Here is a 55,527-nt window from a genome sequence, read left to right as displayed (position 1 = left end):
GGCCGGGCTGGCGGTGCGGCTGCTGACAGACCGGGCTCGCCCGGCGTGATGCCGAGCGCGGCTTGCAGCCCGTCGGCGCCGTGCGCGGTGAGTTTCAGCGCCCGCTGCTGAGGTTTGCGGGCCAGCCAGCCTGAATGGAGCAACCCGGTCAGCAGTGCCGCGCCGAGCCGGCCGGCGAGGTGGTGCCGCTGTTCGCTCCAGTCCACGCAGAACCGCAGCAGCGGCCGTCGCGACGGCCCGGCCTGCGCGGCGCGCAGGTCCACGCCCAGGGCGGCGAAGACCTCTTCGGCGTGCGGACCGAGCCGGTAGGGATGGTCGCTGAGCTGCACGGACAGGCCCTCGTGCGGGCGGCGGCGGGTGTCGGGGATGCCGTCGTCGGCGGCGAGCGCGCCACGGTCCAGCAGTGCCGCGGTGACCGCGACGCCGAGCCTCCCAGCGAGGTGGTCGTAGCAGCTGCGGGCTTCGCGCACCGCGGCGGCACGGGAGCCCTGGCGCAGCGAGCGCACCGGTTCGGCCGGTGCGATGGCGGCGAGGGCTTCCAGCACGGCGGCGACCCGGTCGTCGACGAGCCGGAAGTAGCGGTGCCGCCCGGAGCGTTCGGCCTCGATCAGGCCGCCCGCGCAGAGCTTGGCGAGGTGCGCGCTGGCGGCGCTGGCCGACAGCCCGGCCTCCGCGGCCAGCACCGAGGCGGGTAGCGATCGCCCGTCGGCCAGCGCCTGCAGCACCTTGGCGCGGCCGGGTGATGTCGCTGTCTCCCTGGACTGCCATGTGCCCATTCTGCGCCCGCGACGTTTCAGGCCGGCGTGAAGTGTTGCGGGTGCAGCCTCGGTGCGTGTTGAAGAGACGAGGTTCTCCTGTGCTGGTGCTCGCGGTGATGTGCGCGGGCATGTTCTTGGTGCTGCTGGACGTCACGGTGGTCAACGTGGCCCTGCCCGCCATCCGCGGTGCGCTGGGCGCGGGGATGGCGGGGACGCAGTGGGTGGTCGACGGGTATGCGCTGGCCATCGCCGGGATGTTGCTGGTCGGCGGCGCGCTGGGCGACCGCTTCGGGCACCGCCGGGTGGTGCTCGCCGGGCTGGCGGTCTTCGGCGCGGCGTCGCTGGGGTGCGCGCTGGCTCCGGGGCTCGGGGCGCTGGTCGCCTCCCGCGCGGTGCAGGGCGTGGGGGCGGCGTTGCTGCTGCCGGGCAGCCTGGCGGTGATCGCCGGGGTGTATCCGGATGCGGCGGCGCGGGCGCGGGCGTTGGGGGTGTGGGCGGCGGTGTCGTCGCTGGCGTTGCCGGCCGGTCCGCTGGTGGGCGGCCTCCTCGTCGAGTGGGGCGGCTGGCAGTCGGTGTTCGCGCTGAACGTGCCGGTGGTGATCGCCGCGGTCGTGGGGGTTCGCGCGCTGGTGCCGGATGTGCCCGGCGATCGCGGGCAGCGGGTGCGCGTCGGGGTGCTGGCGGGCGCGGTCGCGGGGTTGACGGCACTGGTGTTCGCGGTGATCGAGGCCGGCCAGGCGGGGCTGGACGCATCGGTGGTGGCAGCGCTGGTGCTGGCGGTGATCGCGCTGGGGGCGGCCGGGCGGCGGATGCCGCGTTCGTGGCTGGGCAACCGGCCGTTCCTGACGGCGAACTCGGTGGCGCTGCTGATGAATCTCGGCATGAACGGCACGCTGTTCGTGCTGTCGCTGTACCTGCAGACCCTCGGCGGGAACTCGCCGGCGCGCACCGGTGCGCTGCTGTTGCCGATGTCGATTCCGCTGGTGCTGCTGGCGCCGGTGGCCGGGCGGCTGGTGGCGCGCTTCGGACCCCGGGTGCCGATGGTGTGCGGCGCGGTGATCGCCGCGGCGGGATCGGGTTGCTGGGCCCTGGCGTCTCCGGGCGGTGGTTATGCGGAGGTGGTTCCGGTGCTGGTGGCGTGCGGGATCGGTGCCGGGTTGCTGACCACGCCTGTGGTGGCGGCCGCGGTCGGTGCGCTCGGTCCGCGGCGTTCGGGGCTGGCCAGCGGGGTGAACAACACCATGCGTCAGACCGGGACCGCGCTGGGTGTCGCGGTGTTCGGCGCGGTCGCGGGCTCGCCGGAAGCACCTGCTGATTTCGTCGCGGGGCTGCACCGCCTGGCCGTGGTCGGCGTGCTGCTGTGGCTGGTGGCGATCACCGTCAGCCTCGCCGCAGGCGCAAGTCGGCACGTGGGTGACCGCGTTTCCGCAGTGCGGTGAGATGCGCCGAGCCGTGAGCGTTTTGGGGCGCCACAACACCCCAAAACGCTCACGGGGGTCAGGCTGTGCCGACGACCGGCTCCGAGTGGCCGGCGTGGCGGAACGGTGAGGCGGCCAGCGCCGTGGCCGATACGGCGAGCCCGGCGATGCCGACCCACAGCGCCGTGCGGTAGCGGCGTCGGCGCTGGCCGCCCAGCGGGGCGCCGAGGACGATCGCGCCGCGGTTGACCGACCGGATGGTGGTGTTCATCCGGCCCTTCAACCGATGTGGCGTGACGGACTGGCGATAGGCCAGTTCATTGGGGGTCGACGACGACACCGGCGAGCAGCCCGGACAGCAGGTAGGGCACCCAGCGCGCGGCGTTGACCAGGCCGAGTTCGATCGCGGTGGCGTGCAGGGTGGCCGGGGCGAGGATCTGCCCGGCGAGGCCGGTGATGTGGGTGCCGAAGATCGAGGTGGTCGACGCCGCCCAGAACCGGCGGTACCCGGCGAGATCGACGACGCGTGGCATGCCGGGACCGTAACAACGATTTCGCTCCGGCATTCCGGTGTTTCGTTCCCGGTTTCCCCGCCGCGCCGATCCGCCGGACACAGTGGACGGCGCTAGATCATGCGTTTGCCCCCTCCGGCGTAGATGGTCTGGCCGGTCACCCAGCGGGCTTGGTGGGAGGCGAGGAAGACCGCGAGGTCGGCGATGTCGTCGGGGCGGCCGACGCGGCCCAGCGGGCTGAACTCGGCGAAGCGGGTGTTCATGTCGTCGCTGATCCAGCCGGTCTGCACCGGGCCCGGCGAGATGATGTTGACGGTGATGCCGGCGGCGCCGAGTTCGATGGCCGCGGAGCGGCTCAGCGATTCCAGCGCGTTCTTGGTCGCCCAGTAGGAGATCTGGTCGGCCGCGCCGGGCGCGGCGTCGGTGGAGATGTTGATGATGCGGCCCCAGCCGGCCTTGCGGCGCCGGTGGCGGCGGTGGAATTCGGCCATCAGCAGCGCGGGGGCGCGGGTGTTGACGGCGTGGTGGGCGTCCAGGCTCGCCGCGGCGACGGTGGTGGCGCCGCGCGCGGGCTCGGTCCCGAAGGTGTCGGGCACGCAGTGGGCGGCGTTGTTGATGAGGATCTCCACCGGCCCGAAGTGGGTTTCGGCGTGGTCGAAGATCGCCGGGACGACGGCGGGGTCGGCGAGGTCGGCGGCCAGCGATTCGGCGTCGGCGCCGTCGGCGCGCAGGGCGTCGCGCACGTGGTCGGTGTCGGTTGCCTTCGCCGTGCTGTAGGTGCGGTCGGCGCCGGTGGCGTCGCGGGTCGGGGGTGTTTCGGGCAGGGATGCGAGCACGACTTTGACGCCTTGGCGGGCCAGGGCTCGGGCGATGCCGGCGCCGATGCCCAGCGGGCTGTTGGCGCCGGTGATCACGGCAACGCGGTCGCGCAGGCGGGGGTCGATCACGCGGTGGTCCTCTCGAAGTGTCCGATGTGGTCGGTGATGGTGGTGGTGATCTGGCGGTGCAGCGCGCCGGGCAGGGCGTGGCCGAGCCCGGGGATGGTCGCGCAGCGGGCGCCGGGGATGAGGTCGGCGAGGTGCCGGCCGTGCGGGGGCGGGTTGATGGGGTCCTGCGGGCCCTGGATGACCAGGGTCGGCGTGGCGACGTGGCGCAGTTCGGCGCCGCGTTCGGTGGGGCACCGGGGTGGCGAAGGCGTGCGCGGACGGCTGCCGGTAACTGCCGGCGTGGTCGATCGCGGCGTTCTCCCAGCGGCGGAACTCCGCGGCGTCGAAGGGGATTTCGTCGCCTGCGAGCAGTCGCCACTCGTCGATCCGGCGTTGCAGCGCGGTGGCGCGGTCGGGTGCGCGGTCGGCGCGGTGGGCCATCGCGGTGACCACCCGCGGGGTGGGTGGGGGCAGGTCGGTGGGTTCGCCCTCGACGGCGCGGCGCATCGAGTCGGCGAAGTCGACGTCGAGGGCGGCGGTCAGCATCAGGGTGAGGGTGCGCAGCCGGTCGCGGTGGTCCAGGGCGAGCAGCTGGCCGAGGGTACCGCCCATGGACAGGCCGACGACGTGGGCGGTGGCGATGTCGTGGCCGTCGAGGACCGCCACGGCATCGCGGGCGAGGTCGGTCAGGGCGTAGTCGGTGATGTCCAGGTGCGTGGAGCGGCCGGTGTCGCGGTGGTCGTAGCGCACGACGTGCAGGTGGTGCGCGACGAGGGCGTCGACGAACTCGTCGGGCCAGCCCAGCGCGTTGGTGTTGGCGCCCATGATCAGCAGCACCGGCGGGTCCGCCGGGTCGCCGCGGGATTCGCTCCACAGCAGCAGGCCGTCGGGGGTGGTGATGTGGCGTTCAGTCATCGAGCAGCCCTTTCCGGCGGGCCAGGGCCGCGAGCTCTTTGGGGTCGCCGCCCATGATGGTCCGCACGTGGGTGGTGATGGTCTGGACGGGCCAGTTCCACCAGGCGATGCGCTGCAGCAGCTCGACGTCGTCGTCGTAGAAGCGGCGGCGGATCACCTGAGCCGGGTTGCCGCCGGCGATGCCGTAGGCGGGGATGTCGCCGGTGACCACCGCGCCGGTAGCGATGATCGCGCCGTCGCCGATGCGCACGCCGGGCATGATGGTGGCGTCGCGGCCGATCCAGACGTCGTTGCCGACGACGGTGTCGCCCTTGGCGGGCAGGCTGGTGGCGAGGTCGAGGGTGGCCTGGGCCCAGTCACCGCCGAACATGGTGAACGGGTAGGTGGAGCAGCCGATCATGGGGTGGTTGGCGGCGGGCATGATGAACCGCGCTCCGGTGGCCAGCGCGCAGAACCGGCCGATGCGCAGCCGCGCGGGCCCGTAGTTGTAGAGCACGTTGCGGGTTTCGAATTCGGCCGCGCCCGCAGGGTCGTCGTAGTAGGTGTACTCGCCGACCTCGATCAGCGGGGAGCTGACCACTGTGGACAGGAAGGCCACGTTGGTCAGCTCGGGCCGGGTGCTGGGATGCACCCGGGTGGGGTCGGGCGTGTTGGGCATGGTGGCGGCTCCCCTCAGGCGCTTCGGCCGTCGTGCAGGTTCAGGGTGGGCCCGTTCCAGCGTCGCCGCAGCCATCGGTCGTGGCTGGCGACGACGATGGCACCGGGCGCGGTGTGCAGGGCGTCTTCGAGTTCGCCGACGAGGGTCAGCGACAGGTGGTTGGTGGGTTCGTCCAGCAACAACACCTGTGGTGGATCGGCGAGCAGCAGGGCCAGGGCCAGGCGGCGGCGCTGGCCGACCGAGAGGACGCCGACGGGGCGGTCGAGGTCGGCCGGGGCGAGCAGGCCCAGGTCGCGCAGGTCGGGCCGGTCCTCCCGGTGGGGCGTGGCGTAGATCTGCCGGGGGCTCTTGCGGGGTTCGGTGAAAGTGACGTCCTGTTCGAGCAGGCCGACGCTGACGTCGTGGCGGCGCTGCACGCTGCCGGTGTCGGGTGCCAGCCGGCCGGCGGCCAGGTGCAGCAGGGTGGACTTGCCCGCGCCGTTGCCGCCGGTGATCAGCAGCCGGTCGGTGCCGGTGACGTCGAGTTCGTCGATCCACACCCGCCCGCGCACGCCCGCTTCCCGGATCTGCAGCACCACATCGGTGGTGGTTTCGCGGCCGGTGAGGGGTGCGGCGAAGCGCAGCGGGCTCGGCGGTTCGCGGACTTGGGCGGCGGTGAGGTCGTCGAGGCGCTGCTGGGCATTGCGCACCCGGCGGGAGATCTGCTTCTGGACCCGGCCGCCGGAGTAGTCGTAGGCCATCTTGGCGTTGTCGCGCCGCATGCCGTGGTGGCTGACCTGGCGGGCGGTGACGTCCACGGCGTGGCGCAGGGCGGCGAGTTCGTTCTGCTCGGCGGTGTAGCGCTGTTCCCAGCGGGCGCGTTCGGCGCGTTTGGCGGCGAGGTAGTCGGTGAAGGTGCCGCCGTAGCGGGTGGGGCCGTCCACGGCGGGATCGAGGTCGAGGATGTCGGTGCAGACCGCGTCGAGGAACACGCGGTCGTGGCTGGCCAGCACGACGGCGCCGGGCAGCGCGGCGAGGTGCTGCTGCAGGAACGTCAGGGCGGATTCGTCGAGGTGGTTGGTGGGTTCGTCCAGCAGCAGCGCGCGCGGCCTGCGCAGCAGCAGGACGGCCAGGCCCAGCCTGCTGCGCTGGCCGCCGGAGAGCGTGCCGATGCGCCGGTCGCCGGTGATGCCGCCCAGGCCGAGCCCGTCGAGGACGACTTCGGCGCGGTGGTCGGCGTTCCAGGTGTCGTGCTGCTGGGCCCAGTCGAGGACTTCGCCGTAGGCGGCGAGGATCCCGGGGTCCTCGGGTGCCTCGCCGAGGGCGTCGGCGAGTTCGGCCAGGCGGGCTTGCGCGGCGCGGTGGTCGGCCAGCGCCTCGTCGAGCGCGGCCGCCAGCGTCGTGCCGGGGGTGAAAGGTGGTTCCTGGTGCAGGAATCCGAGGTCGTCGGGGCGGGCGAGCTCGCCGCTGTCGGGATCTTCCGCACCGGCGAGGATGCGCAGCAGGGTGGACTTGCCGGCGCCGTTCTCGCCGACCAGGCCGATGCGCTGGCCGGGCGAGACGGTCAGCGACACCCCGGCGAGGACGGTTCGGTCCGCATAGGACTTGACGAGATCACGCGCGCGCAGGACGAAGGACGAAGCAGCAGAAGCATGGGACACGGGGCGTCACACCGGAGGACTCGATGGCAGTCGCCCGCCGGGCATGATTCGACGCGAACCGGTGAAAGCGGTCGCGGAAGCCTCGGACGCGGGCCTGGCTCGAAGTCAGTTCTTCATAGTGGTGTTGATCTTAGCGGCCGGCCCGCCGCGGATGTCAAGGGAATTTCCGCGCCGCCGTCCGCCGGACGGGGTAGATCCGCTCGCCTGTCGTGGTGATCCAGTCGGCGCGCGGCGCCGGTCGGTGTTGACCTGGGGCCACCGGCCCCCGCACGGGGGGCCCGAGCATTCCAGGAGATACGTGATCATGCGCCGAATCCTCAGCGTCGCCGTCCTCGCCGCCGCCTTCGCCGGCACCACCGCGGGCCTGGCACAGGCCCAGGACCAGCCGTGGAACGTCACGACGCTGCCCGCCCCGGCATGCGAGAGCGGCAGCTGCACCGGCTCCAACGGGCAGGACGGGTACGGGCAGGACGGCGTGGCGCACGCCGTGGCGACCGACGAAGGCCAGGACCAGTGACACCGGTCCGCGGATAGTCACCGGTGTTGGGGGGTCTGCTCCAAGCGGAACAGGCCCCCCGACGCGTCGGCGCCGGCGCTAATTCAGTTGCCCCAGCACGAGATTCGGGTGTAGTGCTTGTCGAATGCTGCAGGAGAACCACACCGGTGAGGCCGCGGTGCTGTCGGACGGGACCACGACGGTGTCCTACGCCCCGGCCGGGATGCCGCGCGTCGCGCGGGTGCTGGCCATCGAAGGGCCCGATGCGCTGGCGCTGTTCCGCGCGAAGTTGCCGGGGTGGAAGCTGTCGGTCACTCCCGAGCAGGGCGAGGCGCTGCTGCGGGCGGGGGCGCGGCTGAAGCGGCATGCGCATGCGATGCGCCGCGATCTGCGAGGCGACCCGCCGCCGCCCGAGTGGACGGAGCTGGTGCCGGGGGCGCCGCTGCGGGTGGTGGCCTGCGATCGCCCGGCGTCGGAGTTGCTGCCGGCGTGGCTGGAGGCGTTCCCGCCGGAACATCCCGACCGCGTGTCCGGCAACGCTCAGCAGGTGCTGGCGGAGCTGCTGCAGCCACTGCTGAGCGGCCGGGTACTGGGGCCGGTGCTGGGATGCAGCGCGCTGGTGGTCGACGCCGAGGACCGGGTCGCGGCGGGCCTGGTGATCAACGATCACGACGGCGTTCCGTGGGTGGGCGATGTGTTCCGCCGCCCGGTAGCGGAATTCGCCGGACTGGGCGGCCTGCTGCTGCGGCGGGCCATGGCGTGGTTGAACGCGCAGGGCTGGCACGAGGTGGGGCTGGCCGTCACGGTCGGCAATCCGGCGCAGCGAGTGTACGAGCGACTCGGGTTCTCCGTCACCAACACGAAAATGACCCTGGAGGTCCCCTGACCGCCTCCCCGGGCCGGCCGGCGCCGCGAGATGGCGTCGGTTACAGCGCGGGCAGCGCGCCGCAGGGACGGGTTAAGATGCTGGTGTGATTCGCAGTTCGTGCCTCTCGTGGTGGCGCTCCGGTTAGGAGCGGCCACCTCAAGCACGCACATCTCGGGCCGTTCGGATGGACGGCCCTTCTTCGTGTTCTCCGCACGTCCAGGGCGTCGACCGGGCCCCACCAGACCGAGGAGAACACCATGACCACCGTGATCGAGACCTCCACCGCCGTGCGCCGCAGTGCCGAGCTGGAGGAACAGATCGCCTTGCGCCCCAACGACTTCCGGGTGCTCACCGGCGACCGCCCGACCGGGCTGCTGCACCTGGGCCACTACTTCGGCACCCTGCACAACCGCGTCCGGTTGCAGCGCCAGGGCGTGGAGATGATGGTGATCATCGCCGACTACCAGGTGCTCACCGACCGCGACCTCACCGAACACCTCGGCGAGCACGTCGACGACCTGGTGCTGGACTACCTGGCCGCCGGGATCGACCCGCGGACCGCCACGATCTTCACCCACAGCGCGGTCGCGGCGCTCAACCAGCTGCTCCTGCCGTTCCTGAGCCTGGTGTCGGTCTCGGAGCTCAGCCGCAACCCCACGGTCAAGGACGAGATCAACCACTCGCGGCAGGCGACCGTCAGCGGCCTGATGTTCACCTACCCCGCGCACCAGGCCGCCGACATCCTGTTCTGCAAGGCCAATCTGGTACCGGTGGGCCAGGACCAGCTGCCGCACCTGGAGCTGACCCGCACGATCGCGCGCCGCTTCAACGACCGCTACGGGCGGCTGCTGCCCGAACCCGACGCACTGCTGTCGCCGGCGCCGCTGCTGCTGGGCACCGACGGCACCAAGATGAGCAAGAGCCGCGGCAACGCGATCACGCTGTCGGCCACCGCCGATGAGACCGCGCGGCTGATCCGCGGCGCGAAGACCGACGCGCAACGCCACATCACCTACGACCCGCAGTCGCGCCCGGAGGTCTCCAGCCTGGTGCTGCTCGCGGCCCTGTGCCTGGGGCGCGATCCGCACGACGTCGCCGCGGACATCGGTCCGGGTGGCGCGGCGGCGCTGAAGCGCACTGTCACCGAGGCCGTCAACGAGCACCTGGCACCGATGCGGGAACGCCGCGCCGCCTTCGCGCAGGACCGCGGCTATCTCCGCCGGATCCTGCACGAAGGCAACGAGCGCGCCAACACCATCGCCGAGGCGACCCTCACCGAGGTGCGCTCAGCGATGGGCACCCGCTACTGAACGGGCCAGCTCCCCGTCACGCATCACGGCCACCTCGTCAACCTGGTCGAGGTACTCGGTGTCGTGGGTGACCATGACGGTCGCGACCTGGTGCTGGCGGGTGACCTCGGCGAGCAGCTCGACGATCTGGCCGCCGCGCTCCTGGTCGAGCGCGGCGGTCGGCTCGTCCACCAGCAGCACCGCCGGCCTGCCGGTGAGGGCGCGGGCGATGTTGACCCGCTGGCGCTCACCACCGGAGAGCTGGTGCGGACGCCGGTGCTGCTTGCCATCCAGCCCGACCGCGGCCAGCGCTTCGGCGGCCGCACGGCGCTGCCGCCGCACCGAACCGCCGCGCATGTGCTGGACGGCGAGCAGCTGTTCGGCGGCGGTCAGCGAACCGAGCAGGTTGGGCTGCTGGAAGACGATGCCGATCTTCTCCAGCCGCAGCCGGGCCCGCTGGGCGGCGGAAAGACCACCGGCGTCGACGCCGTCGACGACCACGCGGCCGGAATCGGGACGCAGCAGGGTCGCGGCCACGGCCAGCAGGCTCGACTTGCCGGACCCCGAGGGGCCGACGACGGCCAGCATCCGGCCGGGCTCGACCTGCAGCGACACCTCGTCGAGGGCGGTGAGAACGCGGTCGCCGTCGGGGTAGGTCAGGCGGACATCGGTCAGGTTGAGGCTCATCGGGCTGCTCCCAAAGCGGTCAACGGGTCGACGGAGGTGATGCGCCGGACGGCCAGGACGGCACCGACCATGCCCAGGACGATCATGGCGGCGATGGGCAGCACCGTCGTGGCAGCGGTGAGCTGGAACGGCACGACCTGCACCGCCAGCGCCCCCAGGCCGACCCCGACCGCGCCGCCGACACCGGCGCCGAGCACCAGCACGATCGCCGACTGCGCCAGCGCATCCCGAAGCAGATACCCGGTGGCGCCGCCCAGGGCCTTGAGGATCGCGATGTCGCCACTGCGCTGGATGGTCCACACGGTCATGAACGCACCGATCACCAGCGCGGAGATCGCGTACAGGAAGCCCTGCATCATCAGCAGCGACCCGTTCTCCGAGGAGAAGGACCCGATGGCCGACAGGCTGGCTCCGGTGGTGGCCGTGGTGGTGCCCGCCGCGGCGTCGGCCTGCGCCGGATCGGTGGTCACCTCGGCAGCGATCACGGTGGCCAGCGGCGCGTCGACGCGCGGGGGCCGCAGCGTCGACCAGGTCTCCAGCGCCGTCCACGCCACCGGCGTGTGGCTGTAGTAGGCGTTGTCGACGATGCCGCTGATGGTCAGCCGCTGCGTGCCCGCCAGCACGGTCTGCCCGACGGCCAGGTCGTTGTCCTCGGCGAGCTCGCGGCTGATCACCAGCGTGCCGGGCGTGACCGCCTCGGGCGCGAGTCCGTCGGCGGAGCGCACGCCGAATATGGTGGCCGCCGCGCCGCCGGTGGCGGTTTCCAGTCGGGTCTGGGTGATGCCCAGCGGCGCGGCGCGCTGCACGCCGGGTGCGGCGCGGTAGGCGTCGAGCTGGGCCTGGGTGACCGAGGAGTCGGCGAAGGACTGCTCGGGGGCTTCGGCGCTGGTCGTGCCGAAGGCGATGTGGGTGGCGGGCAGCTGTGAGATGGCCGAGGTGGACTGGTGGGCCAGTCCCGCGGTCAGTCCCGACAGCAGCACGATCAACAGTGTGATCAGCCCGACCACCGAGCCCATGAGCGCGAACCGCCCCTTGGCGAAGCGGATGTCGCGGATGGCGAGGAACACGGTGCTCTGCTTTCCGGTCGTGGTCGATTCCGGCATCCAGCCTCGCCGCGATCGGCCCCGCTGCCATCGCCGCACGGATTGATTCCGCGCCTGCCGCGCGGTGCACCCCGATCTCAACCGAACGATCGATGCCGCGCCCCGGCCGCGATGTCTAGAAAGGACCCTGGCGAGCACCGTCCGCCCCGTCCACCCGCAGGCCTTAAGGTGTCCACAGTGTCCGAAACGTCGTTGCCCGCCGGTCCCGGCCCGGTGGCGATCCTGCGGTTGATGCGGCTGGTGTTCCACGCGGGATTCCTGCTGCTGCTGGGCATCGCCACGGCGCGGGTGTTCCTCACCCACCCCGCCGGCCCGACCGGCTGGCTGGCGGTGGCCGGCGCGGTGCTGCTCACCGCCGTGTACGCCGCAGGCGCGGCCGTGCGCCACGCCCTGCACCGGCGGTGGCTGGCGATGACGTGGCTGGCGGCGGTCACCGCGGTGTGGGCGGGCCTGCTGGTGATCAGCCCGGACTTCTCGTGGCTGGCGTTCCCGCTGTTCTTCCTGCACCTGCACCTGCTGCGCGGGCGGCACGCGCTGGTCGCGGTCGTGGTGGTCACCGCCCTGGTCGTCTCGGCCCAGGGCTGGCACGCCGGGACCTGGAGCGTGGGCATGGTGCTGGGCCCGGTCGTCGGGGCGGGGGTGGCCGTGGTGATCACCTGGGGCTACTCGGCGATCTACGCCGAGAGCCAGCGCAGGCAAGCCCTCATCGACGACCTGACCCGCACCCGCGCGGAGCTGGCGTCGTCGCAGCACCAGGCCGGGGTGGCCGCCGAGCGCGAACGGCTGGCCAGGGAAATCCACGACACCCTCGCCCAGGGCCTGTCGAGCATCGTGCTGCTGCTGCGCGCGGCGGACTCGGCGCTGCCGCCGCAGGCGGACAAAGCCCGCGCCCGCATCGTCGAGGCGCAGCGCACGGCGGCGGACAACCTCGACGAGGCCCGCCGCTTCGTGCGGGACCTGCGACCACCGTCGCTGACCGGTGCGGGACTGCCGCAGGCACTGCAGCGGCTGTGCGAGGACACCGCGAGGGAATCGGGCATCCACTGCCGTTTCCAGACCGATGGCGTGCCCGTGCAGCTGCCGTCCGGCTACGAGGTGGCGCTGCTGCGCGCGGCGCAGGCCAGCCTCGGCAACGTCGTCCGCCACGCCCGCGCCCGCACCGCGGTGGTCACGCTCGGTTTCCTCGACACGGAGGTCACCCTCGACATCTACGACGACGGCGCCGGCTTCGACCCGGCCGCGGTCCGGCCCGCACCGGATGGCAGCGGATACGGGCTGATCGCGCTGCGGGAACGCATCGGCGCGCTGGGCGGGCGGCTCGCGGTGGAGTCCGCGCCCGGTGACGGCACCGCGGTGGCCATCCGGCTGCCCCTGACCGACGAGGAGATCCGGTGATGGCCGAATCGTTGCGCATCCTGCTCGTCGACGATCATCCGGTGGTCCGGCGCGGGCTGCGGGCGATGTTCGACGACCGGCCGGACATGACGGTGGTGGCCGAGGCCGCCGACGGGCAGGCCGCGCTGGACGTGCTGGCCGGCACCGAGGTGGACATCGTGCTGATGGACCTGCAGATGCCCACCGGCATGGACGGCGTCACGGCCACCCGCCGCATCACCGCCGAGGGTGGCCCGCCCGTGCTGGTGCTGACCACCTACGACTCCGACGCCGACATCCTCACCGCCGTGGAAGCCGGCGCCACCGGCTACATGCTCAAGGACGCCCCGCCGGAGGAGCTGTGCCAGGCGGTGTGGCTGGCGGCGTCAGGTCAGACGGCGCTGGCACCCGGCGTGGCGGCACGACTGCTCGGTCACCTGCGCCGCCCGCAGCCCGCGCTGAGCCCGCGCGAGGTGGAGATCCTGCAGCTGCTGGCCCAGGGCCGGTCCAACCGGGCGCTGTCGAAGGCGCTGTTCATCAGCGAGGCGACCGTGAAGACGCACCTGGTGCACATCTACGACAAGCTCGGCGTGGACAACCGCACCGCGGCGATCACCACGGCCTTGCAGCGCGGCATCATCCGGCCCCGGTGACCGCCTCGACCAGGAACGCCGGCCGCCACCAGTAGTCGGCCAGCCGCCGGGTGGTGATCCCGGCGAACCCAGCCTCGCGCAGCAGCGCTTCCCAAGCCTCGACGGCCAGCTCGTAGTTGGCGGGCGCGGCGGTGCCGAACTTGCCGAGGATCACCGGCAGGATGAACCCGGCGCCGACGAGATCGCGGTCGTCGTCGTACTCGCGCAGGCCGCGCTCCAGCCGGGCCAGGCAGTCGCGGAACCACGCGGGTTCCCACACCGAGGCGACCTCCGGGACGTCGAACTCCACCAGCACGAACCGGTCGGTGTGCGCGGCGATCCAGCGCAGCACCCGGGCCTTGTCGGCCTCGGGCAGGGATTGCAGCGCGAAGGTGGACTGCACCAGGTCCCAGCGCCGGGTGTGGGTGGCGGTGAAGTCCTGGGCGGTGCACGGCCACGCGAGGTGCGGGATACCGCGTCGGGTCAGCTCGGCGGTGGTCTCGGCCAGCAGCGCGGCACTGGGCTCGACGACCCCGACGGCGGGGCTGTGCTCGGTGAGCGCGGGCAGCAGCGCCATCCCGTCGCCGGTACCGATGTCGAGCAGCCGCTGAGGCCGGTGCCGCTGATAGAGCTCGCGCAGCGCGCCGGAGGTGGCCTCGTAGAGGCCAATGTTGCCGCCGCCGCGGATGAACGCCCGGAATGCCGCGGGGGAGTCGTAGACGCCCGCGGCATCGCCGCCCGCGGTGATCACGGCCAGCAGCCGCGCCAGTTCGCTGTCCGGGTCCAGGGCACGGGCCTGTTCGGCCGCGCTGTGCGCGGTGGTGGCATCACCGCTGCTGTAGGCCCGGATCGCCGCGCACAGCGCGGTTCCGGCATCGGCGAAGATGTCGGCGGGGCGGGTCTGATGGATCAGGACGTGCTCCTCGTTCAGGTGGGACCGTCTAGGTAGGACTGCCCGCGTGAGGACAGCCGGAAGCCCGACTCCTGGGGCTCGACGAGGCCGAGCTCGCGCAACTGCCACACATCGGATTTGCAGCGGGACACCGGCCGCCCCTGGTCGGCGGCGAGTTCGGCGGCCCGAAGCCCGGGCCGCCGCCGCAGCACCTCCAGGACGGCCTTGGTCCACGGCCCGCGCGGGGAGGCGACATCCAGCCGCGCCAATCGCCGGTCGATCTCGGCGCGCTCGCGGGGACGCAGCTCCACCGGTTCCGGCGGCAGCTGGGGCGCGGAGCCCGCGTAGCTGAGGGCGAGGCGGTAGACCGCGCCGCGGCCGTGCTTGTCCAAAGAGGACCGGAGACCGGCGGCGGAGGCGAAGCCGGCGCGGTGGGCGTCGGCATCGGTGATCTGGGCCGGATCGACCTCGGCGACCTCGTCGACACCGATCACCCCGACCGCGGTGTGCAACCGCGAGCCGGCCCGCGCCAGCGGGCTGGGCCAGCGCTGGAACGCCAGGGTGATCTCGCCGGCGGCCACGCCCCGCAGGATCCGGTTGCTCAACACCACGGCCACCACGCTAGTACAGGCGCCGCAATCACCGATCCGGGCGGATTGTCGCGCTCACGATGATCACGAAACGGGGTCGTCAGCTTCCGCACCCCTGCCGGCGCAGGGGAGAATCAGCGCATGTTGCAGGTCTGCCTCAACGGCGCCCGCTCGCCGCGCGAGCACTTCCACCTGCCCGTGCGGCCCGAGGAACTGGCCAAGGCCGCCGCGGACAGCATCACCGCCGGCGCCACCGACATCCACCTGCACCCCAAGGCGCCCGACGGGACCGACAGCCTCGACCCGCACGCGGTCGCCGCCGCGTTGCGCGCGGTGCGGGCCGCGGCACCCGGCATCGCGGTCGGCGTCACCACCGGCGCCTGGACCGCGCCCGACCCGGCCGACCGGATCCGGGCCATCCGGGCGTGGACGGTGCTGCCCGATCACGCCTCGGTGAACTGGCACGAGCCCGGCGCGGACGACGTCGCGGCCGTGCTGCTGGAGCGCGGTATCGGCGTCGAGGCGGGCATCTACTCCGGCACCGACGGCGACCACCAGTTCCTGCGTTCCCCGCACCGCGGCCGGGTCCTGCGGGTGTTGGCCGAGATCACCGACCTGACCGCGCGCGGCGCCCCGGCGACCGCCGAAGCCCTGCTGGAGCGGTTGCGGCCGGCGGCGACACCGATCCTGCTGCACGGCGAGGCAGCGGGTGCGTGGCCGGTGCTGACCGTCGCCGCCCGCCGTGGGCTCGCGACCCGCATCGGCCTGGAAGACACCCTGCTGCTGCCCGACGGGCAGGTCGCCGCCGACAACGCCGAACTGGTCGCCGCCGCGACCCGGATCCTCGCGGAGGAGAGCTCATGACCGCCATCGACCACCAGCAGCTCGTCGCGCTCATGCCGTTCGCGGTGTCGCTGGGTGTGCAGATCGACTCCGCGAGCGCCGAGGAGGTCCGCGGGCACCTGGACTGGGCACCGCAGCGCTGCACGGCGGGGGGAGTGCTGCACGGGGGAGCGGTCATGGCGCTGGCCGATTCGATCGGCGCGATCTGCGCGTTCCTCAACCTCCCCGAGGGCGCGCACACCGCCACGATCGAATCGAAGACGAACTTCTTCCGCGCGCTGCGCGAGGGTGCTCTGCACGCGGTCAGCCGCCCGCTGCACGTGGGCCGCACGAACATCGCGGTGCAGACGGAGCTGCTGGACGTCGACGGGCGCCGCATCGGGCACACCACCCAGACCCAGGCCGTGCTCACGGCCTGATCGGCCGGATTCGCGGGCATATTTCCACTCGGCTATATTGACGGGGTGGCAAGTACCTTCGAAGTCCTGGCCGAACCGCACCGCCGGGACATCCTCGACCTGCTGCGCACCGGCGAACGAGCCGTCGGCGACCTCGTCGACCACCTCCCGCTGAGCCAGCCCACGGTGTCCAAGCACCTCAAGGTGCTGCGCGAAGCAGGCCTGGTCGAAGTCCGCCAGGACGCCCAACGCCGCTGGTACCGGCTGCGTCCCGAGCCACTGGCCGAGATCGACGCCTGGCTGGCGCCCTACCGGCAGATGTGGCACGAACGCCTCGACGCCCTGCAACGCCACCTCGACGCCATGCCCGACCCGGAGGATACCCAGCCATGAACACCGACACGTCCGTCACGATGATCGGCGACCGCCCCGTCCTGCGCCTGCAACGCCTGCTGCACCACCCGCCGGAGAAGGTGTGGCGCGCCATCGCCGACCCCGCCGAGCTGACCCACTGGTTCCCGGCCCGCATCGACTTCGACCATCCCGTCCCGGGCGCCAAGATGCGCTTCACCTTCGAAGGCTCCGACACCGCCGACGAGGGGGAGATCCTCGAAGCCGACCCGCCGAAGGTCTTCGCCTTCCGCTGGGACACCGACGTCATCCGCTGCGAACTGCTCCCGCGCCCCGAAGGCTGCCTGCTGGTGTTCAGCCACGCGCTGCACGGCCCCGACAGCGACCGCCCGTCGACCGCCCGCCACGCCGCCGGCTGGGACGCCTGCCTCGACGGCCTCGCCGCCCGGCTCACCGGCACGACCGCCGAGTTCTCCATGCAGACCTGGTTCGAACGCGCCGAGGCCTACATCGAGCAGTTCGGCCTCGGCGAAGGCGAACTGCACGAGACCGACAACGGCCACGAGATCCGCTTCGAACGCGACTTCGTCCAACCACCCCACGCGGTCTGGGCGCTCATCACCGGCGACAGCAACCCCACCGCAGGCACCCGGCCTCCGCTGGAAAGCACCCACGGCTACGGCGAGGCCGGCGCACTCACCAGCGTCGAAGCCCCGAACGCCCTGGAATACGCCTGGCAACCAGGCGGCACCGTCCGGTTCCAGCTCCGCGACCAGCACCCGATCGGCACCCGCCTCACGTTCACCCACACCGTGCCCGCCGCACAGGCCGCCGAACAGGCCACCCTCCTGGCGGCATGGCAGGTCTACTTCGAGATCGTGTTCGCGGCCCTGCACGGCGACATCCGCTGCCCCTGGCCCGCCGACCGCACCGAGCAGCTGCGCGAGCACTACGCGCAACGCCTCGGCCTGGGCTGAATCGAAGCCGACCAGCCCGAATCGCCCCGCGTGCGGTTCCTTAGGATCATCGAGCCCGGTGGAAGCCGAGCACCACGACGCCCGAAGGAGTACCCGCGATGATCTTCATCACCGCCAAGTTCCGCATCCGGCCCGAACACGCCGACCGGTGGCCGGAGATCGCAGCCGAATTCACCCGGGCGACCCGCGCCGAACCCGGCTGCCTGTGGTTCGGCTGGTCCCGCAGCCTCGACGACCCGAACGAGTACGTCCTGGTCGAAGCCTTCCGCGACGACCAGGCCGGCGCCGCGCACGTCCAGTCCGAACACTTCGAGAAGGCCCGGCAAACCCTGCCGCCGCACCTCGCCGAGACCCCGCGGATCGTCAACGCGACCGTGGACCAGCAGGACTGGTCGCTGCTCGGCGAGATGGCCGTGCAGGACTGACCCGCTGTGGTGTCGTGCGTCCGAGCACGCACGACACCACAGCCGTCGTCACAGCGACCCCGCCAGATCGGCCAGCAGGGCGGCGACCAGATCCGGCCGGGACCAGTTGGGGCAGTGCCCGGTCGGCAACTCCACGACCTCGACCGCGTCCCACTCGACCGAACCCGACACCAGCTCCGGCATCCGGTCGGCCGCGCCCCGCACGAAGGTCACCGACACCTCCCGCCACGCCGCCGCCCGCACACCCTGCGCACCGATCACCGGGTTACTGGGTCGCAGCAACGAAATCGCCTCCTCGGCCCGCGCTGCGGAGCAGTCGTGGAACAACGCCTCCCGCGCGGAATCCGCGGTCAGCTCCAGCAAGCCGTCCACACGCCACCGCACCGCCTCCCGCGCCCCGGGCCCAACAACAGGCGGGGGAGCGAGATCGGTCAGGCTCTGCCCGGCATCGGGCATCGCGCCGGCGAGGTACACCAACCGCCGCACTGCCGGATGCCCGGCCGCCGCCTCCGTGATCACCGCACCGCCGTAGGAATGCCCGCACAGCACCACCTGCTCGGTCACCGCGTCCAGGAGCTCCCGCACCTGGGCGGCGTCGTCGTGCAGATCGCCGGCCGCATCGCGGACGCCGCCGAACCCGCTGGGCAGATCCGCGACCGAGCACCCGATCCCCACGCCCTCCAGGTCTGCGACGACATCGCGCCACGACCAGGGCCCCAGGAAACTGCCGTGCACCAGCACCACAGCCATACCGGGAGCCTAACTGGCCACCCTTTGACATGCAGCCGGTTGGCTGCCTATATTCACGCAGCCAACCGACTGCGCTTTGGTAGGTGAAATGGACGACGTGTTCAAAGCACTGGCCGACCCCAACCGTCGCCAACTGCTCGACAACCTGAACGCCCACAACGGCCAAACCCTGCGCGAACTGTGCAGCGGCCTCGACATGGCCCGGCAATCCGTGAGCAAGCACCTCGCAGTGCTCGAAGCCGCCAACCTCGTCACCACCGTCCGACGCGGCCGCGAAAAACTCCACTACCTCAACGCCGAACCCATCAACGCCCTCACCGAACGCTGGATCGACCAGTACGACCGACAACGCATCCGCGCACTCGCAGACCTCAAAACCGCACTGGAGCAACCCGTGAACAACCCAGAATTCGTCTACACGACCTACATCAACACCACGCCGCAACGGCTCTGGCAAGCCCTCACCGACCCCGCCTTCACCCGCCGCTACTGGGGCCTGACCATCGACACCGACTGGCAACCCGGCTCCACCATGACCTGGCACGTACCCGGCACCACGATCACCGACCCCGCCCAGGTCGTCCTCGAAGCCGAACCCCACCGCAAGCTCGCCTACACCTGGCACACCTTCACCCCGCAATGGGCCGAAGGCAGCGGCATCGACCACGACACGCTCACCACGATCGCCGCCGAACCCCGATCGAAGGTCACCTTCGAGATCGAACCCCTCGGCGACATCGTCAAACTCACCGTGATCCACGACGGCTTCGAACCGGACAGCACCGTGCTCACCATGATCACCCAAGGCTGGCCCGCCCTGCTCTCCAGCCTCAAAACCCTGCTGGAAACCGGCGAAGCACTACCCGACGCCTAACAACACCTCACGCATCGAACCGCAACGGCGTCAACTGCTCGATGTCATGCCGCCGCCGCAACTCCGCCACCGCCACATCATCCACGCCACCCGGAGCCTCCAGGATCTCCAACAACTCCTCGAAGTACCGCTCGTGATGCGACGGCGGCGACGACTGGAAGAACATCCGCGCCGCAACCTCACCACGATTGGCGAACGCATGCGGACACCCCGGCGGCACGAACATGACACTGCCCGGACCAGCACGACAAACCCGCTGCCCCGACTCGCCCTCCCACTCGGACCAGTCGCCCCCACCACGCACGACCGGCTCGAACGCCAACAGCTCCAGCTCACCCTCCAGCACGTAGAACAACTCCTCGCTGCGGGCGTGCACATGCGCACCGACGTCGAAACCCGGCGGCACCACGACCTCGAAACTCGACGCCGCCGACGAATGCGCCCCCGTGACCTTGAACGTCACGTCCTGCGCACCCGTCACGATCCGCTTCCCACCACCAGGCGGAACGACCAAACCCTGCATCAGCGCTGAACCTTCCCCGAATCACCAGGTCACCGGCAGACCGACCGGACCGCGGATCATCACGTCCTGCCGCCACCGGACCTCCTCCGGCGGCACCGCCAACCGAAGCCGGGGGAGACGCTCCACCAAACCACCCAGCAGCACCTGCGACTCCATCCGCGCCAACAACGGCCCCACGCAGTAATGCGGGCCATGCCCGAACGCCACGTGCGGAATCTCCGCACGCCCCAGATCGAACCGCTCCGGCTCCGGGAAGACCTCCGGATCCCAGTTCGCCGTCACGTACGAGACGTGCACGACGTCCCCGGCCCGAATCCGAACACCCCGGATCACCACGTCCTCGGTGGCCACCCGCGGCTGCCCGACACCGCGCTTGTGCGGGATGAAACGCAGCAGCTCCTCCACCGCATGCGGAACCAGCCCCGGCTCGGCCACCAACCGATCCCGCAAACCCGGCTCCGTCAACAGCACGTACACCATGTTCGAACTGTTGTGGCGAACCGCGTGCCACCCGTTCAGCGACACCAGCACCACCAGCGCGCCCAGCTCCTCGTCATCGATCTCGCCACGATCACGCGCATCACCCAGCACCGTCAGCAGATCATCACCCGACTCCCGACGGCGCCGCGCCACCAACTTGTGGAAGTACGCGTACAACTCGTCCTTGATCCGACCGTTGCGAGCCACCTCCGACTCGTCGCGCGCCATGCTGAACAACGTCTCCGCGCACCACATCAACCACGGCCGATCGTCCTCCGGAACACCCACGACCTCACCGATCATCGCCATCGGAAAGGGCGCCACCACGTGCTCCACCAGATCGGCCGGCGGCCCCGCGCTGACCAACGCCGCAATCCGCTCGGCCACCACCTGCTCGGCACGTGCCCGCAACCGCTCGACGTTGCGCTGCGCGAAGACCTTCGCCGCCACCCGCCGGATCCGCGCATGCCCCGGCGGATCCGCATAGCTCACCGCCCGGTCCAACGGGATGATGTGCTTCGTCATCCGCGGGAACGGCCGGCCCGCGATCGCCGCCCGGCTGAACCTCGGATCCGAGGTCACGAACTTGACGTCCTCGTACCGCGTCACCAGCCACGCCTCACCCCACCCGAACTGCATCCGGATCCGCGCCACCGGCTCGTCCCGCAAGAACGCGGCCAGATCCGGATCGAACCCCACCCCGGCGATGTTCGGCGGCACGTAGCCCCGCACCGGACACCGATCCGACATCAGCGACCTCCCAACGGACGCGCAACCTCCACCTGCTCACCCCGGGGACGCACGATCGTCGGCTCCGGCCCCGAAACCCAACTGCCGACGGCCATCTCCGCACTGATGCCCGGGCCGAAACCAGCGATCACCCCACGCGCCCGATCGGGCACCGAACCCTCGTCGAACATCCGCAACAACGCATCGAGCACGACGCCGCTGGCGATGTTCCCGTACTCGGTGAGCGTCGCCCGGCTGTACCGGAACGCCACCGGCGGCACCCCCAAGAACTTCGTCAGATCGTCGAGGATCCGCGGCCCACCGGCATGGATGATGTAGAAGTCCAGCCCCGAGACATCCCACCGATGCCGATCCGCCAACGCACGCAACGCCGGTGCCAGCGGCTCCATCGTCGTCGGCACCCGCTTGTCCAACCGGAAGTGGAAGCCGGTGGCCTTCACCTGGTAGGAAATCCAGTCCTCGGTGTCCGGGATCATCGCCGCGGCATTGCGCTCCAGCAGAACCCCGCTACCACCGGAACCCCGCACCACGGCGGCCGCGACGGCATCGCCGAACAACCCGTTCGACAGCAACGAACCGATGTCGTGGTCGTCGGGCTGGTAGCACAGCGAGCAGAACTCGCAGGCCACGATCAACGCGTTCAAGTCGGGATAGGCGGTGCAGAAGTCGTGCGCGCGGTTGATCGCCGCACCACCCGCAGCGCACCCGAGCTGCGCGATCGGCAGCTGCCGCGTGTCGTGGCGGAACCCCATCGAGTTGATCAGCCACGACGTCATCGACGGCATCATGAACCCGGTGCACGACACGTACACCAGCAGGTCGATGTCCTCGGCGCGCAACCCGGAATTGGCCAGCGCCCGGGACACGACGGCCGGCACGCGCAGCTTGGCCTGCTCCTCGTAGATCCTGTTGCGCACCTCGAACCCCGGATGCTGCAACGTCTCGGAGATCGGCCGGATGAGGTGGCGCTTGCGGACCCCGGTGTTGCTGATCAACCGCAGGGCGAGGGGGAGTTGCGGGTGATCGCCGTGGACTCGACGGGCGTGCTCAAGAGTTTCCTCCACGGTGATGACGTGCTCGGGAACCGCAACCGCCGGTCTGCACAGAACTGCCACCGATGCCTCCAGACGTACGAGCAGACCTGCTGCGAAGCGAATTGGTTCGGCACTCATCATCCGGTGCGGCGGGAGGAATGGTCGTCCGTGCAAGGCCGTTTCCCTCGGCATAGCCACTGATGGGAGGACACAGCGGTGTTGAGTGACCAACTCACGTGAAAGTTGTTCGCGCCCAACGGATTTCCGGATCCGGCGGCACGATTCGACTTCGGAGACAAGGGGAGTGGGGCGACTCCGTCGCACAAGCCATCAACCCATTGCGATGCGTCTATCTCTGCGATGTTGATCTAGGACAGGACGCCGAGGGGAGAGGCGGCCGGCGGTCCGGCGCAGATTTCTCGCTGGCGCACAACTGGCGAGTCAGACTCGCGGGTGCGCGACCACAGCGTGCATTCCGAGCCAGGAGCCGCCTTCCCGTCGCTCGGGATGCCGGAGCGTCGATGAGCATGGGCGGACTCGGTGTGCAGTCAGGTCGGGCGATAGCGCGACCGGGACGTGGCCGGAGGCCGGGGTGGTGGTCGGAGCGCCTCGCGAATGCATTACTTAACATAATGTACATTATCGGCGTTTGATCGACCTGCGGAGATGGCGACCAGAAGGGCCTGTTTGTCGGGTTTTCGCGCCATGTTGCATCTGACTTCGACGTCAGTGCCGACGAGCCGGATGGCGTGATTGGCAACCGGCGCCTGACGGCCGGCTGGCTCGTCGGCGCCGGCCGGCGGTGTGTCAGGCGCAGTGCGATGTCGACCATGGGATTGCGTCGTGAGCCGAGGTGGCGTGCCGAGCTTGGCCGGCTCATGGTGTCGGATGCAGACGAAGGCCCTCCGGTCGCCCATCCGGCTTGATCTACCGGGCCTCCGTTCCTCTACCTATTAACGTCACAGTGACAAAACCAGGTAGGCGGAACGGGACGTCCATCTGCGCAGCATCATCGAAGCAATCCGCCGGATCATGATCCACATGATTCGCGGCGGGCCGAGCCGGGCGCGCCATGTGGAACGATCTGGCCTGATGATTCGGCCGGACGGCAAGACGTGTGGCGTGCCGATGCGGAGCCGTTGAACGTGCGGACCACGAGAGAGCCGATCGGCCTGGGCGAGCGACCAGCTATCCCCCGGGAAGGGCTCCGGCTCTCTCCTCTCGCCACGTCTCCATTTGATGGATAACGTTCATTATCCATCAAATGGAGAAAGAGAAGGCATGTCGAAGGTCCTTGCTCGCGCCGCCCGGGACTTGTTGCTACTCCACGCACATTCGCTCCTGGATGCCGCTGCCCTCGGTCACTTCTGGCAGCTCGCTTCCCCTTCGTCTGCTGGAAAGACTTATCCCCTGCCCCTACGAGGTCGGCCCCAGTCCCCTCCCCGTGCACTCAGAGCGCGGTCGGTGCGTAGGCTGCCCTTCCCCGCCGCATCGCCCCTCTATCGTCCGCAGAGGTCACGCCGCGGAGCGGGCGATCAGGACCGGGCACGGGGCCATGTGCAGTAGGGCGCGGCTGGTCGAGCCCAGCAGCATGCCGGTCATGCCGCCTCTCCCCCTGCTGCCCACGACGATCAGCTGGGCCTCCCTGCCGTGTCCGACCAGGTATCGGACCGGACGGTCCCGTTCCACCACGCGATGCACCTCGACGTCCGGGTACTTCTCCCGCCACCCGGCGAGGCGCTCGGCGAGCACCGCTCGCTCGGCCTCGTTGATCGCCTCCCATTCCTGGTCGTCGTCGCGGGCGAGCCAGGGCTCGACTTCGACGTCCATCCAGACGTGCACGGCCACCAGCGGCGCGTGGCGCACCGATGCCTCCTCGAAGGCCGCGGCAACGGCGGCCTCGCCGACGCGGGACCCGTCGACGCCGACGAGAATCGGCCCCGGATCTGCCGGTTCGACGTCGCGAGCACGCACTACGACCACCGGGCACTCGGCGTGCATGGCGACCGTCTCGGCCGTGGAGCCGACCATCATGCCCCCGCCTTCACCGAGGCCCCGGATCCCCACGATCACCCGGCGGGCCTGTGCGGATTCCTCGACGAGAACGGCGTGCGGGGCGCCTCGGCGCAGTTCCGACGTCGTCTCGACGCCTGGCGCGACCTCGTCGACCTGCTGAGCGGCCACGGCCAGCCAACGGCGCCGTGCGGATTCCTCGGCCACACGCGCCTTGTCCGGCAGTGACTCCGCTCCGACCGAGATCAACCGCAATGGCACGCGGTGCAACGCGGCGTCGGCCGCAGCCCACCGCACGGCGTTCAGCGCCGCCTCGGACCCGTCGACGCCCACGATGTTGGCCTTGCGCATGCTCGTCTCCTTCCCCCTGACCGACCGTAAGGCCCTTCCAGAACCGCACAAGTCGGGCGTTCCTGGAGGACTTCGTGCCCAGTCGGTGCAGGTCGGATGCGCCGGATGCCACGGGCGACGGGGATCAAGGGCACTTCGTCACTCGTGGCTCCGGTGCTGTTCGAAGGCACTTGGACCCTCGCTCGGCGGACTCCGAGCGGTCACAGTGACAGCATCGAGGGTGAGGAGTCGTGCATGCGAACGTTCCCCGCTGCCTTCGGGCTGACATCCAGCCAGACGGAGCAGGTCGTCCGGCTGGCCGGGATGGCTCCGTCGCTGCACAACAGCCAGCCGTGGCGCTTCCGGGTCCTGCCCCACCTGATCGAACTGCACGCGGATCCGAAGCGGCACCTGCCGGTCGCCGATCCGGAGGACCGGGAATTGCGGCTGGCGTGCGGGGCGGCGCTGTTCAACCTGCGACTCGCTCTGGAACAGGCGGGCATCCGGCCGGTGGTGACCCTGCTTCCGCGCTTGGCGGCCGCCACCACGTTGGCCGAGGTGCGCAGCGGTGGCCAAGCGGATCAGCGCCCGGCCAACCTGCGGTGCTACGAGGCGATCACAGAGCGGCACAGCCATCGGCAGCCGTTCCGGAACATCCCGGTGTCCACAGCGGACCGGCACTTGCTGATGCGTGCTGCCCATGAGGAGCAAGCGTGGCTGCATATCGTCCAGCCAGGCGAGCACGGCGCGCTTGAGGGTCTGGTGCACCGCGCGCATCGAGCGCAGATGGCCGATGCGCGTTTCCGGACCGAGATGGCGGCTTGGACGGGGCGCACCGATGACACCACCGAGGGCGTGCCGGTGTCGGCTGCGGGGCCCAAACCGGAGCCGAAGGACCAGTGGGTGCACCGCGATTTCACCGCGGGGCGCACCGAGCGGTCGCCGGGAACGGAGTTCGAGTCTCATCCGCTGCTGGTCGTGTTGTGCACCCGGCACAGCGGCCGGGAGGCGGACCTGCAGGCTGGGCAGGCTTTGCAACGGTTGTGGCTGACCACGACCGCGCAGGGCCTGGTCGCCTCGATGATCTCCGAGGTCGTCGAGGTGCCGGAGACGCGTGAAGAGCTCCAGCGGATGCTCGGTGGGAACGTGGTCCCGCGTGCGCTGCTGCGGATCGGGCACGGTGCACCGTCGGTGCCCTCTCCTCGTCGCAACGTGGGTGACATGCTCGTCGACGACGTCTCCGAAGCGTTCGAAAGCTGAGCGCTCCTCGTCCGGGCGAGGCGTCCATTTGAGACGTTCCTGGACATCCCGAGCAGTCGCAGCGGCTTGCATCCGTTGCGACCACCACGATCGCGATGTGGTTGTGCGGTGGTCAGGTTCTGGTTGAAGAACTGGGTCAGCTCGGCCACGGCCGGGGTGACGTACTCATCGACGTCGTAGAGGTCGACGAGGGTGGCGCCTTCTATTGGTGAGGAGTTCGGCGTTGTCCCCCGCCGGCGGGTTCGGTGCCGTGGGCCCGCAGGCCGTCGAGGACGCCCTCGACGGCGTCGTCGCCCCAGGCGGAGCCGATCAGCGCGGCGTCGTCGACCGAGAGCTCCCGGGGCGGGCCCGATCCGGTCTCGCAGGTGCGGATAACGACGTCCGGGATGGAGTGGAGCGGAGTTCCTCAACGTGGGCGCGGACGCGGTCCTGGTAGTTCATGCCTGTAGATCCTTGCCCAGGCCACCGACTGTCACCGCACCGCCCGGCGCGGCGCGCGGTCGTCTGCCGCGCGTAACCCTCGCTAGCCGACGGACACCTGATCTCCGGCACCGCATCCCCAGTGGCCTGATCGCCCTCGGCTCCGCTCCGATACCACGACGAACGTCCACTTTGGAAGGATTTCGATCTCCTGGTGCTGGTCGAAGGCGAGCCGGGCGCGTTTCGGGTCGGTAACCACCTCGTCGCCCCATTGCATCGGCAACTACGCACGGGCTAGTTTGTACGCGATGCGGTCGAATGTACGTAGAGCGTACACTCGGAGCCTTCGCGAAAGGAGCCCAGGTGGCCGGTAGCGGAGCGAGATCGAGGCCGCGGCGCCTCGCCGCGGTGGTGGTGACCCTCGCGTTGGCCGCCACCACGGCCGGGGCGTGCACGGCCGGGGGCCGGGCGGGCGCCACGGCGGGAAACGGGCGGAACATCGTCGTCGCCTACAACAACAAGATCAATTCGCTGGATCCGATCAACGTCGAGTACCAGCAGGCCAACGTGGTGCTGCAGGGCCTCTACGACACGGTGGTCACCTACGACGCCGACCAGCGCCTGGTGGGCCGGCTCGCGTCGGGCTTCGCGCTGTCCCCCGACGCCACCGCCGTCGACATCACGCTGCGCGAGGGCGTCACGTTCCACGACGGGACCCCGCTGACCGCGGCCGACGTCGCGTACACATTGGACCGGACGGCGCGGCTGGCCCGGGGCGCGGCGACCTACCTGACCGGGTACGCGGGCACCGAGGTCCGCGACGCCGGGCACCTGACGATCCGGCTGACCAAGCCGAATTCGCTGATCCTCGGCGGGCTCAGCAAGATCTACATCCTCAACTCCGCCCTGGTGCGGCGCAACGAGGGAACCGACGACGCGCAGAGCTGGCTGTCCGCCAACGACGCGGGCAGCGGCCCGTTCCGGCTCACCGAGGCGCGGCAGGGCGACACCTTCGGCATCCACCGCCACCCCGGCTACTGGGAGTTCGACCCGGCCCGGCCCGACGAGCTCTCGTTCCGGCTGATCACCGAGAGCGCCACGCAACGCGACGAACTGCGCGCGGGCAACCTCGACGTGGCCACCACCCTGACCGCGACCGACGCGGCCACCCTGGACGGCATCGACGGGGTCACCGTCCGCACCTCCCCGACCAATCTGGAATCGGTGGTGGTGTTCAACATGGTCGACGGGCCGACCACGAATCCCGCGGTGCGCAAGGCGATTCAGCTGGCCTACGACTACCAGGGCGCGCTGCGGGCCTTCCGCGGCGGCGCGGGATCCGTCGCCGCGGGGCCGCTGCCCAACACGATGTCGTGCCGCCCGGGCCTGCCGCCGGCGCATCGCGACCTCGCGGAGGCGCGGCGGGTCCTGGACCGGGCGGGCATCGGCAAGCTGACGCTGACCATGAGCTTCCAGCCGTCGTCGACGGTGTGGAAGCAGGAGGCGACGCTGCTGCAGTCGAACCTGGCCGAGATCGGGGTGACGCTCAACCTCGAACCGATCGCCTTCGCCGACTACCTGAGCCGGCTGTCGGACCGGTCGAAGATCCCGCAGATGATGTTGCTGGAGGAGTTCGCCCAGTTCCCCGATCCGGGCGCGCTGCTGGTGCGGGGCTACCACTCCGAGTCGGTGGGCACCAACCGCTCCGGCTACGCCGATCCCGAGCTGGACGCGTTGCTGCAGCAGGCCCTGGCCAGTCCCACCGCCGAGCAGGCATGCCCGAGCTACCTGCGGGCGCAGGAGCTGATCGACCGCCAGGCGATCACCCTGCCCATGTACACACTGGAGAAGTCGATCGGCTTCGCGAACCGGGTGTCCGGGGTGCGCCCGGCGACGGTCGGGTCCGGGGTGTCGGTGCCGGACCTGCGGCTGTCGGCGGGAGGCGCCCGATGAGCGGATCACGACAGGCGATCTGGTTGCTGGCGCGCCGGCTGGGCACCGCGCTGCTGACGGTGCTCGGGCTGGTCACGCTGGTGTTCGCGATGATCAAGCTGATCCCGGGCGACGAGGCGCAGGTAGCGGCCGGTGACGGCGCCACCCCGGCGCAGGTCGAGCGGACCCGCGCGCAGCTCGGTCTCGACGCCCCGGCGATCGTGCAGTACTTCCGCTACCTGGGCCGGCTCGTGCACGGCGATCTCGGCACTTCCACGGCGACCCGGCACCCGGTGCTCAGCGATGTGCTCGCGGTGCTGCCCGCGACGGCCGAGTTGGTGGTGCTCGCGCTGCTGCTGGCGCTGTTGGTGGCGTTGCCTGCCGCGACGTTCGCGGCGCTGCGGCACGGGGCGGCCACCGACGCGGTCAGCCGGATCCTGGTCGTCATCACCGCTGGGCTGCCGACCTTCTGGCTGGGGTTGCTGCTGCAGTGGCTGCTCGGCACCAAGCTGGAGATGCTGCCGATCTCCGGCCGGTTCTCCGCGGGCGTCGAGGTTCCGACGCGCACGGGCATGGCGATGCTCGACGCGTTGCTGGCCGGTGACCTCTACGCGTTCTACGACGCGCTCCAGCACTTCGTGCTGCCCGCCTCGGTGCTGGCCGTCCCGGTCGCTGCGCAGCTGTTCCGGTTGTTGCGCGCGGAATTGCTGACCGTGCTCGCCCGCGAGCACATCACCGTCGCCAGGGCCAAAGGGGTGCCGATGCGGCGGTTGGTGCGCGGGCACGCGGTGCCGAATGCGATGGGTCCGGTGCTGACGCTCACCGGCATCGAGGTCGGCATCCTGGTCGGCTCCGCGGTGCTGGTCGAGTCGATCTTCGGGCTGTCCGGTGTCGGCGCCTACCTGCAGAACGCGGTGGAGCAGCGGGACATCTTCGCGGTGCTGGGCACGGTGACGGCGATCGGTGTGCTCGTCGTGCTCGCTAACCTTGTGACCGATGTGGTGCAGCTCGTGCGGGATCCGCGGCTGCGCTCGACCCGGATGGGCGGGTGAGTACCGTGCCGCAACTCATCAGGTCGACGCGGTCGACCAGGTGGAGCACGCTCGACGCGATCGTGATCGCGTTGGTGTGCCTGGTCGTGGCCACCGCGCTGCTGGGGCCGCTGCTGGCGCCCGAGTCGGCGTTCCGCTCCAACGTGCTGGAAGCCCTGCAACCGCCCAGCGCGGCGCACTGGTTCGGCACCGACGACCAGGGCCGGGACGTGCTCTGGCGGCTGGTGGCCGGGGCTCGCGAAACGCTGCTGGCCGCGATGCTCGTGGTGGTCAGCTATTCGGCCATCGGTTGCCTGGTCGCGGTGCTGGCCACCGTGGGCGGCCGGTGGCTGGACGAGGTGCTGATGCGGGTCACCGACATCGCGTTGGCGCTGCCCGGGATGGTCGTGGCCCTCGGCTTCGCCGCCGCGATGGGGCCGAGCCTCAAGAGCGCGATCATCGCGATGGTCCTGGCCGGCTGGCCGATGACCGCGCGGCTGTTGCGCGGGGTGATGCACGAGACCATGGCGATGCCGTTCGTCGCCGGGGCTCGCGTGCTCGGGGTGTCCCGGACCCGGCTGATGCTGCGCCACGTCCTGCCGAACTCGCTGGACGCGCTGCTGGTCAAGTGGGCGGGCGACATCGGGTTCACGGTGCTGCTGCTGGCGGGGCTGTCGTTCATCGGCGTCGGCGCCCAACCGCCCAGCGCCGAGTGGGGTGCCATGATCTCGGGCGCGAAGGGCTACATCGCCACCGCCTGGTGGGTGGCCCTGGCTCCGGGCCTGGCTATCGCCGTCACCGCCGCGTCCTTCGGGCTGCTCGGCGATCTGCTGCAAGTCCGCCGCAATCCCGCGTTGAGGAAGAAATGAGGTCCGCGATGGTCGCGACCCCGCTGCTGGACATCCGCGGGCTGACGGTCCAGGTCGACGGGCCCGCGGGGCCGGTGACGCTGGTGGATTCCTTCGATCTCGCCCTTGCCGCCGGTGACCGGGTCGCGCTGGTCGGCGAGTCCGGTTCCGGCAAGTCCGTGATGGCCCGGTCGGTGCTCCAGCTGGATCCCGACGTCGCGTTGTCCGGGTCGATCCGCCTGGGTGGCAGCGAACTGCTGTCCAGCGGCGAGGCCGAGCTGACCCGGGTGCGGGGCGGCCGGGTCGGCATGGTGTTCCAGGATCCGATGGGCGCGCTGAACCCGCTGCAGACGATCGGTAGGCAGATCGCCGAACCGCTGCTGTTGAAGGGAGTTCCGCGGCGGACCGCGCTGAACCGGGCGCGGGACCTGCTGGACGAGCTCGGCGTCGACCGGGCCGCGCAGCGGCTGCGGGCCTACCCGCACGAGTTCTCCGGTGGGATGCGCCAGCGCGTGGTGCTCGCGATGGCCTTGATCGGCGAGCCCGAGCTGCTGATCGCCGACGAGCCGACTACGGCGTTGGACGTGCGGGTGCAGCAGCAGGTGCTGGCGCTGCTGGACGACGTGTGCCGCCGCCGCGGGCTGGCGGTCCTGCTCATCACCCACGACCTGGGGCTGGTCGCGGGTTTCGCCGAGCGGGTCGTCGTGATGTACGCGGGCCGCAAGGCCGAGGAACGGCCGGTGCGCCCGCTCTACGCGCAGCCCGCCCACCCCTACACCTCGGGTCTGCTGCGCGCGGTGCCGCGGATCGATCGGGAGACGCAGCGGTTGGCGTCGATCCCGGGTGTTCCGCCGACGCCGTCCGCCCGCCCCGCCGGCTGCGCGTTCCACCCCCGGTGCGAGGTGCGCGTGGACCGGTGCAGCACCGAGATCCCGCGGCCGCGTGCGCTGGAGCACGGCGTCGCCGCCTGCCACCTGCTCGGCGATGATGCGGAGGCCCGCCCATGACCTTGCTCGACGTACGCGCGGTGACCAAGGAATTCCGCGGCACGCGCGCCCTGCACGCCGTCGACCTCGCCGTGGGCGGGGGCGAAACCGTCGGCCTGGTCGGCGAATCCGGGTCCGGGAAGTCGACGCTGCTGAAGTGCGCGCTGCGGCTGGAACGTCCGGACAGCGGCGAGATCCGCTACGACGGCATCGACGTGATCCGCGCGGACCGGGCGCAGCGCAAGCGGTTCCGGCGGGAAGTGCAGATGGTGTTCCAGGATCCGCACGCCAGCCTCAATCCGCGGATGACGGTCGAGCAGCTGGTCTCCGAGGGCATGCTCGTGCACGGGCTGGAGCGGTCCCGGGCGGGCCGGCGGGACCGCGTGGCCGAGTTGCTGTCGATGGTCGGGCTGGACCCCTTGGACATGGGCCGTCGCCCCGGCTCGTTCTCGGGCGGGCAGCGGCAGCGCATCGCCATCGCGCGGGCGCTGGCGGTGCGACCGCGCCTGCTGGTCTGCGACGAACCGGTGTCCGCGCTGGACGTTTCGGTGCAGGCGCAGGTGATCAACCTGCTGGCGGACATGCAGGCGGAGCTGGGGCTGGCGGTGCTGTTCATCGCGCACGACCTCGCCGTGGTCGGCCACCTCTGCACCCGGATCGCGGTCATCTCGCGCGGCGAGATCGTCGAGTCCGGTCCGCGCGAGCAGGTTTTCGGCGCGCCGCGCCACGAGTACACCCGCGCGCTGCTGGACGCGGTGCCCATTCCCGATCCCACGATCGCACGATGAGAGGACGCCGGATGCGAATCGGAGTAGACGGCCGGAAGATCCCCGAGAGCGCCAAGCGCGGGCCGGTCGCCAGCCTCGACCACGGCCACGAGCTCGGCATGGCGGGGCTGTTCTTCCGGACGGTGCTGGACATGAGCCCGACCCTCGACCCCGGCGAGCTCGGGGCGATCCGGCAGCGCGCCGACGAGCTCGGCATGTACCTGGAGACCGGGCTCGGCAAGGTCAACCCCTACGCGCTCGCCGAAGCCCCGGAGCTGCGTGCGGTCGGCGACGGTGACGTGCTGCTGGGGTTCCGGCGCATGATGGAGGCCTGTGCGGCGATCGACTGCCGGGAGCTGTGGGTGGCGACGGCCAACTACAAGCCCGCGTTCCGCGGCCGGTGGGCCTACGACCGCTTCCGCACGGACGTGACCTGGGACGAGCAGCTCGCCGCCACCGACCGGCTCCTGCACCGGCTCGCGCCGATCGCGCGGGATCTCGGCATCCACCTGAACCTGGAGACGCACGAGGAGATCACCACGTTCGAGCTGGTGCGCCTGGTGGAATCGGTCGGCGCCGACGTCGCGGGAATCGTGTTCGACACGGCGAACGTCCTGCAACGCGTGGAACATCCGGTGTGGGCGGCGCGGCGGGTCGCGCCGTACGTCCGCCAGACGCACATCAAGGACGCCCTGATCGCGCACGAGTCCGGTGACCTCGCGTACCAGATGCGCCCGTGCGGCTCCGGCGTGGTGGACTTCGCTGCGTTGCTGCCGATCCTCGCGGCGGCCAACCCGGCCCTGCACCTGACGATCGAGAACGACGAGTCGCTGGACGACCGGCCGCGGCCGCGCAAGCCCATCCTCATCGAGATCTACTCCCCGGAGTTCCTAGCCGGGCACCCGGACCTGACGGTCGAGGAGATGGCCGCGTACCTGGAGATGGTGCACGGCTACGAGCAGCGGATCCGCAGCGGCGAGCTGCCCACCAGGCAGGACTACGCCGAACAGCCCTACGGCTACACCGAAACCGTGGCCTACATCCGGCGCAGCGCCGAGCACCTGCGGTCGGTGTGCGCGGCCGCGGACCTGCCGGTGACGGCGTGGTGATCGCCGCGCGGCGGCACGTGGAGATCTGCGCGCGCGATCTCCCGGGCGCCCCGGCCGATCCGGCCGAGGCGGTCGGGAAGGCCGGCGAACTGGGTTTCGGCGGTGTCCACTTCCCTTCGGTGACGGCCATTTCCGCGCGCTACGAGACGCGGGAGCTGGCGGAGTTCGCCGCGTTCGCCGCCGATCGGCGGGTCTCCGTGTCGCTCGGGGTGGGCATGATCAACGCCTACCGCCTGGGCCGGGCCGCCGAGCTGCTGGCGGCGGGGTCGGGTGATCTGCTGCGCGGCTTCGGCCGGACGGTGGCGTCGGCCGCCGCGCTCGGCGTGCACGAGCTGACCGCGGTCGTGGGCATGGAGGCGGATCGCTTCGACCCCGCGATCCCGTGGCCGGAGCAGTTGCGCGCCACCGGTGATCTGCTGGCGCGGCTGGCGCCCGCGTTGCGCGACGCGGGCAGCAGGCTGCTGATCAAGACGCACGAGGAGATCACCACCTTCGAGATCGTCGGGCTCGTGGAGTCCGTCGGCCCGGACGTGCTGGGCGTCGCCTTCGACCCGTTGAACGTGGTGGTCCGGCTGGAAGATCCGGTGGCCGCCGCTGGCCGTGTCGCGCCGCACGTCCGCGCGATCCACCTCGACGACGCCTGGCTGTGCCGAACCTCGCGCGGCCTGGCGCGCCGGATGTGCCCGCTGGGGCGGGGAATCCTCGACTGGCCGCGCCTGCTGACGGAGGACGCCCGGCTGGTCCTGGACTTCCACCGCGCCGAGCTGGAGCTGCCGTACTTCGACCAGGTCTGGCTCGCCGCGCAGCCCGACGCGACCTGCGTCGAGCTGGCGGCGCTGGCGGCCGCTGCCGCGGCGGACCGCGCGCCGGTCTCCGACCTCGGCGTTCGCCTCACGGCGGCGCTCGACGCGCTGCCCCGATGACAGGCCCCGAGGAGGATCGCATGCCCAATCCCGACAAGACGCACCGCCGCGAGGGCAGCCACTGGGTCAGCCCGGTGAACTTCGACCCCGAGGTGCAGGGCGGTTTCCGCTGGCCCGATCCGTTCGAGCTGATCGACAGCACGTTGCGCAAGACGTTGTTCACCGCCGGGGCGACCACCACGATCGACGGTTTCCTGCGCATCGCCGAAGCGCTCGCCGACGCCGGCGTCAGGGAGGAGAGCCTCAACATCAACTGGGGCGGCGGCAGCGCCCCGATCCCCCGCGAACTCGAACTCTGCCGGGCCATCGCGGGCCGCGACTTCGGGTTCCGGCTCAACGTCTACGCGGACACGCTGCTGTCGGACGGGGTGAACCGGCAGCCGGTGACGGCCCGCGAGACGGCCCGGCTGCTGGCCGATCTCGGCGTTCGCGTGCTGGCGCCGGGCATCGTGCAGGCGCCGTCGAAGGAGGCGCAGAAGCACCAGTTGGAGGAGCTCGCCGACTTCTTCGAGCTGGCCCGCGAGCTGGGGATGGACGTGACGGTCACGCTCGCGCACGTGGGCAGGCGCGACTGGGACAGCCTCGTCGAGGTGTCCAACGTCGCGATCGCGCTCGGCGCGCGGCGGATCGACCTGATGGACTCCACCAGCAGTCTCGCGCCGGAGGCCATGAAGGTGTTCATCGCCCGCTACCGCGCTGCCCTGGTGCGCGACGTCCCCGTGACGATGCACGTGCACGACGACTTCGGGCTGGCCACGGCCGGGGCGATCGCCGCCGCCACCGCCGGGGTGTCCCCGGACGTCTCGGTCGCCGGGGTCTCCTACCGCGCGGGGTTCGCGCCGTTGGAGGAGGTGGTCACCAGCCTTGAGTTCCTCTACGGCGTGGACACCGGTATCCGGCTGGACCGGCTCAAGCCGCTGGCCGACCTCGTGGCCGCCGAGATGGGGCTGCCGATCCCGCCGCTGAAGCCGCTGGTCGGCGAGTACGCGTTCCTCCGGCACATGCCTGGTGACGTGTTGTCCTGCCTGCGCCAGGGAACCGATGCGTTCCCGCCGGTCTCCGCTTGCGTCGACCCGTCGGTCATCGGTTCCCGGATGCGCTGGGTCTGGGACAGCCTGAGCAACGACGCGATGGCTCGTGAACTGGGCAGGTCGCTGGGCGAGGAGCTCAGCGGCGAGGAAGTCCGGGCGGTGCGTGCCGCGTTGGACTCGGCGGTGGAGCGGATCACCAGCTACCCGCGCTGGCTCACCTCGGACGAGGCCACGCGGCTGTGCCGGGAGACGCTCTCCGGTGTGCGATCGGCGACCGAGCGGTGAGTGGCATCGCGATCCTCAACGCGTTGCCCGCCGATGCGGCCCGTGATGCGTTGCGCGCGTGCTGCCCGTCGGCGCGCTGGTCGCGGGAATTGGCCGCCCGGCGCCCTTTTCCGTCCGCATCGGCGCTGATCGCGGCGGGCATGGGCCTGCTCGACGGCATGGCCGATGCCGAGCTGGTGGAGGTGATCTCCGGGCACGATCCGATCGGGGTCGACCCCGGCGAGGACGGGGTGACCGGCCGCTGGTCGCGACGGGAGCAGTCGGGGGTGCTCGGTGGGGACGTCGCGGTCCGCGCGGAGTTCGCCGGGCTGAACCGGCGGTACCGGGAGCGGTTCGGCTATGTCTACCTGGTCTGCGCGACCGGGCTGTCCGCCGCCGGGATCCGGGACGACCTCGTCCGCCGGCTGAGTCAGGACGAGGCGGCCGAGCTGCGGACGGCGCGCGCGGAGCTGCGCGGGATCGTTGAGCTGCGGCTCGGCCGAATCCTCGAAGCGGTACGCTGAGCGTGCATATTGCACACGATGCGCCCGCGCCGGAGGTTGTGGTGGACGAGCAGGACCAGGCGGCACCGTACTTCGTCACCGCCGTGGAACGGGGAATGGCCGTCCTGCAGGCCTTCACCGCCGCTCGTCCCGAGCTGAACTTCACCGAGGCCGGCGAGCTGACGGGGCTGAGCCGCGCCACGACCCGGCGGCTGATGCTGACCCTGCGCGACCTCGGCTTCCTCACCTCCGAGGATGCCCGCACGTTCCGGCTGGCCCCCAAGGTGCTGCAACTCGGCTACAGCTATCTCTCCAGCATGCCGCTGCGCGACATCGCCCGGCCGCACCTGGAAACGCTGTCCGGCCGGCTCGGCGAGACCGCCGGGCTCGCGGTGCTCGACGGCGCGGAGATCCTCTACGTCGCGATAGCGATGTGCCCGCGGCTGACCGCGGTCCGCATCAACCTCGGCACCCGCTTCCCCGCGCCCGCGACCGCCGCCGGCCGGGTCCTGCTCGCCAACCTGCCGCCGGCCGCGCTGGACAAGGCCCTCGCCGAGACGGCGCTGGACCGGGCCGCGGGCACGACGTCCGAGCGGGTGTTCCGCGATCGCCTGGCCGAGATCCGCGGCCAGGGCTGGGCGCTGGCCGACAGCGAGCTCGACGACGAACTCCGCGGCGCGGCGGCCCCGGTCGCCGATCAGGATGGCCGTGTCACGGCGGCGGTGAGCGTCTCGCTGCACAGCGGCCGCCAGACCGCGGAGGCCATGCAGCGCGACGTGATCCCGCAGGTGACGAACACGGCGGGCCTGATCCACGCCGACCTGACCGGAACCCCTCGAACCAGGCCCTGAGCCGCGCGGCCGGGCCGCGTTACTGCGGGTCCAGCTCGGCGATGGTGCGGTCGAGCCAGTCGCGGTCCGCCCGGCTGGTCGCGCCGGCGAGGGTGAGCATTCCCCGGCGGAAGCGGTCGGGCATGTCGGCGGCGCGCAGCGGCCGGCCCTGGTCGTAGAAGTAGCTGGCGGGCTGGTCCATGAAGGCCAGCCGGCGGCGCAGCACTTGGGCCTGGTCGGCCGGGTCCGGCAGGAAGCGCAGGAACGCCAGCAGGATCAGGAACGAGTTGCGGTCGGTGATCTCGACCTCGGCCGGTTCGCGCAGCCGGCGCAGCAGTTCCGCGCGGCCGCTGTCGGTGAGGGTGAGGACGTTGCGCGGGGTGGCGCCGGTGCCGCGCTCGGCGTGCTTGGTGAGGTGCCCGGCGGCCTGCAGGCGGTTCAGCGCCGGGTACAGCGCGCCGTCGCTGAGCGGCCGGATGTGCCCGCTGAGCCCGGAGATCCGCTGTCTCAGGTCGTAGGCGTGCAGGGGTTCCTCGTAGAGGAACCCGAGGATGCACAACGTCAGCACGAGCCCTCCCCTTCCTTGTGTCGATCGCCATGGTAATAACTCTAATAGAGAGCACTCGATTAGAGTGTTGCCTGAGCGAAAGGATCACGAGATGCCGATGATGACGGGACACCTGACCGCACCGGAAGGAAATCGTCTGTCGTATGTGGATTTCGGCGGCCCCGGCCGCCCCGTCCTCGCGCTGCACGGCGCCTACGGGCGCGGCCGCGCCTTCCACGGCCTGGCACAGCGCCTCGGCTCGCGGTACCGGGTGATCGCGGTGGACCAGCGCGGGCACGGACTGTCCGATCGCGCGCGGGACTACGGCCGCGAGGCGTTCTTCGGTGACGCCGCGTCGGTGATCGAGCAGCTGGGCCTCGCGCCGGCGGTGGTGCTCGGGCATTCCCTGGGCGGGATCAACGCCTACCAGCTGGCGGCACGCAGGCCCGAACTGGTGGCGGCGGCGGTCGTGGTGGATGTCGGGGCCGAGGTCTCCGTTCCCGAGGACACCGCGATCGCCCGCCTGCCAAGGCATTTCGCCAGCCTGCAGGCGCTGCGCGAGGGGATTCAGCGCGCCGTCGCGCCGTTCGGCGCGGTCGAGCACTTCGACGAGAGCGCCGTCGAGGACGAGCAGGGCTGGCGATTCCGGTGGGACGCGGCGGACATGGCCGAGGTCAAGCGCGGCGTGTGCGGGGCGTGGTGGGACGACTGGGCCGGCGGCGAGCAGCCCCTGTTGCTGATCCGGGGCGAGGACAGTCCGCTGATCCCGCCCGCGCACGGCGCGGACATGGTCCGGCGGCGGGCCAACACCGAGCTGGTCACCATCGAGGGTGCGGGCCACGACCTGCATCTCACCCATCCCGACCGGTTCGCGACGGTGGTGCGGCGGTTCCTCGACGAACTCACCGGCTGATCGTCGCCTCGTTCCGCCCCTCCCGGCCAGGCGGCCCGCAGGGCATCAAGAGCGCGTAAACAGCTGCCCCCTGCTTCTTGCCACCTCCATGCGGCAGGCGTAGCTTGTGCACTCATGACCGGATGAGTAAATCTGGTCAAACGTGTGTAGAACATCGTGGAGGCTTGGGTGGCGGATGGTGCTCGGGATCGTTCCCTCGAACGCCGGCAGCGCGGGCAGCGGATTCTGGACGCCGCTGCCGAGTTGATCCTGCGCTGGGGTTACGACAAGACCACTTTGGACGATGTCGCCCGGTCGGCCGGGGTCTCGAAGGGGACGATCCACCTGCACTGGAAGAACCGGGAGCGGCTGTTCCTGGTCCTGCTGCGGCGGGAACGGGCCGGGCTGCTGACCGAGGTCCGGCGGCGGGTGGTCGAGTCGTCGCAGCAGCCGTCGCTGCACGACCTGCTGCTGCACACGGCGCTGGTCTACCAGCGGCATCCCCTGCTCATGGCCGTGCTGACGCGGGACATGGACGTGATCGGCAAGCTGGCCCGCACCGAGAAGGCGGCCCAGGCCGGGGACGCGCTGCGCAGCGATTTCGTGCGGTACCTGGAGGTGCTGCACGAGCGGCGCCTGATCCGCACCGACCTGGGGCTGGCCGAACTGGTGCAGCTGGTCAGCTCGGTGTTCCTCGGGTTCTTCCTGGCGCCGCCGCTGGTTCCGGCGGAGTTCTCGGTCGCCGACGAGACGCGTGCGCGGTTGCTGGCCGAGACGGCGTGCCGGGCGCTGGCGACTGGGCGGAAGTCCACTTCGGAGGATGCCCGGGACCTCGCGGCGGCCACGGTGTCGTACCTGGACGAGTCCTTGAGCAATGCGGAAGCGAAGTACCAGGCCCTGTTGGGCGCTGGGGAATGAGGGGTGTTCCGGTGTCTGTTGTAGTGCCGTTGGATGCCGCCGACGCGGATTTGGCGCTGGTTGGTGGCAAGGGTGCGTCGCTGGCGCGGCTGGCGGGCGCGGGGTTGCCGGTGCCGCCGGGGTTCGACGTCACGACGGTGGCGTACCGGGATTTCGCGGCCACCGCGGGTGCGCAGGAGCGGATCCTGGCGGCGGTCGCGGAGGTCGATCCGGACCGGCCGGAGACCGCGCAGGCGGCGTCGGAGAAGATCCAGCAGTGGTTCGCCGAGTCGCCGGTGCCCGCGGAGATCGCGGAGGCGGTCGGGGCGGCGTATGCCGGGATGGGCGAGGACGTTGCGGTGGCGGTGCGGTCGTCGGCGACCGCCGAGGACCTGCCGGAGATGTCGTTCGCGGGTCAGCAGGACACGTACCTCAACATCCGCGGCGAGGCTGCGGTGCTGGATGCCGTGCGGCGCTGCTGGGCATCGTTGTGGACCGCGCGGGCCATCGACTACCGGCTGCGCAACGGGGTGGCCGCCGACGAGGTGGCGCTGGCGGTCGTGGTGCAGGAGCTGGTGCCCGCGGAGGCCGCCGGGGTGTTGTTCACCCGGGACCCGGTGACCGGCGCCGGTGAGGACGTCCTGGTGAACGCCGCATGGGGGCTGGGCGAGTCGATCGTGGGCGGCCAGGTCACGCCGGACACCTACGTGGTGGCGCGCGACGGCCAGGTGCGCGAGCAGGTCGTCGGCGACAAGGCGGTGATGACGGTGCGCACCGCCGAGGGCACCAGGGAAGAACCGGTGCCGGAAGAGCGCCGGAGGGTCCCGGTCCTCTCCCCCGCCGAGGCCGGCGAACTGGCGGCGCTGGGGGTGCGGATCGAGGAGCTGTACGGGCGGCCGATGGACGTGGAGTGGGCTGCCCGGGACGGCCGGTTCTGGGTGGTGCAGGCGCGGCCGATCACGGGGCTGCGGGACCGGCCGGTGGAGACGTGGAACGACAGCCTCGGCGGCGACTACCTGTGGACGTGCGCGAATCTCGGCGAGGCGATCCCGAGCGTGATGACGCCGTGCACGTGGTCTCTGGTGGAGATCTTCATGTCGGAGACGATGGCGCTGTCGCGGGTCGGGCCGCACCGGCTGTCGGGCAACATCGGCGGCCGCTTCTACCTGAACCTGAGCTTGGCGTTCGCGGTGGGCAACGCGCTCGGGCTGGGTTCGCTGGTGCGCGCCGCCAGCGAGCAGGCGTTCGGGCGCATCCCCGCGGATGTGGCGGTTCCGGCGCTGCCGATGTCGCGGTGGCGGGTGGTGCGGTCGGCGCTGGCGAGCGCGTTGCCGTTCCTGCGTCGCGTCGCGGCGTACCAGCGGCGGCTGCCGGAACTGCTGGCGTCCTCGCCGGATCGGTGCGCGCGGTTGCACGAGCGGATCGCCGCGGCCGGTGGCGCCGGGGAGTTGCGGGTGTTGTGGCGTTCGGATGTGGAGCCGTTGCTGCGGGATTCCAGCCGGATACTGGCTGCCGGGGCGCGGTTGGACGGCGCCGGCCTGGTGCGGATTCGGCCGCGGCTGCTGAAGCTGGTCGGCGAGGCGGACGCGAACGCGTTGCTGAGCGGGCTCAGCGCCGGCGGGGATGCGCTGGCGAGCCTGGGGCCGGTGATGGGGCTGGGCGAGCTGGCGCGCGGGGAGATCGACCGGGACGCGTTCGCGCGGTCGTGGGGGCATCGGTGCCCGGACGAGTTCGAGGTGTCCGCGCCCCGGCCCGCCGAGGATCCGGAGTGGATCGACCGGCAGCTGGCGGGGTTGCGGTCGGCGGTGGATCCGGCGGAGTTGCTGGCGCGGCAGCAACGCGCGCGGGATGCGGCGTGGGCGCGGCTGCGGTCGCGCCACCCGGGAAAGGAGCGGGGGTTGCGGCGCCGGATCGCCGGGGCCGCGCGGTCAGCGCGGGGCCGGGAGGCGGCGCGTTCGGAGTTGATCCGGGCGTTCTGGGTGCTGCGGGCCTTCGTGTTGCGCGCCGGCGAGCTGACGGGGTGCGGCGAGGACCTGTTCTTCTTGCGGATCGAGGAGGTCCTGGCGGTGCTGGGCGGTTCGCGGGAGCCGTTGGGGGCGGTCGCGGACCGGCGGCAGACCTACCGGGCGTATGCGGCGTTGGGGCCGTACCCGACGTTGGTCCGGGGACATTTCGACCCGGTGCGGTGGTCGACCCTGCCGGAGCGGCGGATGGACGTGTTCGACGAGTCGGTGGCGTTGGCGCCGGTGTCGCACTCGGTGCGCGGTTTCGCCGGCGCGGCCGGTGTCGTCGAGGGCACGGCGCGGGTGCTGACCTCGGTCGACGAGGGCGATTCGTTGCGGCCGGGCGAGGTCCTGGTGACGACGGTGACGAACGTGGGCTGGACACCGTTGTTCCCGCGGGCCGCGGCGGTGGTGACGGACGTGGGTGCGCCGCTGTCGCATGCCGCGATCGTCGCCCGGGAGCTGGGGATTCCGGCCGTGGTGGGCTGCGGCAACGCCACGACGCGGCTGCGCAGCGGTGATCGGGTGCGGGTGGACGGCGCCGCGGGAACCGTCGAGGTCCTCGGGGGTTGAGGAACATCCGAACGAGAACTGGCGCTGAGCCCTGGGGTTCCTGGTCTGCTCGTTGACGGCCGTGATCGGGATGCGGAAGCTTCGCTGCGGTTCCGCCGCAGTGGGCTTGCCTGCGCGAAAGCTACCGAAACGCCCACGCCGAGGCGTATCGGTTGCAGGGTCTCAAATCGGCTGTTCGCGGCGCCTATGACCATCAAGCTCCTCCGGCAGGACCTCGACCACTTGGAGCGCATCCTCGATACCTGATCATCTGTCCGCTCTGTCCGCTGTGGATCGTGCTACTCCCGATGTCGCCGGACGTCGTCAGCTCGACGCCGGCGTTGTGTCCCGGGGTGCGCGTCGGGAGTCCGATGTCATGAGCCCGGGGAGGTCGCCGCGGTCGGTGGGTGATCGGCGGCGCGGTCTTGCCGGGACCGCGCCGCGCTGGTCAGGACGAACTCGCCGGTGCATTAGGGATTCGCACTCGGCGCAGCGGAACGGAGTTCGGTCAAAGCCATGGCGCCGACAACCAATATCCCTCCGAGGACGATATGAATCGTTATTTCGTCATGATCGACCAGCACCCCGAAAACGCTCGCGAAGACCGGTTCGATGGTGAGAGCCAGTGCCGCGACGACAACCGGCAGCTGAGCCTGCGCCCACGTCTGAATGAGGTACGCCGCCGCTGTCGCCACTACTGCCAGTCCGATGACGGGGATCCAGAAGCTCTGATCACTGGGGAGGGCGATGCCGTTCGGGGCGCCCAGCATCAGGCAGAGCGCACCGACCACGGCCAGTTGCACCACGGTGAGCGCGTATGCATCACGTGCTGTGGACCATTCGCTGAGCGCAATGACGTGGAGCGCGAAGAAGAGCGCACAAAGCAGTGTGAGCCCCTCGCCGAGGCCGATCGTGAACCCGCGCAGCGACAGGATTCCCAAGCCCACCGTGGCAATCGTCACCGCACCCCAAGTCGCCAATCCGATCCGGTGCCGCAAGAGCAATCCGGCGATCATGGGTGTGAACACCACGGACATTCCGGTGATGAAGCCCGGCATGGACGCCGACGTGTATTGCTGGCCGAAGGTCTGCCCGATGTAGGCGATGCCCAGCAAGAGCCCCGTCAGGAGACCACGCCCCCACTGCTTTCGGCTCAGCACCAGCAACCGGCCGGGACTCCACAACGCCAGCGCACCGGCCGCGACGAGGAACCGCACGGCCAGGAAATCCATCGGTGGCGCTTGCTGCGTCACGTCCTTGACGACGGCGAATGTCCCGCCCCAGACAGCAGTGACAATGACCAGAGAAGCCAGCGCGAGCGGCTTCATCATGCTCGCTGCGTCATCGGGGTGAAGTCGATCAGCAGCACCCAGTAACGAACGTCGCTCGGCTATTCATCGGAAATGATGGTATCGCCGAGGCGGGACGAGAAATCCGGTGCAGGTACAAATCTGCCCGTTTGCTTCCGGAACTGCTCGGAAAGGTAGGAAACAGCTCCGCTTCGCACGCGATCGCCTGGACGGGGGCGGCTGCGAAAGCGCCGAATGTCGCAGCTGGTGCGGCGTCCGCGGATCGCCCGGCAGCTTCGCCGCCCGTCGGTAGGACAACCGTGCCCGCCCTGTTTCCGGGGCCAGGCCCCGATTCCTGACGCCGCGCCTCCCGGCGCCCCTGGGTCGGCGGGTTCAGGGGCGCCAGCGGGCGATGTAGCCGGGGCGGTCGGTGTAGGGCAGGCCGAGCAGCGCCCGGGTGGGGCAGCCGCGCTCGTCCTCGGGCGGGTAGCTCTCCCCCAGTTCGTCGCAGGGGCCGCCGCCGGTGCCGCAGTGGTGGTGGGCGGAAAGCAGGCGGGATTTCAGCTCGCATTCCCGGAATCCCCGGATGGGGGTGATCAGGCAGGCGTGGACGGCGCCGGTTTCGGCGTCTTGCCTGGCCACGCGCAGCAGCTCGAGGTCGATGTCGAGCTGGCGGCGCAGGAACGTGACGAACCGGTCCATCTTGCGCACTCCCGTTGTCCGCGGTGTTCGTTGGTCACAGACAGGGACGCGGCGGCGGTTCGGTTGTGACGCGTTCGACGCGGGTGATCTTGTCATCCGGCGGCGGTGTGGTGGCTTCTTGACCGGTTGTTGGCGGGTTGTCGCCAAGAATTCCCCGCTCCGGTTACTGCTGCGTACCGTTCGGGGCTCCGGGCTCGGCCCTGATCATGATGTTCGTCCGGTTTGGGGAGTGGCTATGGCGTTGCGCGATGTTCGGATGGCCCGTCGGGTGCTGTTAGCCGGTGGGCTGGCGGCGACGGCGGTCGGCGTGTGCGGGTTGCCGGCGGTGGCCGCCGGCGGGTCGCGGCGGTCGGCCGCGCCGGAGATCGCGTCGACGGCGGATTGGCAGGCGCGGGAGCCCACTTCGCCGGTGGACGTGCTCGACAGCAAGCCGGTCAAGATCGTCGTGCACCACACCGCCTCGCCCAACGTCGACGACACCTCGCAGGAGGCGGCGTTCGCGCTGGCCCGGCAGATCCAGGACTTCCACATGGATTCCAACGGGTGGAAGGACACCGGGCAGAACTTCACCAACTCCCGCGGCGGCTGGCTGATGGAGGGCCGCCACCGGAGCCTGGAGGTGCTGACCGCCGGCGATCAGCACGTGCAGGGTGCGCACGCGGGCGCGGAGAACCCGGTGTCGCTGGGCATCGAGAACGAGGGCACCTACGTCGACACCGACGTGCCGGAAGACCTGTGGGATTCGCTGGTGCTGTTGTGCACCTACATGGTGTCGCAGTACGGCATCGAGCCCGGCGAGATCTACGGGCACCGCGACTTCATGGCCACCGAATGCCCCGGTGATGTCCTGTATGGACGGTTGCCGGAGCTGCGCGAGGCCGTCGGTGCGGCCGCGGGCCGGGCCGTGGTGCAGCCGGCGGTGTGGCCGCTGCTGCGCCCGGAGGCGGCGGGCCCGTCGGTGACGGCGTTGCAGCTCCTGCTGCGGGCGCAAGGAGTTCCGGTGCCGGTGGACGGTGTGTTCGGTCCGCAGACGCAGGCCGAGGCCAGTGGGGTCGTTGCGGCCGGCGGCGCGGCAGGCGTGTCCTGCTACGCGACGCGGTTGCCGGAGCCGGGTTTGTTCGGCGGTTCGGCCTGGGCCGGTCTGACGCCGGTGCTGGGCCAGGGCGCCGGTGGCGATGCGGTGCGGGCGGCGCAGGTCTTGCTGACGTCTCGTGGCCGGTACGTGGCGGCGGATGCGCGTTTCGGCGACCGGATGGTCGCGGTGGTGCGGGAGTTCCAGGCGTCCAGCGGCCTGGCGGCCACGGGTGTGCTGGACCAGCGGACCTGGCAGCGCCTGCTGGGCTGATCATGGAGAACCGGCTGCACCTGCTCGGGTGCAGCCGGTTCTCCATGATGTGCCGGTCGGGTTCCGCCGGCGTCAGGGCTCTGGTTCAGGCTTCGGTGTGCTCTCCGGCGAGGTCCTCTTCCTGCAGCAACGGATTCCCCGCCGTTTCGCGCATGGAGAAGGCCGCGATCAGCCCGATCACGGCGGCGACCATGAGGTACGGGCCGGGCACCAGCGTGCTGCCGGTGGCCGAGATCAGGACCGTCATCAGGTAGGGCACGGTGCCGGCGAACAGGGCGGCGGTCAGGTTGTACGCGATGGACAGGCCGCCCTGGCGGGTGCGGGTCGGGAAGATCTCGGCGGACCACACCGCGTACGTGCCCAGGATCGCGGCGAGCACGACGCCGAGCGCGAGCCCGCCGATCCACGTTCCGGTGAGGCCCGTGCGCATCAGCAGATAGGCCGGGGTCGCGAGGACGAACAGCGCGATGCCCGCGCCGAGCAGGATCGGACGCCTGCCGACGCGGTCGGACAGGCGGCCGAACGCCGGGACGAGGACCAGCCCGACCAGGGAGATGACCGTGGACAGGAGCGCGGCGTTGCCGGCGGAGTGGCCCAGGTAGTCGGTCTCGTAGGTGACCAGGTAGGTGAGCACGGCGTAGAACGGCACGTGCATCATCGTCATCAGGCCGGCGGCCTGCAGCAGCTGCTTCTTGTTGTTGCGGAAGAGTTCCCGCACGGGGCTGCGGGGCACGTTGTCGGTCGCTTCGAGGGTGCGGTACTCGGGGGTGTCCTCGATCTTGTTGCGGACGATGAAACCGACGATGCCCAGCGGCGCGGCGATGAGGAACGGGATGCGCCAGCCCCACGAGGTGAGCTGCGCGTCCGAGAGGCCGACCGACAGCAGCAGGAACACGAACGACCCGGCGAGGAAGCCCAGCAGCGAGCCGACTTCGAGCCAGCTGACGCCGAACCCGCGGCGGCGGCGCGGTGCGAACTCGGCGAGGAAGCTCGCGGCGCTGCCGAACTCGCCGCCCGCGGCGAAGCCCTGCAGCAGCCGCAGGAAGACCAGCAGCAGCGGGGCCGCGATCCCGATCTTCGAGTAGTCCGGCAGCAGGCCGATGGCGAGCGTGGCGCCGGACATCATGAAGATGACGATCGACAGCGTGCGCTTGCGGCCGATCCGGTCTCCGAGCGGTCCGAACACCAGCGCCCCGACGGGGCGGATGCCGAACGACACCGCGAAGACCCCGAACACGGCGAGCAGGCCGGCGGTGGCGTTGCCGTCGGGGAAGAAGACCGAGGCGATGGTGCTCGCGAGATAGGCGTACGCGGCCCAGTCGAACCAGTGCACGAAGACGCCGACCGCGCCCGCGGCGACGCTCCGGCGCAGCGTCGCGGGATCGGCGATGGTCTCGGTGAGCTCCCCGGCCGGGGCGGATTCACGTGTGGTCATGAGCGGCCTCCTTGGACCGGATTTCGTGATGACGCTAGGAGCGGTCCGTGGCATCTAACAAGAAGTAATAACCAAAGCAATGCATCGAGAGGATCTATGCAGAGGCGCTGAGCTGGCCCGAAACGCGAGCCTGACGAGGCTGAAACGGCGACTTCACCGCGGCCCGGGGACGTCAGCCGACGGGCCCGCCGGTGAGGGCCTGTGGCGTGGTCAGCGCGCCGAGTTGCTCGTCGGTCAACAGATGCCGTTCCCGCACCAGTTCCAGCGCGGGCCGGCCGGTGCGGTGCGCCTCCAGCGCGATGGTGCACGCGGTTTCGTAGCCGAGCGCGGGACTCAGCGCGGTCACCAGGCCTGCGGAGGTGGCGACGATGCCCGCCAAGTGCTCACGGCGGGCGGTGATGCCGCGTACGCAGTGCTCGGTGAGCACGCCGATCGCGGCGGTGAAGTGGTCGAGGCCGGCGGTCAGGGCCCGCGCGATGATCGGCTCGAAGGCGTTGAGCTGCAGTTGTCCGCCTTCCGCGGCAAGGGTGATCGTGACGTCGTTGCCGACGATCTCGAATGCGACCTGGTTGACGACCTCGGGGATGACCGGGTTGACCTTGCCGGGCATGATCGACGAACCGGCCTGCCGGGCGGGCAGGGTGATCTCGCCGAGCCCGGCCTGCGGTCCCGACGAGAGCAGTCGCAGGTCGTTGCAGATCTTCGAGAGCTTGACCGCGACCCGTTTCAGGACGCCGGAGAGCTGGACGAACACGCCGACGTCCTGGGTGGCCTCGATGAGGTCGGGGGCGGAGACGAGCGTCGGGATGCCGGTCAGCTCGCGCAGGTGCGCCACGGCGAGCTCGCGGTAGCCGGGGCGGGCGTTGAGCCCGGTGCCGATCGCCGTGCCGCCGAGGTTGAGCTCGTGCAGCAACAGCCGGGCCTCGGCGAGGCGCTGCTCGTCCTCGCCGAGCGTGGCGGCGAACGCGCCGAATTCCTGGCCGAGCGTCATCGGGACCGCGTCCTGCAGCTGGGTGCGGCCCATCTTGAGGATGTCGGCGAACTCGACCGCCTTGGCGGCGAACGCTTCCCGCAGCCCGGCGAGCGCCGCGAGCAGCTCGCCGAGGTGGCTGTCGAGCGCGAGCTTGACCGCCGTGGGATAGACGTCGTTGGTGCTCTGGCCCAGGTTGACGTGATCGAGCGGGTGGAGTGCGGAGTGATCTCCGCGGTCGTGGCCGAGCAGTTCCAGGGCCCGGTTGGCGATGACCTCGTTGGCGTTCATGTTCGTCGAGGTCCCGGCGCCGCCTTGGATCAGGTCGACGACGAACTGGTCGTGCAGCCCGCCGTTGCTGATCTCGGCGCAGGCTTCCGCGATGGCGTTGGCCCTGGCGCGGTCGAGGGCGCCGACCTCCGCGTTGGCGTTGGCCGCGGCCTGCTTGACCGCAGCCAGTGCCACGACCAGGTGCGGGCGGTCGGCGAGGGTCTCCCGCGTGATGGGGAAGTTGACGAGGGCGCGTGCGGTGTGGGCGCCGTAGTAGGCGTCCGCGGGCACGCTGATCTCGCCCAGCATGTCGTGCTCGGTGCGCGTCGGGGCGTGGGACATCGTTGTCCTTCCCGGAATGGTGCGGATTCAGAACGTGAGCGTGCTGCGGATGCGGGCCGAGGAGCGGGCGGTCACGGCACCACGGCTCGGTCCACTCCGGTCCACGCCAGTGCGATCGCGCCGTCGAGCAGGGCTCGTTGCGCGGTGCCGCCGACGCAGTGCGCGGCGAACTCGCGCTGGTGGTTGATCGCCGGCAGGGACCCGATGCCGATGTAGGGGTGGATGGCGGGCACGACCTGCGAGACGTTGCCCATGTCGGTGGAGGCGCGGTTCATGCGGGCCGCCGTGCCGTCCGGCGCGAACTCGCGGCCGAGCTCGAGCGCGTTGGCGCGGTAGGCCGCCAGTGCCGCCTCGTCGGCGCGGAACTCGGCGTACGGCTTGCTTTCCGGTTCCACGGTCAGCTCGCAGCCGGTGGCCAGCGCGCCGGCTTCGAACGCGCGGAACACACGCGGCTCCAGCTCGGCCAGTTCCGCGAGCGTCTCGGCACGCACGTACCAGCGGCCGCTGGCGTGCTCGGGGATCGCGTTCGGTGCGTCGCCGGCGTTGGTCACGATGCCGTGCACCCGCGCCGAGGCGGGGATCTGCTGGCGGAGCAGGCCGATGGCGACCTGGGCGACGGTGAACGCGTCGGCGGCGTTGATCCCGGCCTCGGGGTAGGCGGCGGCGTGCGCGGACTTGCCGGTGTAGGAGACCTTCGAGTGGCTGACGGCGAACGGCCGCGCCTCGGCGACGTCGACGGGTGCCGGGTGCACCATCATCGCGAGGTCCACGTCCGCGAACGCGCCGCGGTCGAGCAGCTCGATCTTCCCGCCGCCGCCCTCCTCGGCCGGGGTGCCGTAGACCTCGACCGTCACCCCGGCGTCGTCGGCGACCGCGGCCAGCCCCAGTGCGGCGCCGATGGAACTGGCCGCGATGAGGTTGTGGCCGCACGCGTGGCCGAGGCCGGGCAGCGCGTCGTACTCGGCGCACAGCGCGATCCGCGTTGGACCGGTGCCGAAGCTCGCGTGGAACGCCGTGTCCAGGCCGAGGTAGCTGGAGGTGACGGCGAACCCGGCGCGGTCGAGCAGCTCCGGGACCGCCGCGGCGGCGCGGTGCTCCTCCCACGCCGTCTCGGGGTCTGCGTGCAGTCGTTCCGACAGGCGGATCAGTTCGCCGGCGTGCCGGTCGACCTCGGCGCGGGCCGCGTTCTTCAGTGCCGTCATCACTCGTCTCCCGGCACGCCGTAGGACGGGGCCGAAGCGGGGTTGAGCCCGCGGGTGACGTAGTCGTCGCGCTGCGGGAGCCACACGTCGAGCAACTCGGCGAGCCGGTCGACGGGGTCGTCCGCCCAGTCCACCCGGAGGTCGGTGACCGGCCAGTCCACATCGGACACCACGACGACGCCGGCGGAGTGGACCGGGCCCTCCTCGCCGCCGGCGGCGAGACCGGCCTGCAAGGCGGTGACGAGCCGCTGCTCCAGCTCGCCGGTGGCGGAGGTGAACGCGTCCGCAATGGCCTGCGGGATGTGGTTCCCGGCCAGCATGTTGCCCGCCGCCACGACACCGTCCGCGGCGACGGCACCGTGCTTGCCCAGCGTCCGGGGCCCGCTGTAGGCGAAGCCCGGGCCGGTCGGGCCGAGCACGGTGAGCTGCCGGTACTCGATGTTGTCCGCGGCGGCGGTGACCCCGGCGAGCGCCCGCTCGGCGTCGCCGTGCTCGGCGAGCCCGTCGAGCAGGCGGCCGCCGAGCCGCGGGTCGGTGATGTTCTGCGAGGCCGCGGCGCCGAGGCCCGGGCGCAGGTGCGCGACGCGGGCGACGACGGCAGGGCTGGATGAGGTGGCTGCGACGCCGAATCGCACGGTGCCGCCGGAAGTGTCGCGGGCGACGATCGAGAGGGTCACTTCTCCTCCTCCGGGATCACGGCGATGGCGTCGATCTCGCACAGCCACTCCGGCCGGGCGAGCGCGGACACCACCACGCCGGTCGAGATCGGGTGCACGCCCTTGGTCCAGCGCCCGACGGTGCGGTAGACGGCCTCGCGGTAGCGCGGGTCGATCAGGTAGATGGTGAGCTTGACCAGGTGCTCCATCCGGCTGCCGGCTTCTTCGAGCAGCACCTTGATGTTCGCCATCGCCTGCTCGGCCTGCGCGGCGGCGTCGCCGATCCCGACGGACTCGCTGGTGTCGAGGTCCTGCCCGATCTGGCCGCGGACGTAGACGGTGCCGTTGGCGACGACGGCCTGGCAGAGGTCGTTGTCGAGGGTCTGCTCGGGGTAGGTGTCGCGCGTGTTGAACGGGCGGATGCGGCGATGAACAGTCACTTCGTGGCCTTTCCCGGCGGCGGTTGTCGGACGGATCGGCGGCGCCGTCGCCACAGCCTGACCTCGCCACGCACTTTCTGTCCAGTAGATGTTTCAGTACCAATGAATCGAAAATATCGATCCACGGGCGGCGATCCTGGATCGGAAAATCAGATCTCGTGTACCAAAAACATCTGTTGGACACGGGAAGTGCCCGGCGGCGAGGATCCGGTTGAGACGCACAGAGGCATGGAGGCGGACCGGCGCGGTCCGCCCGCCGGTCCGGAGTGGAGGTCTGGATGTCGATCCAAGAGGTGGAGGCCCTCGTCGTGGGCGGGGGCCAGGCCGGCCTGGCGATGAGCGAACACCTGAGTGACTGCGGCGTGCAGCACCTCGTGCTGGAACGCGACCGCATCGCCGAGCGCTGGCGTTCGCAGCGGTGGGACTCGCTGGTCGCGAACGGGCCCGCGTGGCACGACCGCTTCCCCGGCCTGGAGTTCGTCGACCTGGCGCCCGGCGCCTTCGCTTCCAAGGACCAGGTCGCGGCCTACTTCGAGGCGTACGCGGAGAAGATCGCCGCGCCGATCCGGACCGGGGTCGAGGTGACGTCCGTCCGGAGGCTCGAGGGACGACCCGGTTTTCGCGTGGAGACCTCGGACGGAACCATCGACGCCCGCTTCGTCGTCGCGGCGACCGGACCGTTCCAGCGGCCCGTGATCCCGCCGATCGTGCCCCGAGAAGCCGGCCCCCTGCAGATCCACTCCAGTTCCTACCGGAATCCGGAGCAGCTGCCCGACGGCGCCGTGCTGGTGGTCGGAGCCGGTTCGTCGGGAGTGCAGATCGCCGAAGAGCTCCGCCGGTCGGGGCGGCCCGTGTACCTGTCCGTCGGCCCCCACGACCGTCCTCCGCGCCAGTACCGCGGACGCGACTTCTGCTGGTGGCTCGGCGTGCTCGGCAAGTGGGACGCCGAGACTCCGCCGTCGGGGGCCGAACACGTCACCATCGCGGTCAGCGGAGCCCGCGGCGGGCACACGGTGGATTTCCGCGCCCTCGCCGGACTCGGGATCGACCTCGTCGGCATGACCGGCTCGTTCGACGACGGGATCCTCCGCTTCGCGCCGGACCTCGGGGCCAACATCGCCAAGGGAGACGCGAACTACCTCGCGCTGCTCGACGAAGCCGACGCGTATGTCGCGCGCAACGGCCTGGACCTCCCGGAGGAACCGGGTGCCCGCACGCTGGGGCCGGATCCCGCCTGCGTGACCGACCCGATCCTCGAGCTCGATCTCGCCGCCGCCGGAGTCCACTCGATCGTCTGGGCGACCGGCTTCGCCGTCGACTACGGCTGGCTGCAGGTCGACGCGTTCGACGAGAACGGCAAGCCGAAGCACCGTCGCGGCGTGTCTTCCGAGCCCGGCGTGTACTTCCTGGGACTGCCCTGGCTGGCGCGCCGTGGCTCGAGCTTCATCTGGGGGGTGTGGCACGACGCCAAGTTCGTGGCCGACCACATCGCGACCCAGCACCGCTACCTCGGCTACGAGGACTGACCCGCTCGACCGTTGTGGGGCCGGGGAGGCGATCGCTTCCCCGGCCCCACAACCGTCAGCGCGCGTAAAGGGTGCGGCACAACTCCCGGAACTCCTGCGCCCGCCGGGTGAGGCGGACCCCGCGCATGGAGGCGACGACGATTTCCAGCGACGGGACGTCGTCGGTCAGGGTGAGCGGTACGGCTCGCGCCCCCGAGTAGGTGGTCTCGGCCGGCGGGCATTGGTTGAGGAGCGCGAAGCCGTGACCGTGCGCGACGAAAGCGCGGACGGTCTCGTAGCCGCTCGTGCGGTGGCGGACCCGGGGTTCCACGCCTGCGTTGCTGAGGATCGACTGCAGGTACTCGCGGCTGTGCGGCAGGTCGAGCAGCACCATGGGCTCGTCGGCGAGGTCCTGCAGCGACACCTCGCGGTTCTTCCGCCGCGCGAGGCGGTGGTCCTCGGACACGAGGGCGTACGGGTGCGCGGTTCCCACGACCTCGCGGTCGATGTCGTCGTCCAGGTCGTAGCCGTACAGCAGGGCGAGTTCCGTCTCGCCCGAGCGCAGGGCCGATTTGAGCGCCTGGTGCTCGCCTTCGCGCAGGGACACGTGCACGTGCGGGTGCCGGGCCTCGAACTCGGCCAGCAGGCCGGGTAGCCGGAACGGCGCGAGCGTGGCGAAGCAGCCGACCGTCAGCGTCCCGACCAGCTCGGTGCCGGACTGCCGGGCGGTCTCGACCAGCTCGGCGCCGTGGGCGAGGAAGTCCAGGACCCTCTTGTAGAACGCCTCGCCCGCTGTGGTCAGGCTGAGCCCGCGGGCGTGGTGGCGCAGCAGGAACTGCACGCCCATTTCTTTCTCCAGCTGCGCGATCGCGGTCGACACGGCCGACTGGGACACCATGAGTTCCTTCGACGCGGCGGTCATGCTGAGATGCCGGGCCGCCGCCTCGAAGTAGCGCAGTTGCACGAGGGTGAAGGCAGGCTCGTTCATGGAGACATCCTGCCTCTCGGAGCCGCGTTCGCCTACGAGGTGGTCGCGCAGCCGGTGGCCTGCAGCGCGTACTCGGTGACCAAGTGCTTGGCGGCACTGCGCTCGACGGAGGTCTGCTCCGCCAACTCGCGGCTGCTCGCCGCCCCGCGAGAGCAAGGACGAACTGGTCGCCCGGATCGCCGAGCGGGCCGCCGACTACGCACCAGGCGACCCGCTCGGCCCCGCGAGCCGGATGGGGCCGCAGGTCGACGCCGCCCACGCAGAACGGGTCGCCGGTTTCATCGCGGACGGCAAGACGAACGTCCCTTGATGGCCTTCACGAGGCGGCGAACCCCGTACTGCGGGTCGACCTCGACGAGAAGGTGAACGTGGTCAGGCATGGTTTCCAGTTCCACGAGCCACGCTCCCTTCTCGTCGACGACTTCGCGGCTGACTTGCTTCAAGCGTTCTTCCATCCGGCCGCCGATGACCCGGGGCCGATACTTCGGGCACCACACAACATGGAACGCGCACTGGAAGGTGATGTTCGCGTTCGAGCACAGCGTGACGGCCATACCAGACACTAGACAGCACGAAGCTAACTAGCGTTGGTGGGGTTACCGCTGGGCGCTCTGAGCTGGGATCGATGCACCAACCCCACGGATAAAAAAACCGGTGCCCGCGCGCCACGTTTCCTTGATCAAGCTGGCCCGGCAGTACCACATCAGCCGGGGCGAGCACGCTCGCCGGAAGTTCATCGCCCGCCGGGTCGCCTACCACGGCACCAGCTTCGGCGCCATGTCCCTCAACGGCATGGTGCAGGTGCGCAAGATGTTCGAGCCGCTCATGTCCGGCGTCCGGCACGTGTCCAACACCAAGCCAGAACGCCGGCGGGAGCCTCACCCCGCCCGAGGGCTACTTCCGGGGCGTGCGCGAACTCTGCGACCGGCACGGGATCCTGCTGATCGCCGACGAGGTCATCACCGGGTTCGGCAGGCTCGGCGAGTGGTTCGGCTCGATCCACTACGGTTTCCAGCCCGACATCATCACCTTCGCCAAGGGGATCGCCTCGGCCTACGTGCCGCTGGGCGGTCTGATCGCCGGCGACCGGGTCATCGAAACCGTCCTGGACGGACCGGCCGGCATGTACAACCACGCGCTCACCTACAGCGGACACCCGGTCGCCTGCGCCGCGGCGCTGGCCAACCTGGAGATCATGCGCCGGCTGGACGTGCGGGGCAACGTCAAGGCCACCAGCCCGACGTTCGCCGCCGAACTCGAACGGCTCCGCGAGAACCCGATCGTGGGCGACATCCGCGGCGAGAGCTACCACCGCAGCCTGGAGCTGGTCACCGACAAGGCCACGAATTCCTGGGCGTCGGAGCAGCTCGACGCCACTGAGTTCGTCGACCAGCACCTGACCCCGGCCGCCGCCGAGGCAGGCGTGCTGTGCCGGCTCGCCGTCGACTCCGAAGGCAACCCGCTGCTGCAGCTCTCCCCTCCGCTGATCGCCGACGCCGCAGCCATCGGCGAACTGGCCGGGCTGGTCGAGCAGACGCTCAACAAGGCCGTCGCATCGGGTGGACTCCGGTGAGCGGGCACGACAGCCGCGCCGAGGCAGCCCGGCCCGCGACGGCACCGGCCGGCACCCATCCGGCCGGTGAGCACGGGCTCAAACGCGTGCTCGGGCTGCCCTCGCTGTTCCTCTTCGGGCTGGCCTACATGGTCCCGCTCGCGGCCTTCACCACCTACGGGATCGCGACCGACGTGACCCGCGGCCACCTGCTCACCGCGTTCATCGTCACCCTGGCCGCGATGACGTTCACCGCGCTGGGCTACGCGAACATGGTGCGCGCCTACCCCGTGGCCGGTTCCGCCTACACCTACACGCAGCAGACCTTCGGCCCTGCCACGGGCTTCCTCACCGGCTGGGCGCTGCTGCTGGACTACATCTTCCTGCCCACGATCAGCTACATCGTCATCGGGCTCTACCTGGGGATCGCCATCCCTGCGGTGCCCGGATGGGTCTGGGTGCTGCTGGCGATCGCCGTCGTCACCGGGCTGAACACCCTTGGCATCAAACTGGTGACCGGCATGAACATGGTGCTGGTGGGCTCGCAGGGGGTGTTCATCGCGACGTTCCTGGCGATGAGCTACCTGACCGTGTCCGGGCGCTCGGCACCGGCGGACCTGGTGGCGCCGTTCTACAACGCGGACTTCTCGCTCACCGCGATCGTCGCCGGATCGGCCATCCTCTGCCTGTCGTTCCTGGGCTTCGACGCGATCTCCACGCTCTCCGAGGAGGCCCGGGAGCCGCAGAAGACGATTCCGAGAGCGATCATCCTGTGCACGGTCTTCTGCGGACTGCTGTTCGTCCTCATGTCCTGGGTGGGCCACCTGGTCCACCCCGACTGGCAGACCTTCACCGATCCCGACTCGGCCTCGGTCGAGGTGATGGTCAGCGCCGGCGGCGACTTCCTGGCGGCGTTCTTCACCGCCGCCTACGTCGCGGCCTGCTTCGCCTCGGCCATGGCGGCGCAAAGCGCGGTGTCCCGGATCCTGTTCTCCATGGGGCGTGACGGCGCGCTGCCCAGGCGCGTCTTCGCCCGCATCCACCCGAGGTACCGGACCCCGCACCTGGCCACCCTGGCGGTGGGCGCGGTGTCCCTGCTGGCCTGCGTCATGTCGCTGGACCAGGCCGCCGCCCTGGTGAGTTTCGGCGCCCTGATCGCCTTCACCTTCGTCAACCTGAGCGTCATCAAGCACTACGCGATCGGCCAGGGCAGGCGCCGGGGCGCGGACTTCCTCCGCTACGTGCTCACCCCGGGGATCGGTGTGGCGCTGACCGTGTGGCTGTGGACGTCGCTGTCGCCGCTGACCTTCGTCATCGGCCTGAGCTGGGTGGCGGTCGGCTTCCTGCAACTGCTCCGGCTCACCCGCGGCTTCAAGCGGCCGGCCCCCACCATGGGCCACGAACCGTGACCCCCGCCGGTGGGGGGGGGGGGGGGAAGGGGGGGAGGGGGGGGGGGGGGGGGGGGGGGGGAGAGGGGGGGGGGGGGGGAGGGGGGGGGGGGGGGGGGGGGGGGGGGGGGGGGGAGGGGTA

55 protein-coding genes and 2 pseudogenes (2 of these 57 running past the window's edge) are annotated in these 55,527 nt (G+C 70.8%); 32 read left to right on the top strand and 25 right to left on the bottom strand.

Annotated elements, in window-relative coordinates; genetic code table 11:
* Positions 1-49 carry the end of a LysE family translocator gene (locus tag AC07FN_RS25000; RefSeq protein WP_478397811.1) on the top strand. Its footprint begins 590 nt before the window's first position, so only the last 49 of its 639 coding nucleotides appear in the window; its start codon lies off the left edge, out of view; its stop codon occupies positions 47-49.
* Here AC07FN_RS25000 and AC07FN_RS24995 read toward each other — a convergent pair.
* Positions 1-776 carry the 5' portion of a MarR family transcriptional regulator gene (locus AC07FN_RS24995; protein ID WP_478397810.1) on the bottom strand. Its footprint begins 16 nt before the window's first position, so only the first 776 of its 792 coding nucleotides appear in the window; the start codon lies at positions 774-776; its stop codon lies off the left edge, out of view. The two genes, AC07FN_RS25000 and AC07FN_RS24995, sit on opposite strands and share 65 nt — an antisense overlap.
* 56 nt (positions 777-832) lie before the next feature.
* Between AC07FN_RS24995 and AC07FN_RS24990 the strand changes: the two genes are divergently transcribed.
* Positions 833-2,197, top strand: coding sequence for an MFS transporter (locus AC07FN_RS24990; protein WP_478397809.1), 1,365 nt, complete (start codon positions 833-835; stop codon positions 2,195-2,197).
* A 58-nt stretch (positions 2,198-2,255) separates the two neighbouring features.
* On the opposite strand, the gene AC07FN_RS24985 is transcribed toward AC07FN_RS24990, so the two are convergent.
* The 5 genes from AC07FN_RS24985 to AC07FN_RS24965 all read right to left on the bottom strand — a co-directional run bounded on the left by AC07FN_RS24985 (position 2,256) and on the right by AC07FN_RS24965 (position 6,827).
* The gene (locus AC07FN_RS24985; protein WP_478397808.1) at positions 2,256-2,447 is read right to left on the bottom strand and encodes a hypothetical protein; all 192 of its coding nucleotides are present in this window, start codon (positions 2,445-2,447) and stop codon (positions 2,256-2,258) included.
* A gap of 46 nt (positions 2,448-2,493) precedes the next feature.
* A complete protein-coding gene (locus AC07FN_RS24980) occupies positions 2,494-2,709 on the bottom strand; it encodes a hypothetical protein (RefSeq protein WP_478397807.1) in 216 nt (71 codons plus the stop codon).
* Positions 2,710-2,801: 92 nt separating this feature from the next.
* Positions 2,802-4,529 (bottom strand): SDR family oxidoreductase, encoded by a 1,728-nt coding sequence (locus AC07FN_RS24975; protein ID WP_478397806.1) that lies wholly within the window; start codon positions 4,527-4,529, stop codon positions 2,802-2,804.
* Positions 4,522-5,187: a CatB-related O-acetyltransferase gene (locus AC07FN_RS24970; protein ID WP_478397805.1), complete on the bottom strand. Its 666-nt coding sequence runs from the start codon at positions 5,185-5,187 to the stop codon at positions 4,522-4,524. The genes AC07FN_RS24975 and AC07FN_RS24970 overlap by 8 nt, the downstream gene beginning before the upstream one ends.
* A gap of 14 nt (positions 5,188-5,201) precedes the next feature.
* Positions 5,202-6,827 (bottom strand): ABC-F family ATP-binding cassette domain-containing protein, encoded by a 1,626-nt coding sequence (locus AC07FN_RS24965; RefSeq protein WP_478397804.1) that lies wholly within the window; start codon positions 6,825-6,827, stop codon positions 5,202-5,204.
* A gap of 304 nt (positions 6,828-7,131) precedes the next feature.
* On the opposite strand from AC07FN_RS24965, the gene AC07FN_RS24960 reads away from it, so the two are divergent.
* From AC07FN_RS24960 to trpS, 3 genes are all read left to right on the top strand, one after another.
* Positions 7,132-7,344: a hypothetical protein gene (locus AC07FN_RS24960; RefSeq protein WP_478397803.1), complete on the top strand. Its 213-nt coding sequence runs from the start codon at positions 7,132-7,134 to the stop codon at positions 7,342-7,344.
* A gap of 124 nt (positions 7,345-7,468) precedes the next feature.
* The gene (locus AC07FN_RS24955; protein ID WP_478397802.1) at positions 7,469-8,209 is read left to right on the top strand and encodes a GNAT family N-acetyltransferase; all 741 of its coding nucleotides are present in this window, start codon (positions 7,469-7,471) and stop codon (positions 8,207-8,209) included.
* Positions 8,210-8,448: 239 nt separating this feature from the next.
* Positions 8,449-9,501 carry a tryptophan--tRNA ligase gene (trpS, locus tag AC07FN_RS24950; protein ID WP_478397801.1) on the top strand — a complete coding sequence of 351 codons (1,053 nt, stop codon included), beginning with the start codon at positions 8,449-8,451 and terminating at the stop codon, positions 9,499-9,501.
* Here trpS and AC07FN_RS24945 read toward each other — a convergent pair.
* Together AC07FN_RS24945 and AC07FN_RS24940 are read right to left on the bottom strand one after the other, a co-directional pair.
* Positions 9,478-10,167 carry an ABC transporter ATP-binding protein gene (locus tag AC07FN_RS24945; protein ID WP_478397800.1) on the bottom strand — a complete coding sequence of 230 codons (690 nt, stop codon included), beginning with the start codon at positions 10,165-10,167 and terminating at the stop codon, positions 9,478-9,480. The two genes, trpS and AC07FN_RS24945, sit on opposite strands and share 24 nt — an antisense overlap.
* Positions 10,164-11,270, bottom strand: a complete 1,107-nt coding sequence (locus tag AC07FN_RS24940; RefSeq protein WP_478397799.1) for an ABC transporter permease — start codon at positions 11,268-11,270, stop codon at positions 10,164-10,166. The genes AC07FN_RS24945 and AC07FN_RS24940 overlap by 4 nt, the downstream gene beginning before the upstream one ends.
* A 177-nt stretch (positions 11,271-11,447) precedes the next feature.
* On the opposite strand from AC07FN_RS24940, the gene AC07FN_RS24935 reads away from it, so the two are divergent.
* Positions 11,448-12,665 (top strand): sensor histidine kinase, encoded by a 1,218-nt coding sequence (locus AC07FN_RS24935; RefSeq protein ID WP_478397798.1) that lies wholly within the window; start codon positions 11,448-11,450, stop codon positions 12,663-12,665.
* A complete protein-coding gene (locus tag AC07FN_RS24930) occupies positions 12,665-13,297 on the top strand; it encodes a response regulator (RefSeq protein ID WP_478397797.1) in 633 nt (210 codons plus the stop codon). The genes AC07FN_RS24935 and AC07FN_RS24930 overlap by 1 nt, the downstream gene beginning before the upstream one ends.
* Here AC07FN_RS24930 and AC07FN_RS24925 read toward each other — a convergent pair.
* Together AC07FN_RS24925 and AC07FN_RS24920 are read right to left on the bottom strand one after the other, a co-directional pair.
* On the bottom strand, positions 13,281-14,297 hold the full coding sequence (locus AC07FN_RS24925; RefSeq protein ID WP_478397796.1) for a methyltransferase domain-containing protein: 1,017 nt from the start codon (positions 14,295-14,297) through the stop codon (positions 13,281-13,283). The two genes, AC07FN_RS24930 and AC07FN_RS24925, sit on opposite strands and share 17 nt — an antisense overlap.
* On the bottom strand, positions 14,204-14,779 hold the full coding sequence (locus AC07FN_RS24920; protein WP_478397795.1) for a hypothetical protein: 576 nt from the start codon (positions 14,777-14,779) through the stop codon (positions 14,204-14,206). The genes AC07FN_RS24925 and AC07FN_RS24920 overlap by 94 nt, the downstream gene beginning before the upstream one ends.
* Before the next feature lie 120 nt (positions 14,780-14,899).
* Between AC07FN_RS24920 and AC07FN_RS24915 the strand changes: the two genes are divergently transcribed.
* From AC07FN_RS24915 to AC07FN_RS24895, 5 genes are all read left to right on the top strand, one after another.
* Positions 14,900-15,622 (top strand): 3-keto-5-aminohexanoate cleavage protein, encoded by a 723-nt coding sequence (locus AC07FN_RS24915; protein ID WP_478397794.1) that lies wholly within the window; start codon positions 14,900-14,902, stop codon positions 15,620-15,622.
* Positions 15,619-16,020, top strand: a complete 402-nt coding sequence (locus AC07FN_RS24910) for a PaaI family thioesterase (RefSeq protein ID WP_478397793.1) — start codon at positions 15,619-15,621, stop codon at positions 16,018-16,020. Before AC07FN_RS24915 ends, AC07FN_RS24910 begins: the two co-directional genes overlap by 4 nt.
* 45 nt (positions 16,021-16,065) lie before the next feature.
* Complete coding sequence (locus AC07FN_RS24905) at positions 16,066-16,392, top strand: ArsR/SmtB family transcription factor (RefSeq protein ID WP_358578012.1); 327 nt, start codon at positions 16,066-16,068, stop codon at positions 16,390-16,392.
* Entirely contained in the window at positions 16,389-17,327 is a 939-nt protein-coding gene (locus AC07FN_RS24900; protein ID WP_478397792.1) for an SRPBCC family protein, read from the top strand. Before AC07FN_RS24905 ends, AC07FN_RS24900 begins: the two co-directional genes overlap by 4 nt.
* A 98-nt stretch (positions 17,328-17,425) precedes the next feature.
* Positions 17,426-17,752, top strand: a complete 327-nt coding sequence (locus AC07FN_RS24895) for a putative quinol monooxygenase (protein ID WP_478397791.1) — start codon at positions 17,426-17,428, stop codon at positions 17,750-17,752.
* Positions 17,753-17,800: 48 nt separating this feature from the next.
* Here AC07FN_RS24895 and AC07FN_RS24890 read toward each other — a convergent pair whose 3' ends face one another.
* Complete coding sequence (locus tag AC07FN_RS24890) at positions 17,801-18,502, bottom strand: alpha/beta fold hydrolase (protein ID WP_478397790.1); 702 nt, start codon at positions 18,500-18,502, stop codon at positions 17,801-17,803.
* 88 nt (positions 18,503-18,590) lie between these two features.
* On the opposite strand from AC07FN_RS24890, the gene AC07FN_RS24885 reads away from it, so the two are divergent.
* The gene (locus AC07FN_RS24885; protein WP_478397789.1) at positions 18,591-19,376 is read left to right on the top strand and encodes an ArsR/SmtB family transcription factor; all 786 of its coding nucleotides are present in this window, start codon (positions 18,591-18,593) and stop codon (positions 19,374-19,376) included.
* A 7-nt stretch (positions 19,377-19,383) separates the two neighbouring features.
* Here AC07FN_RS24885 and AC07FN_RS24880 read toward each other — a convergent pair whose 3' ends face one another.
* From AC07FN_RS24880 to AC07FN_RS24865, 4 genes are all read right to left on the bottom strand, one after another.
* Complete coding sequence (locus tag AC07FN_RS24880; protein WP_478397788.1) at positions 19,384-19,899, bottom strand: cupin domain-containing protein; 516 nt, start codon at positions 19,897-19,899, stop codon at positions 19,384-19,386.
* A gap of 21 nt (positions 19,900-19,920) precedes the next feature.
* Positions 19,921-21,129 carry a cytochrome P450 gene (locus tag AC07FN_RS24875; protein WP_478397787.1) on the bottom strand — a complete coding sequence of 403 codons (1,209 nt, stop codon included), beginning with the start codon at positions 21,127-21,129 and terminating at the stop codon, positions 19,921-19,923.
* Complete coding sequence (locus AC07FN_RS24870; RefSeq protein ID WP_478397786.1) at positions 21,129-22,244, bottom strand: type III polyketide synthase; 1,116 nt, start codon at positions 22,242-22,244, stop codon at positions 21,129-21,131. Before AC07FN_RS24870 ends, AC07FN_RS24875 begins: the two co-directional genes overlap by 1 nt.
* A 1,434-nt stretch (positions 22,245-23,678) precedes the next feature.
* Positions 23,679-24,527, bottom strand: a complete 849-nt coding sequence (locus AC07FN_RS24865) for a universal stress protein (RefSeq protein WP_478397785.1) — start codon at positions 24,525-24,527, stop codon at positions 23,679-23,681.
* A gap of 234 nt (positions 24,528-24,761) precedes the next feature.
* Between AC07FN_RS24865 and AC07FN_RS24860 the strand changes: the two genes are divergently transcribed.
* The 11 genes from AC07FN_RS24860 to AC07FN_RS24810 all read left to right on the top strand — a co-directional run bounded on the left by AC07FN_RS24860 (position 24,762) and on the right by AC07FN_RS24810 (position 36,431).
* Positions 24,762-25,766, top strand: a complete 1,005-nt coding sequence (locus AC07FN_RS24860; protein WP_478397784.1) for an Acg family FMN-binding oxidoreductase — start codon at positions 24,762-24,764, stop codon at positions 25,764-25,766.
* Between the two features lie 783 nt (positions 25,767-26,549).
* Complete coding sequence (locus AC07FN_RS24855) at positions 26,550-28,139, top strand: ABC transporter substrate-binding protein (RefSeq protein ID WP_478397783.1); 1,590 nt, start codon at positions 26,550-26,552, stop codon at positions 28,137-28,139.
* A complete protein-coding gene (locus AC07FN_RS24850) occupies positions 28,136-29,170 on the top strand; it encodes an ABC transporter permease (protein ID WP_478397782.1) in 1,035 nt (344 codons plus the stop codon). Before AC07FN_RS24855 ends, AC07FN_RS24850 begins: the two co-directional genes overlap by 4 nt.
* Positions 29,167-30,018 (top strand): ABC transporter permease, encoded by an 852-nt coding sequence (locus tag AC07FN_RS24845; protein WP_478397781.1) that lies wholly within the window; start codon positions 29,167-29,169, stop codon positions 30,016-30,018. The genes AC07FN_RS24850 and AC07FN_RS24845 overlap by 4 nt, the downstream gene beginning before the upstream one ends.
* Before the next feature lie 8 nt (positions 30,019-30,026).
* Positions 30,027-31,004, top strand: a complete 978-nt coding sequence (locus tag AC07FN_RS24840) for an ABC transporter ATP-binding protein (protein ID WP_478397780.1) — start codon at positions 30,027-30,029, stop codon at positions 31,002-31,004.
* Positions 31,001-31,771 carry an ATP-binding cassette domain-containing protein gene (locus AC07FN_RS24835; RefSeq protein ID WP_478397779.1) on the top strand — a complete coding sequence of 257 codons (771 nt, stop codon included), beginning with the start codon at positions 31,001-31,003 and terminating at the stop codon, positions 31,769-31,771. The genes AC07FN_RS24840 and AC07FN_RS24835 overlap by 4 nt, the downstream gene beginning before the upstream one ends.
* An 11-nt stretch (positions 31,772-31,782) precedes the next feature.
* Entirely contained in the window at positions 31,783-32,859 is a 1,077-nt protein-coding gene (locus tag AC07FN_RS24830; RefSeq protein ID WP_478397778.1) for a sugar phosphate isomerase/epimerase family protein, read from the top strand.
* Positions 32,853-33,782 (top strand): sugar phosphate isomerase/epimerase family protein, encoded by a 930-nt coding sequence (locus AC07FN_RS24825; RefSeq protein ID WP_478397777.1) that lies wholly within the window; start codon positions 32,853-32,855, stop codon positions 33,780-33,782. Before AC07FN_RS24830 ends, AC07FN_RS24825 begins: the two co-directional genes overlap by 7 nt.
* Before the next feature lie 20 nt (positions 33,783-33,802).
* A complete protein-coding gene (locus AC07FN_RS24820) occupies positions 33,803-35,098 on the top strand; it encodes a hypothetical protein (protein ID WP_478397776.1) in 1,296 nt (431 codons plus the stop codon).
* Positions 35,095-35,601: a 2-oxo-4-hydroxy-4-carboxy-5-ureidoimidazoline decarboxylase gene (locus AC07FN_RS24815; RefSeq protein ID WP_478397775.1), complete on the top strand. Its 507-nt coding sequence runs from the start codon at positions 35,095-35,097 to the stop codon at positions 35,599-35,601. Before AC07FN_RS24820 ends, AC07FN_RS24815 begins: the two co-directional genes overlap by 4 nt.
* A gap of 2 nt (positions 35,602-35,603) precedes the next feature.
* Complete coding sequence (locus AC07FN_RS24810; RefSeq protein ID WP_478397774.1) at positions 35,604-36,431, top strand: IclR family transcriptional regulator domain-containing protein; 828 nt, start codon at positions 35,604-35,606, stop codon at positions 36,429-36,431.
* Positions 36,432-36,450: 19 nt separating this feature from the next.
* On the opposite strand, the gene AC07FN_RS24805 is transcribed toward AC07FN_RS24810, so the two are convergent.
* Positions 36,451-36,978 (bottom strand): PadR family transcriptional regulator, encoded by a 528-nt coding sequence (locus tag AC07FN_RS24805; RefSeq protein WP_478397773.1) that lies wholly within the window; start codon positions 36,976-36,978, stop codon positions 36,451-36,453.
* 91 nt (positions 36,979-37,069) lie between these two features.
* Between AC07FN_RS24805 and AC07FN_RS24800 the strand changes: the two genes are divergently transcribed.
* The 3 genes from AC07FN_RS24800 (at position 37,070) to AC07FN_RS24790 (ending at position 41,322) form a co-directional block, all read left to right on the top strand.
* Positions 37,070-37,870, top strand: a complete 801-nt coding sequence (locus AC07FN_RS24800) for an alpha/beta fold hydrolase (protein ID WP_478397772.1) — start codon at positions 37,070-37,072, stop codon at positions 37,868-37,870.
* A 168-nt stretch (positions 37,871-38,038) separates the two neighbouring features.
* Positions 38,039-38,767, top strand: coding sequence for a TetR/AcrR family transcriptional regulator (locus AC07FN_RS24795; RefSeq protein WP_478397771.1), 729 nt, complete (start codon positions 38,039-38,041; stop codon positions 38,765-38,767).
* An 11-nt stretch (positions 38,768-38,778) separates the two neighbouring features.
* Positions 38,779-41,322, top strand: a complete 2,544-nt coding sequence (locus AC07FN_RS24790) for a PEP/pyruvate-binding domain-containing protein (protein WP_478397770.1) — start codon at positions 38,779-38,781, stop codon at positions 41,320-41,322.
* A 449-nt stretch (positions 41,323-41,771) separates the two neighbouring features.
* Here AC07FN_RS24790 and AC07FN_RS24785 read toward each other — a convergent pair whose 3' ends face one another.
* Both AC07FN_RS24785 and AC07FN_RS24780 read right to left on the bottom strand, forming a co-directional pair.
* Entirely contained in the window at positions 41,772-42,632 is an 861-nt protein-coding gene (locus AC07FN_RS24785; protein WP_478397769.1) for a DMT family transporter, read from the bottom strand.
* A gap of 351 nt (positions 42,633-42,983) precedes the next feature.
* Positions 42,984-43,292 carry a DUF6221 family protein gene (locus AC07FN_RS24780; protein ID WP_478397768.1) on the bottom strand — a complete coding sequence of 103 codons (309 nt, stop codon included), beginning with the start codon at positions 43,290-43,292 and terminating at the stop codon, positions 42,984-42,986.
* 235 nt (positions 43,293-43,527) lie between these two features.
* On the opposite strand from AC07FN_RS24780, the gene AC07FN_RS24775 reads away from it, so the two are divergent.
* On the top strand, positions 43,528-44,637 hold the full coding sequence (locus AC07FN_RS24775) for a peptidoglycan recognition protein family protein (RefSeq protein ID WP_478397767.1): 1,110 nt from the start codon (positions 43,528-43,530) through the stop codon (positions 44,635-44,637).
* An 85-nt stretch (positions 44,638-44,722) separates the two neighbouring features.
* Here AC07FN_RS24775 and AC07FN_RS24770 read toward each other — a convergent pair whose 3' ends face one another.
* The 5 genes from AC07FN_RS24770 to AC07FN_RS24750 all read right to left on the bottom strand — a co-directional run bounded on the left by AC07FN_RS24770 (position 44,723) and on the right by AC07FN_RS24750 (position 49,952).
* A complete protein-coding gene (locus AC07FN_RS24770; protein WP_478397766.1) occupies positions 44,723-46,072 on the bottom strand; it encodes an MFS transporter in 1,350 nt (449 codons plus the stop codon).
* 172 nt (positions 46,073-46,244) lie between these two features.
* Entirely contained in the window at positions 46,245-47,654 is a 1,410-nt protein-coding gene (locus AC07FN_RS24765) for an aspartate ammonia-lyase (protein WP_478397765.1), read from the bottom strand.
* Positions 47,655-47,725: 71 nt separating this feature from the next.
* Positions 47,726-48,856 (bottom strand): M20 family metallopeptidase, encoded by a 1,131-nt coding sequence (locus tag AC07FN_RS24760; protein WP_478397764.1) that lies wholly within the window; start codon positions 48,854-48,856, stop codon positions 47,726-47,728.
* Positions 48,856-49,533 carry a DUF1028 domain-containing protein gene (locus AC07FN_RS24755; RefSeq protein ID WP_478397763.1) on the bottom strand — a complete coding sequence of 226 codons (678 nt, stop codon included), beginning with the start codon at positions 49,531-49,533 and terminating at the stop codon, positions 48,856-48,858. The genes AC07FN_RS24760 and AC07FN_RS24755 overlap by 1 nt, the downstream gene beginning before the upstream one ends.
* Entirely contained in the window at positions 49,530-49,952 is a 423-nt protein-coding gene (locus AC07FN_RS24750; protein ID WP_478397762.1) for a RidA family protein, read from the bottom strand. Before AC07FN_RS24750 ends, AC07FN_RS24755 begins: the two co-directional genes overlap by 4 nt.
* Before the next feature lie 278 nt (positions 49,953-50,230).
* Here AC07FN_RS24750 and AC07FN_RS24745 point away from each other — a divergent pair, with 278 nt between their 5' ends.
* Positions 50,231-51,478 carry a flavin-containing monooxygenase gene (locus AC07FN_RS24745; protein WP_478397761.1) on the top strand — a complete coding sequence of 416 codons (1,248 nt, stop codon included), beginning with the start codon at positions 50,231-50,233 and terminating at the stop codon, positions 51,476-51,478.
* A 55-nt stretch (positions 51,479-51,533) separates the two neighbouring features.
* Here AC07FN_RS24745 and AC07FN_RS24740 read toward each other — a convergent pair whose 3' ends face one another.
* Positions 51,534-52,445 (bottom strand): LysR substrate-binding domain-containing protein, encoded by a 912-nt coding sequence (locus tag AC07FN_RS24740; protein WP_478397760.1) that lies wholly within the window; start codon positions 52,443-52,445, stop codon positions 51,534-51,536.
* Positions 52,446-52,608: 163 nt separating this feature from the next.
* Here AC07FN_RS24740 and AC07FN_RS24735 point away from each other — a divergent pair, with 163 nt between their 5' ends.
* Positions 52,609-52,755 carry an aldehyde dehydrogenase family protein gene (locus tag AC07FN_RS24735; protein ID WP_478397851.1) on the top strand — a complete coding sequence of 49 codons (147 nt, stop codon included), beginning with the start codon at positions 52,609-52,611 and terminating at the stop codon, positions 52,753-52,755.
* Here the strand turns inward: AC07FN_RS24735 and tnpA are convergent.
* A pseudogene (gene tnpA, locus AC07FN_RS24730) lies at positions 52,739-52,999 on the bottom strand (IS200/IS605 family transposase); the annotation flags it as partial. The gene AC07FN_RS24735 and the pseudogene tnpA sit on opposite strands and share 17 nt — an antisense overlap.
* A gap of 311 nt (positions 53,000-53,310) precedes the next feature.
* On the opposite strand from tnpA, the pseudogene AC07FN_RS24725 reads away from it, so the two are divergent.
* Positions 53,311-54,018: pseudogene (locus AC07FN_RS24725) on the top strand (aminotransferase class III-fold pyridoxal phosphate-dependent enzyme); the annotation flags it as partial.
* Positions 54,015-55,406: an APC family permease gene (locus AC07FN_RS24720; RefSeq protein WP_478397759.1), complete on the top strand. Its 1,392-nt coding sequence runs from the start codon at positions 54,015-54,017 to the stop codon at positions 55,404-55,406. The pseudogene AC07FN_RS24725 and the gene AC07FN_RS24720, both read left to right, overlap by 4 nt.
* Positions 55,407-55,527: the final 121 nt, after the last annotated feature.

It is taken from the genome of Saccharopolyspora sp. NPDC045941 (assembly GCF_056431445.1).
Note: the sequence above shows the minus strand (reverse complement) of the source record. Positions and strands in the feature narration are given on the sequence as shown.

Bases quoted from the DNA above. Each gene is read 5' to 3' on its own strand.
- AC07FN_RS24915 (WP_478397794.1), top strand. From the start codon at position 14,900: ATGTTGCAGGTCTGCCTCAACGGCGCCCGCTCGCCGCGCGAGCACTTC.
- AC07FN_RS24785 (WP_478397769.1), bottom strand. From the start codon at position 42,632: ATGATGAAGCCGCTCGCGCTGGCTTCTCTGGTCATTGTCACTGCTGTC.
- AC07FN_RS24930 (WP_478397797.1), top strand. From the start codon at position 12,665: ATGGCCGAATCGTTGCGCATCCTGCTCGTCGACGATCATCCGGTGGTC.
- AC07FN_RS24955 (WP_478397802.1), top strand. From the start codon at position 7,469: ATGCTGCAGGAGAACCACACCGGTGAGGCCGCGGTGCTGTCGGACGGG.
- AC07FN_RS24775 (WP_478397767.1), top strand. From the start codon at position 43,528: ATGGCGTTGCGCGATGTTCGGATGGCCCGTCGGGTGCTGTTAGCCGGT.
- AC07FN_RS24895 (WP_478397791.1), top strand. From the start codon at position 17,426: ATGATCTTCATCACCGCCAAGTTCCGCATCCGGCCCGAACACGCCGAC.
- AC07FN_RS24985 (WP_478397808.1), bottom strand. From the start codon at position 2,447: ATGAACACCACCATCCGGTCGGTCAACCGCGGCGCGATCGTCCTCGGC.
- AC07FN_RS24940 (WP_478397799.1), bottom strand. From the start codon at position 11,270: ATGCCGGAATCGACCACGACCGGAAAGCAGAGCACCGTGTTCCTCGCC.
- AC07FN_RS24860 (WP_478397784.1), top strand. From the start codon at position 24,762: ATGCGAACGTTCCCCGCTGCCTTCGGGCTGACATCCAGCCAGACGGAG.
- AC07FN_RS24875 (WP_478397787.1), bottom strand. From the start codon at position 21,129: ATGTCGGATCGGTGTCCGGTGCGGGGCTACGTGCCGCCGAACATCGCC.
- AC07FN_RS24765 (WP_478397765.1), bottom strand. From the start codon at position 47,654: ATGTCCCACGCCCCGACGCGCACCGAGCACGACATGCTGGGCGAGATC.
- AC07FN_RS24830 (WP_478397778.1), top strand. From the start codon at position 31,783: ATGCGAATCGGAGTAGACGGCCGGAAGATCCCCGAGAGCGCCAAGCGC.
- AC07FN_RS24900 (WP_478397792.1), top strand. From the start codon at position 16,389: ATGAACACCGACACGTCCGTCACGATGATCGGCGACCGCCCCGTCCTG.
- AC07FN_RS24865 (WP_478397785.1), bottom strand. From the start codon at position 24,527: ATGCGCAAGGCCAACATCGTGGGCGTCGACGGGTCCGAGGCGGCGCTG.
- AC07FN_RS24740 (WP_478397760.1), bottom strand. From the start codon at position 52,445: ATGAACGAGCCTGCCTTCACCCTCGTGCAACTGCGCTACTTCGAGGCG.
- AC07FN_RS24945 (WP_478397800.1), bottom strand. From the start codon at position 10,167: ATGAGCCTCAACCTGACCGATGTCCGCCTGACCTACCCCGACGGCGAC.
- AC07FN_RS24780 (WP_478397768.1), bottom strand. From the start codon at position 43,292: ATGGACCGGTTCGTCACGTTCCTGCGCCGCCAGCTCGACATCGACCTC.
- AC07FN_RS24840 (WP_478397780.1), top strand. From the start codon at position 30,027: ATGGTCGCGACCCCGCTGCTGGACATCCGCGGGCTGACGGTCCAGGTC.
- AC07FN_RS24910 (WP_478397793.1), top strand. From the start codon at position 15,619: ATGACCGCCATCGACCACCAGCAGCTCGTCGCGCTCATGCCGTTCGCG.
- AC07FN_RS24760 (WP_478397764.1), bottom strand. From the start codon at position 48,856: ATGACGGCACTGAAGAACGCGGCCCGCGCCGAGGTCGACCGGCACGCC.
- AC07FN_RS24960 (WP_478397803.1), top strand. From the start codon at position 7,132: ATGCGCCGAATCCTCAGCGTCGCCGTCCTCGCCGCCGCCTTCGCCGGC.
- AC07FN_RS24890 (WP_478397790.1), bottom strand. From the start codon at position 18,502: ATGGCTGTGGTGCTGGTGCACGGCAGTTTCCTGGGGCCCTGGTCGTGG.
- AC07FN_RS24850 (WP_478397782.1), top strand. From the start codon at position 28,136: ATGAGCGGATCACGACAGGCGATCTGGTTGCTGGCGCGCCGGCTGGGC.
- trpS (WP_478397801.1), top strand. From the start codon at position 8,449: ATGACCACCGTGATCGAGACCTCCACCGCCGTGCGCCGCAGTGCCGAG.
- AC07FN_RS24885 (WP_478397789.1), top strand. From the start codon at position 18,591: ATGGACGACGTGTTCAAAGCACTGGCCGACCCCAACCGTCGCCAACTG.
- AC07FN_RS24745 (WP_478397761.1), top strand. From the start codon at position 50,231: ATGTCGATCCAAGAGGTGGAGGCCCTCGTCGTGGGCGGGGGCCAGGCC.
- AC07FN_RS24835 (WP_478397779.1), top strand. From the start codon at position 31,001: ATGACCTTGCTCGACGTACGCGCGGTGACCAAGGAATTCCGCGGCACG.
- AC07FN_RS24770 (WP_478397766.1), bottom strand. From the start codon at position 46,072: ATGACCACACGTGAATCCGCCCCGGCCGGGGAGCTCACCGAGACCATC.
- AC07FN_RS24980 (WP_478397807.1), bottom strand. From the start codon at position 2,709: ATGCCACGCGTCGTCGATCTCGCCGGGTACCGCCGGTTCTGGGCGGCG.
- AC07FN_RS24800 (WP_478397772.1), top strand. From the start codon at position 37,070: ATGCCGATGATGACGGGACACCTGACCGCACCGGAAGGAAATCGTCTG.
- AC07FN_RS24970 (WP_478397805.1), bottom strand. From the start codon at position 5,187: ATGCCCAACACGCCCGACCCCACCCGGGTGCATCCCAGCACCCGGCCC.
- AC07FN_RS24880 (WP_478397788.1), bottom strand. From the start codon at position 19,899: ATGCAGGGTTTGGTCGTTCCGCCTGGTGGTGGGAAGCGGATCGTGACG.
- AC07FN_RS24975 (WP_478397806.1), bottom strand. From the start codon at position 4,529: ATGACTGAACGCCACATCACCACCCCCGACGGCCTGCTGCTGTGGAGC.
- AC07FN_RS24820 (WP_478397776.1), top strand. From the start codon at position 33,803: ATGCCCAATCCCGACAAGACGCACCGCCGCGAGGGCAGCCACTGGGTC.